At 67.7% G+C, this 53,964-nt stretch carries 61 protein-coding genes and 1 tRNA gene (2 of these 62 running past the window's edge); 26 read left to right on the plus strand and 36 right to left on the minus strand.

Annotation, left to right across the window (positions count from 1 at the left end; translation table 11 throughout):
- From OMW55_RS09910 to OMW55_RS09930, 5 genes are all read right to left on the minus strand, one after another.
- Positions 1 to 179: the 5' portion of an NAD(P)H-hydrate dehydratase gene (locus OMW55_RS09910; protein WP_264882806.1), read on the minus strand. It extends 706 nt beyond the left edge of the window; 179 of the gene's 885 nt are visible here — the first part of the coding sequence; the start codon lies at positions 177 to 179; the stop codon falls past the left edge of the window.
- Positions 176 to 940 (minus strand): histidine phosphatase family protein, encoded by a 765-nt coding sequence (locus OMW55_RS09915; RefSeq protein WP_264882807.1) that lies wholly within the window; start codon positions 938 to 940, stop codon positions 176 to 178. The genes OMW55_RS09910 and OMW55_RS09915 overlap by 4 nt, the downstream gene beginning before the upstream one ends.
- A gap of 86 nt (positions 941 to 1,026) precedes the next feature.
- A complete protein-coding gene (locus OMW55_RS09920) occupies positions 1,027 to 3,183 on the minus strand; it encodes a family 1 glycosylhydrolase (protein ID WP_264882809.1) in 2,157 nt (718 codons plus the stop codon).
- A 17-nt stretch (positions 3,184 to 3,200) separates the two neighbouring features.
- Positions 3,201 to 5,471, minus strand: coding sequence for a UDP-galactopyranose mutase (gene glf / locus OMW55_RS09925; protein WP_264882810.1), 2,271 nt, complete (start codon positions 5,469 to 5,471; stop codon positions 3,201 to 3,203).
- Between the two features lie 283 nt (positions 5,472 to 5,754).
- Complete coding sequence (locus tag OMW55_RS09930) at positions 5,755 to 5,937, minus strand: con-10 family general stress protein (protein WP_264882811.1); 183 nt, start codon at positions 5,935 to 5,937, stop codon at positions 5,755 to 5,757.
- A 143-nt stretch (positions 5,938 to 6,080) separates the two neighbouring features.
- Here OMW55_RS09930 and OMW55_RS09935 point away from each other — a divergent pair, with 143 nt between their 5' ends.
- Genes OMW55_RS09935 through OMW55_RS09960 form a run of 6 tightly spaced genes read left to right on the plus strand, consistent with a single transcriptional unit; the run spans position 6,081 to position 12,612 of the window.
- Positions 6,081 to 7,613, plus strand: coding sequence for an acyl-CoA carboxylase subunit beta (locus OMW55_RS09935; protein WP_264882812.1), 1,533 nt, complete (start codon positions 6,081 to 6,083; stop codon positions 7,611 to 7,613).
- An 8-nt stretch (positions 7,614 to 7,621) separates the two neighbouring features.
- Positions 7,622 to 8,041 carry a methylmalonyl-CoA epimerase gene (mce, locus tag OMW55_RS09940; protein ID WP_264882813.1) on the plus strand — a complete coding sequence of 140 codons (420 nt, stop codon included), beginning with the start codon at positions 7,622 to 7,624 and terminating at the stop codon, positions 8,039 to 8,041.
- Positions 8,041 to 8,289 (plus strand): hypothetical protein, encoded by a 249-nt coding sequence (locus OMW55_RS09945; RefSeq protein ID WP_264882815.1) that lies wholly within the window; start codon positions 8,041 to 8,043, stop codon positions 8,287 to 8,289. The genes mce and OMW55_RS09945 overlap by 1 nt, the downstream gene beginning before the upstream one ends.
- Before the next feature lie 42 nt (positions 8,290 to 8,331).
- A complete protein-coding gene (gene scpA, locus OMW55_RS09950) occupies positions 8,332 to 10,464 on the plus strand; it encodes a methylmalonyl-CoA mutase (protein WP_264882816.1) in 2,133 nt (710 codons plus the stop codon).
- Positions 10,461 to 10,682 (plus strand): hypothetical protein, encoded by a 222-nt coding sequence (locus OMW55_RS09955; RefSeq protein ID WP_264882818.1) that lies wholly within the window; start codon positions 10,461 to 10,463, stop codon positions 10,680 to 10,682. Before scpA ends, OMW55_RS09955 begins: the two co-directional genes overlap by 4 nt.
- A 1-nt stretch (position 10,683) precedes the next feature.
- Positions 10,684 to 12,612, plus strand: a complete 1,929-nt coding sequence (locus OMW55_RS09960; RefSeq protein ID WP_264882819.1) for an acetyl-CoA carboxylase biotin carboxylase subunit — start codon at positions 10,684 to 10,686, stop codon at positions 12,610 to 12,612.
- Between the two features lie 20 nt (positions 12,613 to 12,632).
- Here the strand turns inward: OMW55_RS09960 and OMW55_RS09965 are convergent, their stop codons facing one another.
- Complete coding sequence (locus tag OMW55_RS09965) at positions 12,633 to 13,391, minus strand: SDR family NAD(P)-dependent oxidoreductase (protein ID WP_264882820.1); 759 nt, start codon at positions 13,389 to 13,391, stop codon at positions 12,633 to 12,635.
- Positions 13,392 to 13,462: 71 nt separating this feature from the next.
- On the opposite strand from OMW55_RS09965, the gene OMW55_RS09970 reads away from it, so the two are divergent.
- Genes OMW55_RS09970 through OMW55_RS09985 form a run of 4 tightly spaced genes read left to right on the plus strand, consistent with a single transcriptional unit; the run spans position 13,463 to position 16,677 of the window.
- A complete protein-coding gene (locus OMW55_RS09970; protein ID WP_264882822.1) occupies positions 13,463 to 14,575 on the plus strand; it encodes an S-(hydroxymethyl)glutathione dehydrogenase/class III alcohol dehydrogenase in 1,113 nt (370 codons plus the stop codon).
- Positions 14,576 to 14,589: 14 nt separating this feature from the next.
- Positions 14,590 to 14,973, plus strand: coding sequence for a VOC family protein (locus OMW55_RS09975; protein WP_264882823.1), 384 nt, complete (start codon positions 14,590 to 14,592; stop codon positions 14,971 to 14,973).
- A 2-nt stretch (positions 14,974 to 14,975) separates the two neighbouring features.
- The gene (gene fghA, locus OMW55_RS09980; protein WP_264883981.1) at positions 14,976 to 15,806 is read left to right on the plus strand and encodes an S-formylglutathione hydrolase; all 831 of its coding nucleotides are present in this window, start codon (positions 14,976 to 14,978) and stop codon (positions 15,804 to 15,806) included.
- Positions 15,807 to 15,849: 43 nt separating this feature from the next.
- Positions 15,850 to 16,677, plus strand: a complete 828-nt coding sequence (locus OMW55_RS09985) for an EAL domain-containing protein (protein ID WP_264882825.1) — start codon at positions 15,850 to 15,852, stop codon at positions 16,675 to 16,677.
- A gap of 16 nt (positions 16,678 to 16,693) precedes the next feature.
- Here the strand turns inward: OMW55_RS09985 and OMW55_RS09990 are convergent, their stop codons facing one another.
- The 4 genes from OMW55_RS09990 to glpX form a co-directional block, all read right to left on the minus strand.
- A complete protein-coding gene (locus tag OMW55_RS09990; protein ID WP_264882826.1) occupies positions 16,694 to 17,839 on the minus strand; it encodes an acyl-CoA dehydrogenase family protein in 1,146 nt (381 codons plus the stop codon).
- 145 nt (positions 17,840 to 17,984) lie between these two features.
- Positions 17,985 to 18,059: transfer RNA gene (locus OMW55_RS09995), tRNA-Glu, on the minus strand.
- Positions 18,060 to 18,111: 52 nt separating this feature from the next.
- The gene (recJ, locus tag OMW55_RS10000) at positions 18,112 to 19,872 is read right to left on the minus strand and encodes a single-stranded-DNA-specific exonuclease RecJ (protein ID WP_264882828.1); all 1,761 of its coding nucleotides are present in this window, start codon (positions 19,870 to 19,872) and stop codon (positions 18,112 to 18,114) included.
- 60 nt (positions 19,873 to 19,932) lie between these two features.
- Positions 19,933 to 20,904 carry a class II fructose-bisphosphatase gene (gene glpX, locus OMW55_RS10005; protein WP_264882829.1) on the minus strand — a complete coding sequence of 324 codons (972 nt, stop codon included), beginning with the start codon at positions 20,902 to 20,904 and terminating at the stop codon, positions 19,933 to 19,935.
- An 83-nt stretch (positions 20,905 to 20,987) separates the two neighbouring features.
- Here glpX and OMW55_RS10010 point away from each other — a divergent pair, with 83 nt between their 5' ends.
- Entirely contained in the window at positions 20,988 to 21,431 is a 444-nt protein-coding gene (locus OMW55_RS10010) for a hypothetical protein (protein WP_264882831.1), read from the plus strand.
- Here OMW55_RS10010 and OMW55_RS10015 read toward each other — a convergent pair.
- A complete protein-coding gene (locus tag OMW55_RS10015) occupies positions 21,417 to 21,896 on the minus strand; it encodes a DUF2721 domain-containing protein (protein WP_264882832.1) in 480 nt (159 codons plus the stop codon). The two genes, OMW55_RS10010 and OMW55_RS10015, sit on opposite strands and share 15 nt — an antisense overlap.
- A 75-nt stretch (positions 21,897 to 21,971) precedes the next feature.
- Here OMW55_RS10015 and OMW55_RS10020 point away from each other — a divergent pair, with 75 nt between their 5' ends.
- Positions 21,972 to 22,604, plus strand: coding sequence for a PilZ domain-containing protein (locus tag OMW55_RS10020; RefSeq protein ID WP_264882834.1), 633 nt, complete (start codon positions 21,972 to 21,974; stop codon positions 22,602 to 22,604).
- Here the strand turns inward: OMW55_RS10020 and OMW55_RS10025 are convergent.
- From OMW55_RS10025 to OMW55_RS10035, 3 genes are all read right to left on the minus strand, one after another.
- Complete coding sequence (locus OMW55_RS10025) at positions 22,601 to 23,170, minus strand: hypothetical protein (RefSeq protein ID WP_264882836.1); 570 nt, start codon at positions 23,168 to 23,170, stop codon at positions 22,601 to 22,603. The genes OMW55_RS10020 and OMW55_RS10025 overlap by 4 nt on opposite strands.
- Positions 23,171 to 23,261: 91 nt before the next feature.
- Complete coding sequence (locus OMW55_RS10030) at positions 23,262 to 23,417, minus strand: DUF2256 domain-containing protein (RefSeq protein ID WP_264882838.1); 156 nt, start codon at positions 23,415 to 23,417, stop codon at positions 23,262 to 23,264.
- A 4-nt stretch (positions 23,418 to 23,421) separates the two neighbouring features.
- Positions 23,422 to 24,597, minus strand: coding sequence for an LL-diaminopimelate aminotransferase (locus tag OMW55_RS10035; protein ID WP_264882839.1), 1,176 nt, complete (start codon positions 24,595 to 24,597; stop codon positions 23,422 to 23,424).
- 122 nt (positions 24,598 to 24,719) lie between these two features.
- Here OMW55_RS10035 and OMW55_RS10040 point away from each other — a divergent pair, with 122 nt between their 5' ends.
- Positions 24,720 to 25,037 (plus strand): hypothetical protein, encoded by a 318-nt coding sequence (locus OMW55_RS10040; protein WP_264882841.1) that lies wholly within the window; start codon positions 24,720 to 24,722, stop codon positions 25,035 to 25,037.
- Between the two features lie 22 nt (positions 25,038 to 25,059).
- On the opposite strand, the gene OMW55_RS10045 is transcribed toward OMW55_RS10040, so the two are convergent.
- Positions 25,060 to 25,689, minus strand: coding sequence for a trimeric intracellular cation channel family protein (locus OMW55_RS10045; protein ID WP_264882842.1), 630 nt, complete (start codon positions 25,687 to 25,689; stop codon positions 25,060 to 25,062).
- 236 nt (positions 25,690 to 25,925) lie between these two features.
- Between OMW55_RS10045 and OMW55_RS10050 the strand changes: the two genes are divergently transcribed.
- Entirely contained in the window at positions 25,926 to 27,659 is a 1,734-nt protein-coding gene (locus OMW55_RS10050) for a PHA/PHB synthase family protein (RefSeq protein ID WP_264882843.1), read from the plus strand.
- On the opposite strand, the gene OMW55_RS10055 is transcribed toward OMW55_RS10050, so the two are convergent.
- Both OMW55_RS10055 and rarD read right to left on the minus strand, forming a co-directional pair.
- Positions 27,656 to 27,877 carry a hypothetical protein gene (locus OMW55_RS10055; RefSeq protein ID WP_264882844.1) on the minus strand — a complete coding sequence of 74 codons (222 nt, stop codon included), beginning with the start codon at positions 27,875 to 27,877 and terminating at the stop codon, positions 27,656 to 27,658. The two genes, OMW55_RS10050 and OMW55_RS10055, sit on opposite strands and share 4 nt — an antisense overlap.
- Positions 27,878 to 27,888: 11 nt before the next feature.
- A complete protein-coding gene (rarD, locus tag OMW55_RS10060; protein WP_264882846.1) occupies positions 27,889 to 28,815 on the minus strand; it encodes an EamA family transporter RarD in 927 nt (308 codons plus the stop codon).
- Positions 28,816 to 28,929: 114 nt separating this feature from the next.
- Here rarD and OMW55_RS10065 point away from each other — a divergent pair, with 114 nt between their 5' ends.
- Genes OMW55_RS10065 through OMW55_RS10075 form a run of 3 tightly spaced genes read left to right on the plus strand, consistent with a single transcriptional unit; the run spans position 28,930 to position 31,306 of the window.
- A complete protein-coding gene (locus tag OMW55_RS10065; protein WP_264882848.1) occupies positions 28,930 to 29,604 on the plus strand; it encodes a DUF4893 domain-containing protein in 675 nt (224 codons plus the stop codon).
- Positions 29,601 to 29,960, plus strand: coding sequence for a ribose-phosphate pyrophosphokinase (locus OMW55_RS10070; protein WP_264882849.1), 360 nt, complete (start codon positions 29,601 to 29,603; stop codon positions 29,958 to 29,960). The genes OMW55_RS10065 and OMW55_RS10070 overlap by 4 nt, the downstream gene beginning before the upstream one ends.
- An 11-nt stretch (positions 29,961 to 29,971) precedes the next feature.
- Positions 29,972 to 31,306, plus strand: a complete 1,335-nt coding sequence (locus OMW55_RS10075; RefSeq protein WP_264882851.1) for a metal-dependent hydrolase family protein — start codon at positions 29,972 to 29,974, stop codon at positions 31,304 to 31,306.
- A gap of 2 nt (positions 31,307 to 31,308) precedes the next feature.
- Here OMW55_RS10075 and murA read toward each other — a convergent pair whose 3' ends face one another.
- From murA to OMW55_RS10090, 3 genes are all read right to left on the minus strand, one after another.
- Positions 31,309 to 32,592, minus strand: a complete 1,284-nt coding sequence (gene murA, locus OMW55_RS10080) for a UDP-N-acetylglucosamine 1-carboxyvinyltransferase (RefSeq protein ID WP_264882852.1) — start codon at positions 32,590 to 32,592, stop codon at positions 31,309 to 31,311.
- A 56-nt stretch (positions 32,593 to 32,648) separates the two neighbouring features.
- Positions 32,649 to 32,990, minus strand: coding sequence for an ATP-dependent Clp protease adapter ClpS (clpS, locus tag OMW55_RS10085; RefSeq protein ID WP_264883982.1), 342 nt, complete (start codon positions 32,988 to 32,990; stop codon positions 32,649 to 32,651).
- Between the two features lie 153 nt (positions 32,991 to 33,143).
- Complete coding sequence (locus tag OMW55_RS10090) at positions 33,144 to 33,824, minus strand: phasin family protein (protein WP_264882853.1); 681 nt, start codon at positions 33,822 to 33,824, stop codon at positions 33,144 to 33,146.
- A gap of 107 nt (positions 33,825 to 33,931) precedes the next feature.
- Here OMW55_RS10090 and gmk point away from each other — a divergent pair, with 107 nt between their 5' ends.
- Entirely contained in the window at positions 33,932 to 34,570 is a 639-nt protein-coding gene (gmk, locus tag OMW55_RS10095) for a guanylate kinase (RefSeq protein WP_264882855.1), read from the plus strand.
- Here the strand turns inward: gmk and OMW55_RS10100 are convergent.
- From OMW55_RS10100 to OMW55_RS10135, 8 genes are all read right to left on the minus strand, one after another.
- Positions 34,567 to 35,259: an ATP12 family chaperone protein gene (locus OMW55_RS10100; protein ID WP_264882857.1), complete on the minus strand. Its 693-nt coding sequence runs from the start codon at positions 35,257 to 35,259 to the stop codon at positions 34,567 to 34,569. The two genes, gmk and OMW55_RS10100, sit on opposite strands and share 4 nt — an antisense overlap.
- Before the next feature lie 10 nt (positions 35,260 to 35,269).
- Positions 35,270 to 35,482, minus strand: a complete 213-nt coding sequence (locus OMW55_RS10105; RefSeq protein ID WP_264882859.1) for a hypothetical protein — start codon at positions 35,480 to 35,482, stop codon at positions 35,270 to 35,272.
- Positions 35,475 to 36,152: an HAD hydrolase-like protein gene (locus OMW55_RS10110; RefSeq protein ID WP_264882861.1), complete on the minus strand. Its 678-nt coding sequence runs from the start codon at positions 36,150 to 36,152 to the stop codon at positions 35,475 to 35,477. Before OMW55_RS10110 ends, OMW55_RS10105 begins: the two co-directional genes overlap by 8 nt.
- Entirely contained in the window at positions 36,149 to 37,240 is a 1,092-nt protein-coding gene (locus OMW55_RS10115) for an RluA family pseudouridine synthase (RefSeq protein ID WP_264882862.1), read from the minus strand. Before OMW55_RS10115 ends, OMW55_RS10110 begins: the two co-directional genes overlap by 4 nt.
- Before the next feature lie 9 nt (positions 37,241 to 37,249).
- On the minus strand, positions 37,250 to 38,020 hold the full coding sequence (locus tag OMW55_RS10120; RefSeq protein ID WP_264882864.1) for a GNAT family N-acetyltransferase: 771 nt from the start codon (positions 38,018 to 38,020) through the stop codon (positions 37,250 to 37,252).
- Positions 38,017 to 39,228: a DUF445 domain-containing protein gene (locus OMW55_RS10125; protein ID WP_264882866.1), complete on the minus strand. Its 1,212-nt coding sequence runs from the start codon at positions 39,226 to 39,228 to the stop codon at positions 38,017 to 38,019. Before OMW55_RS10125 ends, OMW55_RS10120 begins: the two co-directional genes overlap by 4 nt.
- 103 nt (positions 39,229 to 39,331) lie before the next feature.
- On the minus strand, positions 39,332 to 42,520 hold the full coding sequence (locus OMW55_RS10130) for an efflux RND transporter permease subunit (RefSeq protein ID WP_264882867.1): 3,189 nt from the start codon (positions 42,518 to 42,520) through the stop codon (positions 39,332 to 39,334).
- Positions 42,521 to 42,549: 29 nt separating this feature from the next.
- Positions 42,550 to 43,728: an efflux RND transporter periplasmic adaptor subunit gene (locus OMW55_RS10135; RefSeq protein WP_264882869.1), complete on the minus strand. Its 1,179-nt coding sequence runs from the start codon at positions 43,726 to 43,728 to the stop codon at positions 42,550 to 42,552.
- A gap of 198 nt (positions 43,729 to 43,926) precedes the next feature.
- Here OMW55_RS10135 and OMW55_RS10140 point away from each other — a divergent pair, with 198 nt between their 5' ends.
- A complete protein-coding gene (locus OMW55_RS10140; RefSeq protein WP_264882870.1) occupies positions 43,927 to 44,193 on the plus strand; it encodes a GlsB/YeaQ/YmgE family stress response membrane protein in 267 nt (88 codons plus the stop codon).
- 69 nt (positions 44,194 to 44,262) lie between these two features.
- Entirely contained in the window at positions 44,263 to 44,973 is a 711-nt protein-coding gene (locus tag OMW55_RS10145) for an SIMPL domain-containing protein (protein WP_264882871.1), read from the plus strand.
- Positions 44,974 to 45,035: 62 nt separating this feature from the next.
- Here the strand turns inward: OMW55_RS10145 and OMW55_RS10150 are convergent, their stop codons facing one another.
- The 3 genes from OMW55_RS10150 to OMW55_RS10160 all read right to left on the minus strand — a co-directional run bounded on the left by OMW55_RS10150 (position 45,036) and on the right by OMW55_RS10160 (position 46,022).
- Complete coding sequence (locus OMW55_RS10150; protein WP_264882873.1) at positions 45,036 to 45,311, minus strand: GlsB/YeaQ/YmgE family stress response membrane protein; 276 nt, start codon at positions 45,309 to 45,311, stop codon at positions 45,036 to 45,038.
- Positions 45,312 to 45,441: 130 nt separating this feature from the next.
- Entirely contained in the window at positions 45,442 to 45,741 is a 300-nt protein-coding gene (gene sciP / locus OMW55_RS10155; RefSeq protein ID WP_264882875.1) for a CtrA inhibitor SciP, read from the minus strand.
- A gap of 89 nt (positions 45,742 to 45,830) precedes the next feature.
- Positions 45,831 to 46,022, minus strand: coding sequence for a hypothetical protein (locus tag OMW55_RS10160; protein ID WP_264882876.1), 192 nt, complete (start codon positions 46,020 to 46,022; stop codon positions 45,831 to 45,833).
- Positions 46,023 to 46,093: 71 nt separating this feature from the next.
- On the opposite strand from OMW55_RS10160, the gene mnmA reads away from it, so the two are divergent.
- On the plus strand, positions 46,094 to 47,197 hold the full coding sequence (gene mnmA / locus OMW55_RS10165; protein ID WP_264882878.1) for a tRNA 2-thiouridine(34) synthase MnmA: 1,104 nt from the start codon (positions 46,094 to 46,096) through the stop codon (positions 47,195 to 47,197).
- Positions 47,198 to 47,201: 4 nt separating this feature from the next.
- Here the strand turns inward: mnmA and OMW55_RS10170 are convergent, their stop codons facing one another.
- Complete coding sequence (locus OMW55_RS10170; protein WP_264882880.1) at positions 47,202 to 47,645, minus strand: hypothetical protein; 444 nt, start codon at positions 47,643 to 47,645, stop codon at positions 47,202 to 47,204.
- 64 nt (positions 47,646 to 47,709) lie between these two features.
- Here OMW55_RS10170 and OMW55_RS10175 point away from each other — a divergent pair, with 64 nt between their 5' ends.
- Positions 47,710 to 48,198: an NUDIX domain-containing protein gene (locus OMW55_RS10175; RefSeq protein WP_264882882.1), complete on the plus strand. Its 489-nt coding sequence runs from the start codon at positions 47,710 to 47,712 to the stop codon at positions 48,196 to 48,198.
- Here OMW55_RS10175 and OMW55_RS10180 read toward each other — a convergent pair.
- The 3 genes from OMW55_RS10180 to pdxH are packed head-to-tail and all read right to left on the minus strand — an operon-like array spanning position 48,195 to position 50,472.
- A complete protein-coding gene (locus OMW55_RS10180; protein ID WP_264882884.1) occupies positions 48,195 to 48,971 on the minus strand; it encodes a PhzF family phenazine biosynthesis protein in 777 nt (258 codons plus the stop codon). The genes OMW55_RS10175 and OMW55_RS10180 overlap by 4 nt on opposite strands.
- The gene (locus OMW55_RS10185) at positions 48,968 to 49,894 is read right to left on the minus strand and encodes a cation diffusion facilitator family transporter (protein WP_264882885.1); all 927 of its coding nucleotides are present in this window, start codon (positions 49,892 to 49,894) and stop codon (positions 48,968 to 48,970) included. The genes OMW55_RS10180 and OMW55_RS10185 overlap by 4 nt, the downstream gene beginning before the upstream one ends.
- Positions 49,891 to 50,472, minus strand: a complete 582-nt coding sequence (pdxH, locus tag OMW55_RS10190; RefSeq protein WP_264882886.1) for a pyridoxamine 5'-phosphate oxidase — start codon at positions 50,470 to 50,472, stop codon at positions 49,891 to 49,893. The genes OMW55_RS10185 and pdxH overlap by 4 nt, the downstream gene beginning before the upstream one ends.
- Positions 50,473 to 50,562: 90 nt before the next feature.
- On the opposite strand from pdxH, the gene OMW55_RS10195 reads away from it, so the two are divergent.
- The 4 genes from OMW55_RS10195 to OMW55_RS10210 all read left to right on the plus strand — a co-directional run bounded on the left by OMW55_RS10195 (position 50,563) and on the right by OMW55_RS10210 (position 53,903).
- Entirely contained in the window at positions 50,563 to 51,513 is a 951-nt protein-coding gene (locus tag OMW55_RS10195; protein WP_264882887.1) for a DnaJ C-terminal domain-containing protein, read from the plus strand.
- A gap of 9 nt (positions 51,514 to 51,522) precedes the next feature.
- Positions 51,523 to 52,563, plus strand: coding sequence for a YihY/virulence factor BrkB family protein (locus OMW55_RS10200; protein ID WP_264882888.1), 1,041 nt, complete (start codon positions 51,523 to 51,525; stop codon positions 52,561 to 52,563).
- Positions 52,560 to 53,363, plus strand: a complete 804-nt coding sequence (gene fabI / locus OMW55_RS10205; RefSeq protein WP_264882890.1) for an enoyl-ACP reductase FabI — start codon at positions 52,560 to 52,562, stop codon at positions 53,361 to 53,363. Before OMW55_RS10200 ends, fabI begins: the two co-directional genes overlap by 4 nt.
- A gap of 132 nt (positions 53,364 to 53,495) precedes the next feature.
- Positions 53,496 to 53,903, plus strand: a complete 408-nt coding sequence (locus OMW55_RS10210; protein ID WP_264882891.1) for a UrcA family protein — start codon at positions 53,496 to 53,498, stop codon at positions 53,901 to 53,903.
- Between the two features lie 6 nt (positions 53,904 to 53,909).
- On the opposite strand, the gene OMW55_RS10215 is transcribed toward OMW55_RS10210, so the two are convergent.
- On the minus strand, positions 53,910 to 53,964 hold the end of the coding sequence (locus OMW55_RS10215; RefSeq protein ID WP_264882893.1) for an adenylosuccinate synthase. It continues 1,235 nt past the right edge of the window; only the last 55 of its 1,290 coding nucleotides appear in the window; its start codon lies off the right edge, out of view — the gene reads right to left on this strand; the stop codon is at positions 53,910 to 53,912.

Here is a 53,964-nt window from a genome sequence, read left to right on the forward strand (position 1 = left end):
ATCTGCAGCCGACCGGCCCCGGCCCGCATCGCGGCGACCGCCGTCAACAGCGCCGCGCCCGCCACGTCGCGGCTTCCGGCGATAACCAGGATCGACCCGCGCTGGTCCTTGTCGCCCGAGCCGACCTGGGGCAGGGGAAAGCGTTGCAGCAGGCCCGCGTCCAGCTCCTCCACGCTCATCGGGTGCCCGCGATCTTGTCGGGCGCGGAGGTGATCGGCGCGGCGTCCTCGACCAGGGGCGCCGCATGGTTCCACAGCCCCAGCTTGGGCGCGCAGTCGAGCTCGTGCGGCTGGAAGTCGAACGCGCAGATGCCACAGTTCAGAATCTCGGACTGCTTGTCGATTGCCAGGATCTGCGCCTCGTCCAGCTCTTCCAAAATGTAGCGCATGCACAGTACGACGACCTGATGACAGACGATCAGCACCCGCCGCTCGGCGTAATGCAGGTTGATCGAATTCATTGCCGAGCGGAGCCGCAGGATCACGTCGGCCCAGCTCTCGCCGCCCGGCGGCCGGTGGTAGAACTTGCCAAGGCGGGCGCGGTGCTGTGCCTCCTCCGGATAGCGCTCCCGGATGCCCAGCGTCGTCAATCCGTCGAACACTCCGAATTCACGCTCGCGCAGTCGCTCGTCGATGACGGTGCGCGACTTGCCGCCGGCCAGCCCACCGGCCTCGCAGATATGCCGGGCGGTCTGCCGGGTGCGCAAATAGGGGGAGGCGAGGATCACCTCGGGCCTCTGCTCGTCCGGCAGGGCCGCGAACCAGCGTCCGGTCGCCTGCGCCTGCTCATGGCCCAGGTCTGACAGCGGCACGTCGACGTCCCGGATATCGATGCCGATGGTCGCCAGCCCCTGCGCATCCGCCCGGTCGCGGGCCACATTGCCTTGGCTCTGCCCATGCCGGACCAGGTACAACCGCTCGGGCCAATGCGACGACACCATGCTCTCAGCGCTCCTCCTGCTCGGTTGTAGGACAAAGCTTGGCCGGAGAGGTTCCGGATCGCCAGCGTGGCGGGCCCGCCGCCGAATTAGCGCCCGGGCAACCCTTCCGCATAGCGCATGAAGTCGCCCAGTGCGTGCTCGAGCGGGCGAAGGATCTGACCGCGGCTGGTGCCCAGCGTGTTGTCGGTCTTCTCGCCGCCGCTATCGCGGATCATGCGCGGGCTGAGGCCCGCGCGGTCCGCGATGTCGCGCGCAAGACCGTGCCAACTGATGCTGCCTTCGTTTGCGAGGTGCCAGATGCCGTGTTCGCCATCCAGCAGCAAGTCCAGCGTAGCGTGGACCAGGTCGGGCACATAGGTCGGTGAGACGACCGCATTGTCGCTGGCATGGACGTCCTCGTCCTTGGCCAATCGGTCCAGCGTACCCCACAGGAAGTTAAACCGATCCCACGGGCCGAAGAAGGCACTGGTGCGCACGATCAGCGCCTGCGGGTCGATCGCCATCACCCGGTCCTCGGCGTCCGCCTTGCTCTGGCCATACACGCAGGCCGGGCTGGTCGGATCGGGCTCAAGATAGGCGCGTCCGAGCTGGCCGTCGAATACCAGGTCGGAGGAGAAGGTAACAAACGGAATGCCGCGCCGGTGACAGGCGGCGGCGAGCAGCTCGGGCCCGGTGGTGTTGATGGCGAAGCAGTCGTCTGGCTGATGTTCGGCCTCGGGTACCCGCACGAAGCCGGCGGTGTTGACGACCGCCCACGGATGCAGACGCTCAAGCGCCGCATCGATGCTCGCCGCGTCGGTGATGTCCATCGCCGCACGGTCAGTAACGACATGCGCCAGGCCGCGATGCGTGCAGATGCGGCCGAACGCCTGACCCAGCGTGCCCGTAGCACCGGTGATCAGCAGCGGATGGTGGCCGAACTCGCGCGGCTCGCACGCGGACCTGCCGATGTAGAAGCGTTCCGGCCGCTGCCACCAGCCCTTGCCCTGGATGATCGGGTGCTCGACGGCCCTGCCGCCCGCCAGGGTTGCCGCCGCGCGCGCGACCATGGTCGGCCGCGGTTTGCCGCCGCGGGTATCAAAAGCGCCGACGTCGTAGATGCCCTCGCGGCGCGTGATCAGCGAGCGCCAGTCGACGTTGCCGAACAATGACCAAATGGTGACGGCGCGCACGTCTACGCCTTCGGCCCGGACCTGCTCGGCGGCCTGCCAGACCTGCTGCAGCCAGCGAACCTGCTCCTCGCGGGTGCAGCCGTGGTGGACCTCTGTGATCGCCAGCGGGATGCCGTAGCGTTCCCAGGCTTCGCGCAGCCGGGCCGCGGGCCCGACCTGATCGACCAGGTGCGGCATGCGCACGGCTTCAAGGTCGACATATTGCTCCCGCCCGTTGGAGCCGGGCTCCACATGCGGGTACAGCTCGAGCCGCTCGTCGAGGTAGCGCTCGCTGGTCAGGTAATGGTTGATGCCGATGATGTCGGGCGTCGCCTCGCCGGTGGCGAGCAAGTCAAGCAGCTCGTGCCCGGCGTGCTGCTGCAGCGTGTCGTGGAACATGTGCCCGGGCCTGACCCGGCCGGCGAGCAGGTCCATGCTGAGCCAGCGCCGCTCATTCTCGTGCCGCGCTTGGTGCTGGAGCTGCTCGGTTGCGAAGGTCTTGCCCAGATCCTCGGTGGTGACGTGCAATGCGCCCGGGTTCACCGCCCGAATAGCCCTCATCGCCAGCAGGGCTCCGGCGCATTCATTGGCGAGCGCCCGCATGAACGCGCCCCAGTCCTTCGTATGCGGGTACCAGTGGCCGTACAGGCAGGAGAAGCGGGCGGTGGTCAGCGGCTCGTTGACCGGAGTCCATTTGCCGATCCACGGGTAACGCTTGGCCACGATCGCCGCGTAGTCGGCCAGCTTGGCCGGGAAGTCGGGATCGAGCAGGTCGGTAAACCTGGGACCGGAGCCATGATGGACCAGCCCGCCAATCACCTCGACGCCGAGGTCGCGCAGCCGCCGCAGCCGCTCGTCATGCCAGGAGAAGTCTAATTCCGCGGCGGGATCGTCTCCCGCCACCCGCTCCCACACGATTGGGTAACGGACGGTGCGGATGCCGAGCTCGGCGATGGCGTCGAGATCGGCCATGCGATAGGCATGTCCCGTTTCCACCAACTGGTCGCGGTACTCGTCGCCGATCCGCACGACCGTGCATTCCACCCCGCCCCAGAGTTCGAGCGGGGTGGTGGGATGCTTGCCTTCGATCATGTCTTCTCCAGCTTGCCTCAGATCGCCAGGCGCAACTCCCGACTGGACGCACCTACCTTGGTGCGCGCCTCGTCGAGGCGCCGGAAGGTGGCGAGCGCCTGCCCGACGATCTGGTCCATGTTGTAGTAGCGGTAGGTGGCAAGACGCCCGACGAAGGTCACACCCGAAGTGCTGTCGGCCAGCGCCTCGTACTTCTTGAACAGCGCCTGGTTCTCCGGCCGCGGGATCGGATAATAAGGGTCACCCTCCGCGCTCGGATATTCCAGCGTGATCGTGGTGCGCGCATGCTCCTGACCGGTCATGTGCTTGTACTCGCTGATGCGCGTGTACGGCACCTCCGCGTCAGGATAGTTGACGACGGCGACGTCCTGGAACTGCTGCTTCTCGATGGTCGAGTGGACGAACCGCAGGCTGCGATAGGGCAGCTTGCCGAAGCGCCAATCGAAATATTCATCGATCGGTCCGGTGTAGATGATGTGCGCCGCACTGACCTCGTTTCGCACTTCGCGGAAGTCGGTGCCCAGCGCCTTGTCGATCAGCGGATGGTCAAGCATGCGCTCGAACATCTTGGTGTAGCCGTGCAGCGGCATGATCTGGTGCGTATCGGTGAAATAGCGGTCGTCCGTGTTGGTCCGCGTCGGAATGCGGCTGGTCACCTGCTTGTCCAGCTCCGACGGGTCCAGCCCCCACTGCTTGCGGGTATAGCCACGGAAGAATAGCTCGTAGAGCTCACGCCCCACGGCGTTGATCACCACGTCCTCCGACGTGCGGATATCCTTCACTGGCTCCGCTCGCGATGCCAGAAAGGCGGCCGCCTCCTCGTCGTTCTTGAGGCCGGCGTTGTAGAGGGTGTTCAGCGTCGTCCGATTGATCGGTACCGGCACCAGCTTGTCGCGGACATGCGCCAGAACGCGGTGCTCGTACGGCCGCCACTGGGTGAACTGCGACAGGTAGCTGACGATCTCGTCGCTGTTGGCGTGGAAGATGTGCGGCCCGTACTTGTGGTACAAAATGCCGTGCTCGTTGAGCTCGTCGTAGGCGTTGCCGCCGACGTGATCGCGCTTGTCGATCATCAGCACCCGGGCGCCGTGCTGCGTGGCCAGCCGCTCGGCCAGCACCGAGCCGGCGAACCCGCAACCGACGATCAGGTAATCATACTTCTTGGCGCGTGGCATGTGCGTCGCGTGGGCAGCGCCGAACGCCGGGCGCTCGATCTTGCTGGCCGGCTCGACCACCTGGTCGATCAGCGCCGCCATGCGCGCCTGCGTCGTGTCCCAGCTCATGTCGGCCAGCGCCAGGTCGACCTCGCCCAGCCAGTCCGGATTGCTCTGGCCGATGCCGAGCATCCGCTCGCTCGCCTCAACGAACTGCTCGGCCGTGGACGCGATGCGCACACCGGCCAGCTTCTCGTAGTGGCGCTTCACGTCCTTGATCGGCGTCGACACGACCGGCTTGCCGGCGGCCAGGTACTCGGGCGTCTTGGTCGGCGAGATGAAGCGAGTCGCCTCGTTGATGGCGAACGGCATCATCGCCACGTCCCAGTTGCCGAGATAGGACGGCAGCTCGTCGTAGCTCTTTCCGCCGAGGTAATGGATGTTAGGCCGGCGCGGCAGGTCGTCCTCGCTGATCTTCACCACCGGGCCGACCATGACCAGCTGCCAGTCGGGCCGCAGCTCCGCCACCTGGTCCAGCAGCTCGAGGTCGATGCGCTCGTCGATAACGCCGTAGAAGCCGAGCCGTGGCCGGGCGATGTCCGTCTGGTCGGCCGGATCGGCGATGCCGCTGCGGGCCGCGCCGAAATGCTTGCGGTCGACCGACGAGGGGAAGGGATGGGCGCTGCCGTGGCGCTTCTTCTTGGCTTCGTACAGCGAATAACCGCCGGTGAAAACCAGGTCGGCCGCTTCCAGCAGTTCGGACTCGAGGTTGAGCAACTCCTGCGGCGCGAAGCGGAACGCGCTCAGTTCATCCATGCAATCATAGACGGTGGCGAGCGCGTCCAGGTGCCGCGAGAACGGCAGCATCATGGGCGTATAATACCAGCGCACGAACTTGCCCTGCAGCGTCGACACATACTGGTCGAGCAGGCCCTTGAGCACCGTCTGCTGCTTGTCGCCCTCCAGCCCCTCGGGCAGGCGCGGCGTGACGATCGTCACCCCCGGCGCGTTCTTGGCCACCCGCACGTCCAGCGACGGGCCGTGGCCCGCCTCGGCCGGCAGCGGCTCCTCCCAGAACACCACCGGCTGCGCCTTGGCGAACCGGCTCATCAGGTGCTGCGGACGCTGGAACACGAAGTCCCACCGCAGGTGCGAAAAGCAAACAAGAGTGGTTCGCTTGTTCGAGAACGCGGGAACCGCAGACTTTGCTGACCCGGGAACGCCGACCTTCTCGAACATGCGCGTAAAACCTTTCAAAAAAGGGCAGATGATTACGACAGAACAACGGTTTGCCGAGTCGGGTTCCCGAAGCGCGGGTTCCCTGTCCGGCATGGAGTGCTGCGCTGCGGCAAACGGCTGCCGCGCTGCGCCAAGTTGTTGAACAACTTAGCTAGCGGCTCGGTTCCATCGGGCGCGCTTAGGCGAGCTCAGGAGTGCGCGTCCTGCTGGTCTTGCCTCCGACCCGCCCCGCCTCTGCCGCGCGGCTCCGATCATGGGCGAAGTTGCCGCCCGACGCCTTGCCGCCCTTGCTGGCGATCTCGCGCTGGCGCTGCGGGTCCATGGCCGCGAACCCACGCTTGGCCTTGCTGATCATGGTCATGGTTGGTCGTGCTTTCCTGCTGGTTTTCCGAGCACTTAATCCCATGACGGCACCGCTGGTTGCGAACCGTAACCTGCGTTAATGCCCGCTTCACCTGCGGGCTCGGTTGACCTCGACGCGCGCCGGGGCGAAGAGCCTGCCCCATGACGACCACCATAGCGGAACTCGAACGCCGGCGCGAAGCGGCCCGGCTTGGCGGCGGACAGAAGCGCATCGACGCGCAGCACGCCAAGGGCCGACTGACCGCGCGCGAGCGCCTTGGCGTATTGCTTGACGAAGGCAGCTTCGAGGAGGTCGACACCTTCGTGGAGCATAACGCGACCGAGTTCGGGATGGCCGAGCAGAAGATCCCCGGCGACGGCGTGGTCACCGGCTCGGGCACCATCAACGGCCGCCTGGTCTATGTCTTCGCCCAGGACTTTACCGTGTTCGGCGGCTCCCTGTCCGAGCGCCACGCGCAGAAGATTTGCAAGATCATGGACGCCGCGCTGAAGAACGGCGCGCCGGTGATCGGCCTCAATGATTCGGGCGGCGCGCGCATCCAAGAGGGAGTCGCGTCACTCGCCGGCTACGCCGAGGTGTTCCAGCGCAACGTGCTTGCCTCGGGCGTTGTCCCGCAGCTCAGCTTGATCATGGGCCCGTGCGCCGGCGGCGCCGTCTACTCGCCGGCGATGACCGACTTCATCTTCATGGTGAAGGACTCCAGCTACATGTTCGTCACCGGCCCGGAGGTGGTGAAAACCGTCACCAACGAGGTCGTGACTCAAGAGGAGCTGGGCGGTGCGGTGACGCATACGTCCAAGTCGGGCGTGGCTGACGTCGCCTTTGAGAACGACATCGACGCCCTGCTCGCCGCGCGCGAGTTCTTCGACTTCCTGCCGCTGTCCAACCGCATGGACGTGCCGGAGCGCCCGACGCAGGATCCGTGGGACCGCGTCGAGGAAAGCCTCGACACGCTGATCCCCCCGTCTGCGAACCAGCCCTACGACATGCACGAGTTGATCCGGAAGGTTGCCGACGAAGGCGACTTCTTCGAGCTTCAGCCGAACCATGCCGGCAACATCATCATCGGCTTCTGCCGGGTTGAGGGCCGCACCGTGGGCGTGGTGGCCAACCAGCCGATGGTGCTGGCCGGCGTGCTGGACATCAACTCGTCGAAGAAGGCGGCGCGCTTTGTCCGCTTCTGCGACGCGTTCGACATTCCGATCCTGACCTTCGTCGACGTGCCCGGCTTCCTGCCCGGCGTCGGCCAGGAGCACAACGGCATCATCAAGCACGGTGCCAAGCTGCTGTTCGCCTATGCCGAGGCGACCGTGCCCAAGATCACCGTGATCACCCGCAAGGCCTATGGCGGTGCCTACGACGTCATGGCCTCCAAGCACCTGCGAGGCGACTTGAACTATGCCTGGCCGACCGCCGAGATCGCCGTGATGGGGGCCAAGGGCGCGGTGGAAATCATCTTCCGCCGCGACATCGGCGACGCCGACGCGATCGCCCAGCGCACCGCCGAGTACGAAGAACGGTTCGCCAACCCGTTCGTCGCGGCCAGCATGGGCTTCATCGACGAGGTCATCATGCCGCACTCCACCCGCCGCCGCGTGGCGCTGGGCCTGCGCAAGCTGCGCAACAAGAGCCTCGAGAACCCGTGGAAGAAGCACGACAACATCCCTCTCTAGGTGCCACCATGAAACTTGGCCGCCTGAACCACGTCGGCGTGGCGACACCCTCGATCGAGCGCAGCCTGGAGCGCTACCGAACCCTGTTCGGCGCGGACCCTCATGGCGAGCCGTTCGACCTCCCCGCGCAAGGCGTCCGGGTGTGCTTCGTCGATGCGCCGAATACGCAGATCGAGTTGATCCAGCCGCTCGGCCCCGATAGCCCGGTCGCCAAGTTCATCGACAAGAACCCGGACGGCGGCCAGCACCACGTCTGTTTCGAGGTGCCGGACATCGCCGCCGCCCGCGCCGACTTCGAGGCTCAGGGCGTCCGCATCCTCGGGCCCACCCGAGTCGGCGCGCATGGCACCCCCATCTTCTTCGTGCACCCCAAGGACATGGGCGGGGTCCTGACCGAGTTCATGGAAAGCCCGCAGCAGGCTCATTGATGGACGGGCGGGGCGAGGAACTGCTGTTCGGTGCCGGCTGCGCCGTGCTCGCGCTGCTGCTCCTGCTCCGCATCGGTCGCGCGCTGCGCACCGGCACCATCCCGCTTTACCGGACCCAGTTAAGCCGGGCACAGGCTGGCGAAGCGCGCTTCTGGACGCTGGTCGTCCTGAACGGCGCTGTTTTCGTCCTCTTGTTCTTCATCGCCGCCGACCTTCTGCTCGGCCTCGGCTACCGCAGCGGCCGGTGAGCGGGGTTTCCGCCCGGCTCACTTGGGACTAGGGCCATCTCCATGCCCACCGACAATCACGACGCCTGGAAAGCCCTCGCCGCCAAGGAGGCGCGCGGCGCGGACCTGACGCGCACCACGCCCGAGGGGATCAAGCTCAAGACCGTCTACGGACCCGAAGACTCGGCCGGGATCGACAGCGGTTATCCGGGCGTAGCACCTTACACGCGCGGGCCGTATGCGACGATGTACGCCGGCCGTCCGTGGACCATCCGCCAGTACGCCGGCTTCTCGACCGCCGAGGAGTCGAACGCCTTTTACCGTCGGAACCTGGCCGCGGGTCAGAAGGGCCTGTCGGTCGCCTTCGATCTCGCGACCCACCGCGGCTACGACAGCGATCATCCGCGCGTATCCGGCGATGTCGGCAAGGCGGGCGTCGCGATCGACAGCGTTGAGGACATGAAGCTGCTGTTCGACGGCATCCCGCTGGGCGAGATGAGCGTCAGCATGACCATGAACGGCGCCGTGTTGCCGGTCATGGCCTTCTACATCGTCGCGGGTGAAGAGCAGGGGGTCCACCGCAAGGCGCTGTCGGGCACGATCCAGAACGACATCCTGAAGGAGTTCGCGGTCCGCAACACCTACATCTACCCGCCCGAACCCTCCATGCGGATCGTCAGCGACATCATCGCCTACACGTCCGCCGAGATGCCCAAGTTCAACAGCATCTCGATCTCTGGCTACCACATGCACGAGGCCGGAGCGACGGCGGTGCAGGAGCTTGCCTACACGCTCGCCGACGGCATGGAATATGTCCGCGCGGCAGTGAAGAGCGGGCTCGACATCGACGCCTTCGCGCCGCGCCTCAGCTTCTTCTGGGGCATCGGCATGAACCTCTTCATGGAGGTCGCCAAAATGCGGGCCGCGCGCGCCTTGTGGGGCCGGATCATGACGGACTTGGGCGCCCAGTCCGAGAAGTCGAAGCTCCTCCGCACCCACTGCCAGACGTCGGGCGTCAGCCTGACCGAGCAGGACCCCTACAACAACATCGTCCGCACCACGATCGAGGCGCTGGCGGCCGTGCTGGGCGGCACGCAGTCGCTGCACACCAACAGCTTCGACGAGGCGATCGCATTGCCGACCGACTTCTCGGCGCGGATCGCCCGCAACACCCAGCTGATCCTGGCCGAGGAGAGCGGGGTCACCGCGGTCGCCGACCCGCTCGGCGGCAGCTGGTATGTCGAGGCGCTGACGCGTGAGCTTGAGGAGCGCGCCCAGGCGCTGATCGACGAGGTCGAGGCGCACGGCGGCATGACCAAGGCCGTCGCCGAAGGCCTGCCCAAGCGCCGGATCGAAGAAGCCGCCGCCGAACGCCAGGCGAAGGTCGACACCGGCGATACGGTGATCGTCGGCGTCAACCGCTACCGATTGGAAAATGAGCCGGAGCTCGACATTCTCGAAGTCGACAACGCCAAGGTCCGCGCCGGCCAGATCGAGCGTCTGGCGCAGATCCGTAGCAGCCGAGACGAGGGCAGGGTGCGGGAAACCTTGCAGGCGCTTGAGGACGGTGCCCGCGCCGACGCCAACCTGCTCGCGCTCTCCGTCGAAGCTGCGCGTGCCCGCGCGACCCTGGGCGAGATCTCGGACGCGCTCGAACGCGCCTTCGGCCGCTACGCGACCAAGCCCGAGCCCGTGAGCGGCATCTACGGCCAGCGCGCAGACGTGCGCTGGAAAGCGGCCGAGCAGGGCACCCGCGCCGTGACCGAACGCCTCGGCCGCGCTCCCCGCATGCTGGTCGCCAAGATGGGCCAGGACGGTCACGATCGCGGCGCGAACCTGGTCAGCTCCGCTTTCGGCGACCTCGGCTTCGAGATCGTCGCGGGGCCCCTGTTCCAGACCCCGCGCGAAGCCGCCGAGTTGGCGATCACCAGCGACGTGGACGTGGTCGGCGCCAGCAGCCTCGCGGCCGGTCACAAGACACTGATCCCCGAGCTGATCGACCACCTCAAGGACCTAGGCCGTGCCGACATCAAGGTCGTCGCGGGCGGCGTCATCCCCGCGCAGGACTATGCGGCGCTGAGGGCCGCCGGCGTGCAGGCGATCTTCGGTCCGGGCACCAACCTGGCCGACGCGGCCGACGAAGTTCTGCGCCTGCTTGGCCACAACAAGCCGCCGCTCGACGAGGCGGCGGAGTGAGGTTGTTTGCGTTCGTATCGACCACTGCAGCTTACGCGCTGGCAGCAACGATCATCTATGCGAGCATTCTGCTGCACTGCGGCTTGGGGCCGGACAGTCCAGCGGCCTGTAACAACATGGCGGATCGGCAGGGCGCAGCCATCCGCGTAGGTGCAATCATCTTTTATGCGGTGCTCGCATTTGCTTACTGGCGCCGCTGGCCGAAGCTGAAGGGCTGATATGTTCTCGAAGATCCTCATCGCCAATCGCGGCGAAATCGCCTGCCGCGTGATCCGCACGGCCAAGCGCATGGGCATCAAGACGGTCGCGGTCTACTCCGACGCCGACGCCCGCGCGCCGCATGTCCGCATGGCCGACGAAAGCGTCCGCCTCGGACCCGCGCCCGCCGCCCAGTCTTATCTCAATGCCGAGCTGATCCTCGACGCGGTCCGCGCCACCGGCGCCGAAGCGGTGCATCCCGGCTACGGCTTCCTCTCCGAACGCGAGAGCTTCGCCCGCGCGCTGGCCGACGCCGGCGTCGCGTTCATCGGCCCGCCGCCAAACGCCATCGCGGCGATGGGCGACAAGATCGAGTCCAAGAAACTTGCCAAGCAGGCCGGCGTCAACGTCGTCCCCGGCTACCTCGGCGACATCGCCACCACCGACGAGGCGGTGAAGATCGCGTCCGACATCGGCTTTCCGGTCATGATGAAGGCCTCGGCCGGCGGTGGCGGCAAGGGCATGCGCCTCGCCTGGTCCGAGCAGGACGTCCGTGAAGGGTTCGAGGCGACCAAGCGCGAAGGCCTCGCCAGCTTCGGCGACGACCGCGTGTTCATCGAAAAGTTCATCGAGAGCCCACGCCACATCGAAATACAGCTGCTCGGCGACCAGCACGGCAACATCGTTTATCTGAACGAGCGCGAATGCTCGATCCAGCGCCGCCACCAGAAGGTGGTGGAGGAAGCCCCGTCGCCGTTCGTCACGCCGCAGATGCGCAAGGCGATGGGCGAGCAGGCCGTCGCGCTGGCGCGTGCCGTGGGTTACTATTCAGCGGGCACGGTCGAGCTGATCGTCTCCGGCGCCGACCCGAGCGGCGAAAGCTTCTACTTCCTGGAGATGAATACCCGTCTGCAGGTCGAGCACCCGGTGACGGAGGAAGTCACCGGCCTCGACCTCGTCGAGCAGATGATCCGCGTCGCCGCGCGCGAGAAGCTCACCTTCACCCAGGACGACGTTAAGCTCAACGGCTGGTCGATCGAGAACCGCGTCTACGCCGAGGACCCCTACCGCGGCTTCCTGCCGTCCACCGGCCGCCTGACCCGCTATCGACCGAGCACCCCCACCCGCTCCGAGACGGAAGTCGTCCGCGTCGACGACGGCGTATTCGAAGGCGGTGAGGTATCGATGTTCTACGACCCCATGATCGCCAAGCTGGTCACCTGGGGCCCGACCCGCGAGGCGGCGATCGACGCGCAGGTGGAGGCGCTGGACGCGTTTGACATCCAGGGCATCGGCCATAACGTCGATTTCCTCAGCGCGCTGATGCAGCACCCGCGCTTCCGCTCGGGCGAGATCACCACCGGCTTCATCGCCGCCTTCATCGGCAGCGTGCACGAGGCGCGTGCGGTGCAGATCGATGGGCAGCTCGGCGGACCGGTGCACGTCACCCGCGACCACGTCGTGCGTCTCGACGGCGGAGCGGAGCATCGCGTTCATTTCGCCCTCGACCGAGTCGTTGTCGATGGGAGCGAGAGCCAGGCGTTCGACGCCGACTACCTTCCGGGACAGCGCCTCGTCCGAGCCCGGATCGGTTCGCGCGAGCGCACGGTGCTGGTGGCCAAGGACGGCCGCTCGTGGAAGATGACCACCCGCGGCGCGACGCACCGCGTCACGGTCATGACTCCGACGGTAGCCGAACTCGCGCGGCACATGATTGAGAAGGTCGCGCCCGACCTTTCGCGCTTCCTGATGGCGCCGATGCCCGGGCTGCTCACCCGCCTGGACGTTGCGGTCGGCGACAAGGTCGAGGCGGGCCAGCCGGTCGCGGTGGTCGAGGCGATGAAGATGGAGAACATCCTCCGCGCCGAGAAGACCGGCACCGTGAAGGCCACGCCCGCCGCCGCCGGGGACAGCCTCGCCGTCGACCAGGTCATCGTCGAGTTCGAGTAAGCTGCGGGTTCGAGTAAGCGTCAGGCGGACGTCCCGCCGTCCACCGTCACGCACGCGCCGTTCACGCCGCCGCTGTCGGGGTGGCACAGATTGACGATGCTGCGCGCCACTTCCTCCGGCGTGATCAGCCGGCCGTTGCCGTTGGTCTTCGCCAGCAGTGCGCGCGCTTCGTCCACGCTCTTGCCGGTCGCCCGCGCGATCCGCTCGGCGCTCTCGTCCACCATTGGCGTATCCACGAAGCTTGGACAGATCGCGTTGACGGTCAGGCCCGTGCGCGCGAACTCCAGTGCCAGGCTGCGGGCCAGGCCGACCGCGCCGTGCTTGGACGCGACATAGGGCGCTGCCATTGCGCCGCCTTTCAGGCCCGCGACCGATGCCACGATGATCAGCCGCTTGCCCGTGACCTGCAGGTCCGGCAGCGCCAGCTGAGCCCCATCGAACAGAGCGGTCAGGTTGGTGGCGATGATCGCGTCCCAGCTGTCGCGGCTGGTGCGTCCGAACGGCCGGCTGTCGCCGATCCCGGCATTGAGGATCACGAAGTCGAAGGGCCCGAACGCGTCCCGTGCCTCGGCAAACGCCCGCTCCTGCGCGCTCCGGTCGGTCACATCACACGGGATCGCCCGCCCGCCGGTCTCCGCCGCGATCGCGTCAAGCGGTTCGTGGCGCCGGCCGAGCAGCGACACCTTCGCGCCCTCCGCCGCCAGCGCCCGCGCCGCCGCCGCCCCGATGCCCGTACCACCGCCCGTGATCAGCGCATGTCTGCCGTCTGCGAAGCCCATCGTCGATCTCCTCCGCACCCGCTTGGCCGAGCCGCCTCGACGTGGCAACAGCACCGCCAAAGGAGCCCCCGATGAAGACTCGTGCCGCCGTCGCATTCCAGGCCAAGCAGCCGCTGGAGGTGGTCGAATTGGACCTCGAAGGCCCCAAGGCGGGCGAGGTGCTGGTCGAGATCATGGCCACCGGCATCTGCCATACTGACAGCTACACGCTGGACGGCTTCGACAGCGAAGGCATCTTCCCTAGCGTCCTCGGCCATGAAGGTGCCGGTATCGTCCGCGAGGTCGGGCCCGGCGTCGCCTCCGTCGTGCCGGGCGATCACGTCATCCCGCTGTACACGCCGGAATGCCGCCAGTGTAAGTCGTGCCTGTCCGGCAAGACTAACCTGTGCACCGCCATTCGCGCGACGCAGGGCAAGGGCCTGATGCCCGACGGCACGACCCGCTTCAGCTACCGGGGCCAGCCGATCTACCATTACATGGGCTGCTCCACCTTCTCGAACTTCACCGTGCTGCCGGAGATTGCAGTCGCGAAGATCCGCGAGGACGCGCCGTTCAAGACCAGCTGCTACATCGGTTGTGGGGTGACCACCGGCGTGGGCGCCGTGGCCAACACGGCGAAGGTCCAGGTCGGCGACACTGTCGTGGTGTTCGGCCTCGGCGGCATCGGCCTTAACGTGATCCAGGGCGCCCGGCTCGCCGGCGCGGCGACCATCGTCGGCATCGACATCAATCCTGACCGCGAGCACTGGGGCCGCCAGTTCGGCATGACCCACTTCCTCAACACGATGGGCATGAGCCGCGAGGAGATCGTCGCCAAGATCGTCGAGCTGACGGACGGCGGTGCCGACTACAGCTTCGACGCGACCGGCAACACGGAGGTGATGCGCACCGCGCTCGAATGCTGCCACCGGGGCTGGGGCACGTCCGTAATCATCGGCGTCGCCGAAAGCGGCAAGGAGATCGCCACCCGCCCGTTCCAATTGGTTACAGGCCGCAATTGGCGCGGCACGGCGTTCGGTGGCGCCAAGGGCCGCACGGACGTGCCCAAGATCGTCGACTGGTACATGGACGGGAAGATTGCGATCGACCCGATGATCACCCACGTCCTGACGCTGGACGAGATCAACAAGGGCTTCGACCTGATGCACGCTGGGGAAAGCATCCGCAGCGTCGTGGTTTACTAAGGGAGGCAGCACATATGTTCAGTCACATCATGGTCGGCTCGAACGACATCGAGCGGTCGAAGCGCTTCTACGACGCGCTGTTCACCGCCACCGGCGGCAAGCCTGGGCGGACCGACGACAAGGGCCGGCTGATCTACCTCAACAATGGTGGCGTGTTCATGGTCTCGCCCCCGATTGACGGCCAGCCCGCCACCCACGGCAACGGCTCCACTATCGGTTTCACGGTTGAAAACGAGCAACAGGCTCACGCCTGGCACGAGGCCGGTGTCGCGGCCGGCGGCACCGCCATCGAAGACCCGCCCGGCCTGCGCAGCAATGCGTTCGGCAGCCTCTACCTCGCCTACTTGCGCGATCCGGATGGCAACAAGCTCTGCGCGCTTCACCGGCCGCAATCGTGAGCGTGGAGGTCGTCTCCGAAGCCCGTAGCCACGGCGGGCGGCAGCTGGTCTGCCGCCACGCCTCGGCCGCGACCGCGTGCGAGATGACCTTCTCCCTGTACCTGCCGCCGCAGGCTGACGCGGGTGCGGTGCCGCTCGTCACCTATCTGTCCGGCCTCACCTGCACCCACGCCAACGTCACGGACAAGGGCGAATATCGGGCCGCGTGCGCGGAGCTCGGCCTTGCCTTCCTCGCCCCTGACACCAGCCCGCGCGGGGAGGGGATTGCGGACGAGGATGGCTGGGACATCGGTCTTGGCGCCGGCTTCTATGTCGACGCGACCCAGCAGCCCTGGTCGGCCAACTACCGCATGTGGCGCTACGTCACCGACGAGCTGCCGAGCTTGGTCGCCGCCGAGTTCCCGCTCGACATGGCGCGGCAGGCGATCACCGGCCACTCGATGGGTGGCCATGGCGCGCTCACCGTCGCGCTCCACCAGCCCGACCGCTTCCGCAGCGTGTCGGCCTTCGCCCCGATCGTCGCGCCGGCGCAGGTACCATGGGGCGAGAAGGCCTTTTCGCGCTACCTTGGGCCCGACCGCGCCAGCTGGCGCGCGCATGACGCGGTGGCGCTTATCAAGGATGGTGCCCGCGTTCCCGAATTGCTGGTCGACGTGGGCGACGCCGACCCGTTTCTGGAACGCGAGCTCAAGCCCGAGCTGCTGGAGCCAGCCTGCGCCGACGCCGGCATCGCCCTGACGCTCCGTCGCCAGCCCGGTTACGACCACAGCTACTACTTCATCTCGACCTTCATGGCCGATCACCTGCGGTGGCACGCTGAGCGCCTGCGCTGATGGCTTGGCGACTTCTTAACCGCTCGGGCTTACGTCCGTTCTGATGAGCAGCGTATCGGACCCCGACAAGGCGCGGCGCGCCTGTGAAGCCTGCAAGGACGGCAAGGCGTTCCCGCTGCCTACCCGCGCCGCGTTTCAGCCCATCCTGGACCTGCAGGAAGAGCGGGTATTCGCTTACGAAGCACTGATCCGCGGCATTGACGGGCAAAGCGCCGCCTTCGTGCTGCAGCAGGTGGGCGACGAGCAAGTCTACAGCTTCGACCAGGCCTGCCGGGTCACCGCCATCCGCGACGCGGTCGCCGCTGGGATCATCGGCACCGGCGCCAAGCTGTCGATCAACTTCATGCCCAACGCAGTCTACTCACCCAAGGCCTGCATCCAGCTGACGCTGAAGACCGCGCGGGAGAACGGCTTTCCGCAGGACCGGCTGATCTTCGAGTTCACCGAGAACGAGAAGCTCGACGTTGCCCATATTCGCAACATCGTCGCGGCCTATCGTGAGCTCGGCTTCACGACCGCCATCGACGACTTCGGCGCCGGGCATGCCGGCCTCAACCTCCTCGCCGACCTGCAAACCGACATGGTCAAGGTCGACATGGACCTCATTCGCGGCATCGACCGGGACAGCCGCCGCCGCGCGATCCTCGAAAGCCTGGTCCAGCTGCTCCGCCGCCTCGGCACGGAGATCGTCGCCGAGGGCGTCGAGACCGAGGAGGAACTCGCGGTTCTGCGCCTGTTCGGGATCCGCTTCGTCCAGGGATACCTGTTCGGCAAGCCGGCGCTCGGGACGCTCCAGCCCTATCCCGACCGCCTCCGCCGCGGCGCCGTCCGCCGCCGCCACCAGCCGATCGACTACCGCACGGCGATCTGAGCGCAGCGACGTCCTCTCACCCGCCGCGCTTCAGCGTCTCGCGGGCGATGATCAGCTGTTGGATCTGGCTAGTGCCTTCATACAAGCGGAACAGGCGCACATCGCGGTAGAGGCGCTCGATGCCATAGTCGGCGATATAGCCCGCTCCGCCGAAAATCTGCACCGCGCGGTCCGCCACCCGGCCGACCATCTCCGTGGCGAACAACTTGGCGGCCGCCGACTCCAGCACGACGTCCTCGCCGCGGTCCTTGGCGGTAGCAGTGTCGAGGACCAGCGCCCGGGCCGCCAGGCTCTCGGTCTTGCTGTCGGCCAGCATGGCCTGGATCAGCTGGTGGTCGGCGATCGGCTTGCCAAACTGCCGCCGCTCCGACGCATAGCCGACGCAGTCGGCGATCAGCCGCTCGGCCACGCCCACGCACACCGCGCTGATGTGCAGCCGCCCGCGGTCGAGCACCCGCATGGCGATCTTGAAGCCCTCTCCCTCGGCCCCCAGCCGGTTGGCCGCGGGCACGACCACATCGTCGAAGATCACGTCGGCGACCTTGGCGCCTTTTTGCCCCATCTTCCGTTCCGGCTCACCCACCGACAGGCCGGGCAGGTCGCGCGGCACCAGGAAGGCCGACACGCCCTTGGACCCGACATCCTCGCCGGTGCGCGCCATGACGGTAAACAGCTGCGCACGATCGGCATTGGTGATAAACCGCTTCGTACCCGACAGGCGGTAGGCGTCGCCGTCACGGACGGCACGGGTCTGGACCGATCCGCTGTCGCTGCCGACATCGGGCTCGGTAAGCGCGAAGCTGGTGATGACCTCCCCGCTGGCGATCCTTGGCAGCCACGTGGCCTTCTGCTCGGCGCTGCCGGCGATCACCAGCCCCTGGCTGCCGATCCCGACATTCGTCCCGAACGCAGAACGAAACGCGGGCGTGGTGCGCCCCATCTCGATGGCGACGCGGCATTCTTCCCACATCGTCAGCCCGAGACCGCCAAATTCCTCGGCGATCGACAAGCCGAACAGGCCCATCGATTTCATATCCTCGATGACCTCGTCCGGAACGGCGTCGGCCGCCTCGACCTGGTCCTCCAACGGCCGCAGGCGCTCGGCGACGAACCGGCGCACCCCGTTGATCAGCGCGTCGAAAGTCTCAGCGTCGAGCGCCATCGTGCATCCCTTCTTCTCGCAATATTCCAGTCGCGGACATCTTTGCACGCGCCGCCCGACTTGCCAGCACAAAGCGCGGCGCGCATCCAAGTCGACGAATATCCGGATGACGCTGCAGCCAACAGCGGTACGATCGCCTGGACCGTGGTGACCCCTACGGGAATCGAACCCGTGTTTCAGCCGTGAAAGGGCCGCGTCCTAACCGCTAGACGAAGGGGCCATGAGGGCGGGGAGGCGCTTAGGGGAGGGCTGGCGCCCGGTCAAGCAACCCGTCAGGCCATAGCGGCGTCGTCGAGGTGCATCTCGGCCTTGTCGCCACCATTGTACTCGTCGCGCTTAATTGAGCCGGCGAGCCAGAACCTGCGGTCGCTTCCGGCGGCGAGCAGCGCCTGCCCGAGCGGCGTTTCGGCCGCGCGGAAGGCGATCCACTTAAAGCTTGCGCCATCGTCGCCGCACGCCAGGCCGCGGACATGGCCATTGCCGACCACGCCGACCTTGATCAGCCGCGCCGGCCCGGAGACCACGCGCGGGCTCGGCCAGCCGGCGCCATAAGGTCCCCCTTCGTCCAGCGCGTCGCACAAACCTGCGGCGACACCGCGCGGCGCGCACATGGAATCGATTAGCAGCGCCCGGCCTGCTCGCGCCCGCTCGACGTCCCTGGCCAGCCGCTCGTTCAGGAATGCCGTCAACGCGGGCACCCCGCCCGGTGGCGCGGTCAGCCCGGCCGCCATGGCATGCCCACCCCCCGCGACCAGCAGCCCATGGTCCTTGGCCGCCAGCACCGCCGCGCCCAGGTCCACGCCGCTGAGCGACCGGCCGGAGCCCTTGCCGATGCCGTTCTCGTCCAGCGCCACCACGATCGCCGGCCGGCCGAACCGCTCCTTCAGCCGCCCGGCGACGATCCCGATCACGCCTGGATGCCAGCCGCACGCCGCCACCACAATCACGCTCGCGTCCGCCTGTTCCTCGGCCTGCCGCTCCGCCTGCTCCAGCACGATCATCTCGATCGCGCGGCGTTCCTCGTTCAATCGGTCGAGCTCGGCTGCAAGTCCGCGCGCCTCCTCCGGGCATTCGGTGGTCAGCAGCCGCACTCCAAGGTCCGACTTGCCGACCCGCCCGCCGGCGTTGATCCGCGGTCCCAGCGCAAAGCCCAGGTCGCGGCAGGTCGGCGCCCTGGTCAGCCGCGCCGCCTCGGCGAGCGCCGTTAGGCCAACGTTGCCGCGCGCGCCCATTACCTTCAGCCCCTGCGCGACATAGGCGCGGTTCAGCCCGTGCAGCTTGGCGACGTCCGCCACCGTACCCAGCGCCACCAGGTCGAGCAGGTCGAGGATCTTCGGCTCGGGTTGAACGGCGAAGCGCCCCCGCCGGCGCAGCTCGCGCAACAGGGCCACCCCAAGCAGGAATGACATGCCGACGGCCGCGACATGGCCGTGCGCCGCACCGACCTCCGCCTCGTCCAGCCGGTTGGGATTGACCAGCGCATGGCACAGCGGCAGCGCCGAGGCGCACTGGTGATGGTCGATGACCACGACCTCCAGCCCGGCCGTATGCGCCGCCGCCAGCGCGTCGAACGCCTGCGCGCCGCAATCCACCGTCACCACCAGGCTCGCGCCCCGCTCCTTGAGCGCCAGCAGGGCGGCACCGTTCGGGCCATAGCCCTCGGCCATCCGGTCGGGAATGTAGGTCAGCGGCTCGATCCCCAGCCGCCGCAGCAGGAGCACCAGCAGTGCAGAGCTGGTCGCCCCGTCCACGTCATAGTCGCCGAAGATGGCGATCGTCTCGCCGCGCTCGACCGCGTCGGCGACCCGCGCCGCGGCCTTGTCCATGTCGCGGAAGGCGGAAGGGTCCGGCAGGAAGTCGCGGATGGTCGGCTTGCGATGCCGCGCCAGGTCCGCCCGGTCGACCCCGCGCGCCAGCAGCAATTCGTCGACCAACGCGTCGGGTGTCAGCGGGTCACCGCCGCTCCGCCGCCAGCGCCACGGCTGGCCTGAGAGCGACTGGGCGACGTTGCAGGCAAGATCCTCGCGGGCCATGCCGCCGTTCTTAGACGGCGATCAGGCCCGCGTGAATCCTCTTCGTTATGCTGGCCTTGGTTACAGTGCCTTGTGGTGCTCGCCGGTCACCCGCCGCACGGTGCCGGAGCTGGCGCGCATGACGATGCTCTCGGTCGTGACGCAGTTCTTGCGCCGCTTGACGCCCTGCAGCAGCGAGCCGTCAGTCACTCCGGTCGCGGCGAAGATGCAGTCGCCCTTGGCCATGTCTTCCAGCTTGTAGATGCGGTCGAGGTCCTCGATCCCCCAGCGCGCCGCGCGGCCGCGCTCGTCGTCGTTGCGGAACACCAGCCGGCCCTGGATCTGCCCGCCGACGCAGCGCAGCGCCGCGGCCGCCAGAACGCCCTCCGGCGCGCCGCCCGAACCCATGTAGATGTCGACGTTGGTGTCGGGGTCGGTGACCGCGATCACGCCCGCCACGTCGCCGTCCGGGATCAGGTACACGCCGCAGCCAAGCGCGCGCAGTTCGGCGATGATGCCCTCGTGCCGCGGGCGGTCGAGCACGCAGGCGATAATCTCGCTTGGGTCGACGCCCTTGGCTGCGGCCAGGCTGCGGACATTCTCCGTCGGGCTCTTGGCGAGGTCGATCGTGCCTTCCGCATAGCCCGGTCCGATGGCCAGCTTGTCCATGTACACGTCCGGCGCGTTCAGGAGGCCGCCCTGTTCGGCGATCGCCAGCACGGCCAGCGAGTTCGGCCCGGCCTTGGCGGTGATGGTGGTGCCTTCCAGCGGGTCCAAGGCGATGTCGATTGCGGGGCCGCTGCCCTGCGCAGAGCCGACCTTTTCGCCGATAAACAGCATCGGCGCCTCGTCGCGCTCGCCTTCGCCGATCACCACCGTGCCGTCCATCGGCAGCTCGTTCAGCGCGGCGCGCATCGCTTCTACCGCGGCATGGTCGGCCGCCTTTTCATCGCCCCGGCCGACCAGCTTGCTGGCGGCAATGGCGGCGGCTTCGGTCACGCGGACCATTTCTAGAACCAGGACGCGGTCGAGAACGCTGCTTGCTGAGATCATCTTGTAAAAACCCCTGTGGATGGTTGCCAATCGCTTATGGTTCGCGGCGGCTCCTGTCGAGGCGGCGGGGCGTTAGGCATTGCATGAAGCAACCCACCCTCGTTCTCGCCCTTCTTCTCACCGCCGCCTGCAACCGTAACGACCGCATCGCCCAAAACGCTGCAACCCCCCCGCTCAACGTCACCAGCGAGACCCCGGGCGACTGGTCCGAACTCCGCCTGCTGACCGGCCGCACGCCGGCGGACAGCGGCCTGTTCCAGGACAGCCCGATCACGGTCGACCTCAATGCCCTGCTCGGCGCCGAGGCCACCACTTACCGGCGCGCGATCGAGGGCGGATCGATGCTTGCTCCGGTCGGGCCGGTGCTGATCACGGTCGCCGCCGACCGCTCCGCCTACCTCGTCATCTTTCCTGACGACCATGCACTCGAGGCGGGGTTGAAGACGCCGCGCGGCTGGCGCCGCTGGAACACGCCCGGCTCTAACGTTCCCCGGCCCGCTGCGATCGCGCAGCTACTCGCTTCCTGACCCGTCCGGCTCATGCTCCAGGATGTCCTGGCTGATCCGCAGCGCCCGCGCCGCGACCCGCGTCTCCACCAGGAAGATGAAGAAGCCGCTCGCCAGGCTGATCATCGATCCGATGAACAGCAGGGCGATGGCGGTAGCCGCGTGCAGGCCGACGAGGCTGGCGGAGAACAGCAGGACCACCACGGCGCACACCAGCACCGCCGACAGCACGGTCAGGCTGATCGCCCGGCTGACCAGCGCCATGCGCCGGTCCAGCACCCGCAGGTCGCTGACATATTGGTCATGCTCGCTGCCTCGGCTCGCGAGCAGCCGCGGTGTGACCTCGCGCGCCCGGTCGACGATCCGCGCCAGCCGGGACGCACAGACGTTCAGGAAGGCGCCGATCCCGGCCAGCAGGAACACCGGCGCCACCGCCAGCTGGATGATCTGGGCGACATCGCGGGCGGTCTCGGCGGCAGGCAGCATAGGTCCTCCCGTCCGTTAGTCTTTTCTTAGGGTCAAGGGGACAGGCTTCCCGGGCTTATGGGAGAGGCCGCTCCAGTGACGGACGCCACCGCCACCACTTTCGTCCTGCCGGCCAAGCTGCCGTGGCAGGGCGACGCGCCTGGCCTGCCGGAGCGGGCCGAGCCGCTTGATCCGACCACCGTCCACATCGGTCCCATCGCCGTGCCCTCCGAGATCCGCGAGATCTCGCAGCTGGGCGCCACCCTGCGCGGCGCGGTCGACGTGCCGTTAGGCGCCGCGCTCAGCATGGAGCTAGGCACCGGCCAGCGGGTCGACGCGGTGGTCGCCTGGCGCGGCGAACAGGACGTTGGCGTGCGCTTCACCCGCCCGATCGACGTCATGGCGCTGATCACTCGTCAGCTGGTCGCCCAGCCGGCCGACCGCCGTCAGATGCCCCGGGTCGAGGTTCGCGCCGCCGCCTGGCTGCGCGAGGACGAACGCTTCCTCCCCGCCACCATCCGCAACATCTCGGCCGGCGGCCTCCAGCTTGAAGGCGATGCGCTGCCGACGGTGGGAGAACCGGTGCAGGTCTTCCTCGAAGGCCTCGGCATCCCGCCGGGGGAGGTCAGCTGGCGCCACGGCCGCCTCGCCGGCATCCGCTTCGCCCGGGAACTGAGCTGGCAGGCGATCCTGCCATGGGTGAAGGAACTCCACGCCGGTCGCCGCTAGGCGTGCGCCGCCTTGCGGAACAGGATCGCGGCCAGCCCCCATGCTAGGGTGAAAAAGACCGTCAGGTTGGCCACATCCCACGGCCATGCCGACGAACCCTCACCCAGCTTGCCAACCAGCGCCACGGCGCCGGCGAACGCCTGTGCCCCCGCACACAGCGCCATGGTCCGGCTCATCCCGTCAGCGCCGAAGCGGGCCACCAGCGATCCGGTCAGCCCGATCCCCAGCACGCCGCCGAACATCAGGTTCGCTGGATTGTCCTCGTTGCCGATGATCCCGACCGCCAGGTTGAGCCATACCAGGAAGAAGCTCGCCAGCACCGCGATTATCGCCGCCGCGCGATACGCCCAGCTGCCCGCCCGCCGGAACGCCAGCTCGAACCCGGTCCCGACCAGCCCGAACATCACGCCCGCGAACACGAAGTCGCTCGCCGTCCAGTCGAAGCCCCAGCTCGGCGCCGCCCGCATGGCGATCGCCGGCAGGCACAGCAGGGCGAGCAGGCAGCCCCAGCCTGCAACTCGCCAGGAGTTGAGCAAGGGACGTTGCGGGCGAACGGTCTGGTCCATGATCTTGAGCTCCTGTTGATGGAGCGCCAGCCGTGCCGACCTTCGCTCCTGAGCGTCATGAGCAAAAGGTGAGCAAGCACTGAAATCGGGCTCAGCCCGCCGGCTTTGCTCCCGCCGAGCGGCAGCGGTCCGAGGGATATCTTACCTGCTCCCAATCCCGCGTCCATTTCTTGCGCCAGGCGAACGGCAAGCCGCAGCTCGCGCAGACCTTGGTCGGCAGGTCACCCTTCTTGACCATCTTGGGCATGTGCTCAGCGCCCCAGCAGCTTCTTCACGCCGCGCGCCGCCTGCCGCAGCCTTTGCTCGTTCTCGACCAGCGCAATCCGCACGAAGCCTTCGCCTTCCTCGCCGAAGCCGACGCCCGGCGCCACGGCCACCCCGGCCTCCGTCAGCAGCTGCTTGGCGAACGCCATGCTGCCTGCTTCCCGGAAGCGCTCGGGGATCGGCGCCCAGGCGAACATGCTGGCCTGCGGCACGGGGATGTCCCACCCGGCGCGGCCGAAACTCTCGACCAGCACGTCGCGCCGCTTGCGATACAATGCCCGGTTTGCGGCCACGCAGTCCTGCGGGCCGTTCAGCGCCGCCACCGCCGCCGCCTGCACTGGCGTGAACGCGCCATAGTCGAGGTAGCTCTTCACCCGCGCCAGCGCCTCGATCAGCTGGGGGTTGCCGACCGCGAAGCCGATCCGCCAGCCGGCCATCGAGTAGGTCTTGGACATGGAGGTGAATTCGACCGCCACCTGCTTGGCGCCGTCGACCGCCAGGATCGACGGTGTCGGCTCCTCGCCAAAATAGATTTCGGCATAGGCGAGATCGCTGATGATCCAGATGCCATGCTCGCGCGCGAACGCGACCAGCCGCTCGTAGAAGGGCACGTCCGCGACATAGGCGGTCGGATTGGACGGATAGCCGATCACCAGCACCTTGGGCCGCGGCACCGTGAAGCGCATTGCCAGCCGCAGCCGCTCGAAGAAGTCCTCGCCCGGCGCGGCCGGGATCGATCGGATCGCCGCGCCGGCGATGATGAAGCCGAAGCTGTGGATAGGGTAGGACGGGTTGGGCGCCAGCACCACGTCGCCCGGCGCGGTGATCGCCTGCGCCAGGTTCGCCAGCCCCTCCTTGGAACCTAAGGTGACGATGACCTCCCGGTCCGGGTCAAGGCTGACCCCAAACCGCCGCTGGTAATAGGCCGCCTGCGCCTTCCGCAGCCCGGGGATGCCCCGGCTGGCGCTATATCCATGCGCGTCGGGCTTCCCCGCCACTTCCGCCAGCTTGGCCACCACGTGCGCCGGCGGCGCTCCGTCCGGGTTGCCCATGCCGAGGTCGACCACGTCTTCCCCCCGCGCTCGCGCGGCGGCCTTCATCGCGTTCACTTCGGCGAACACGTAGGGCGGCAGGCGGCGGATGCGGTAGAAGTCGGTGTCCATGGCCGGGTTGTGCCTCCCGTCAGGCGGCGCGACAACCCGGGCGTTCCCTGAACGACACAATCAGAAGCGGTTCATCCGGAGAGCTCTAGCCAACCTTCGAACGCAATCGGAGGAGCGAACCCATGCGACCCATCAATCGGATCATCGCCGCCACGGCCCTGGCCACGACCGCCGTGTCCTCGATGGCAGTGCCGGCCGAAGCCCGCACTCGGCACAGCCGCAGTTACTATTCCGGCCGCACGGCTTATGCCTACAAATACTGCCGCCGCTCACCCGGCACGACCGGGCTGCTCGTCGGCGGTGTCGGTGGTGCCCTGCTCGGTCGCAAGCTGATCGGCCACGGCCTGCTCGGAACGGCTGGGGGCGTGGTCGGCGGCGCACTGGCTGGCCGGGCCATTGATCGCACGATCAGCGCCCAGCATCGCTGCCGCTACCGCTAACTCGATATCGGCGCCTGCCCGCTCACCCGCGGTAAGCCGGCAGGCTCCACCCCCGTCCGATCGCGGCGCCGCGAAGTGCAAATCCGCTGAGCGCCGCGACCAGGGCCGCCGCCCATGGCGCCATCCCGACCAGCGCCAGCCCGACGAACAGCCCCGCGCTCAACGCCGCCGCCGTCACGTACAGCTCGGGCCTCATGAGGATGCTCGGCTGCCCCGCCAGCACGTCGCGGATGATGCCGCCGGCGCAGGCGGTCAGCACGCCCATCGCGAAAGCCGGCACAGGGGCCACCCCGAACGCCACCGCCTTGGCCGCGCCATAGGTGGCGTAGGCGCCCAGCCCCAATGCGTCGAACCACAGCAGTGCCCGACCGTCCAGCCGCCCGCGTCGGACGACCCACACGCTCAGTGCCGCGACGATGCAGATCAGCAGCGTCCCGTTGGTATGGACCCAGAATACCGGCGCCCCGATCAGCAGGTCGCGCAGCGTGCCCCCGCCGACCCCCGTCGCTACCGCGAAGAAGATGAACGTCACCAGCGTCTGCCGCTTCTCGGCCGCCAGCAGCGCGCCCGAAACCGCGAACACCGCAATGCCGAAGTAATCCAGCAGCACCAGCGCCTGGGGCAGGGTGGGGGTGGGCAGGTCGGGGGTCATTGCTTCCCCTTATCGTCGCCCCCGCGCGGGCGTTAGTCCATCGTACCCGCAGCAACCCTTCGCTGTCCTACGGCCGCCTGCCTGCGGCATGGCGGAGCTATGGCCCACCGCCGCCGCCCGCGCCGTGACCACTTCGACCCTGGTCGGAGCTCACAAGTGAAGTGGACAAAATGGACACTCCTCCTTTTTCATGTGCGCGGCTCCCTTGGCCGCTCCGCCATGCTAAGCTCCCGGGCATGAGCAGCGACACGGCAACCCCGACCTTTCCGACCCTTGAAGATTGGCAGCACTGGACCCTGGTCATGGGCCGCGCCCAGCAGATGCTGATGGAGACCTGGGCCGAGAGCCTCAAGGCCGGTGAGCCCGTGCCCGGCGTCAAGCCCGCCGCGATCCAAGCCGACCCGATGGCCTTCCTCACCGCCGGCGCGGAGGCGTGGAGCAAGGGCCTGCAGGCCTGGGGCCAACTCCTTGAGCAGACCCAAGCCGCGGCGGAAAAGAAGGACAAGCGGTTTGCCGCCCCCGAATGGCACGACAACCCGGTGTTCGACACCATCCGCCAGAGCTACCTCGCCATCTCCGACCAGCTCTTGAAGGGGGTGGAGACGGTCGAGGGGTTGGACGAAGCCGCTCACCAGCGCCTCCGCTTCGCGACGAAAGCGTTCGTCGACGCCATGAGCCCGTCCAACTTCGCCCTGACCAACCCGCAGGTGCTCAAGAAGACGCTCGACACGCGCGGCGACAACCTCCTCGCCGGCCTCCGCCACATGCTCGACGACATCAGGGCTGGGCAGCTGACGCAAACCGCCAAGGGTGCGTTCGAGGTTGGCCGCAACCTCGCCACCACGCCCGGCAAGGTGATCAAGGAAACGCCGCTCTACCAGCTGATCCAATATACGCCGGTGACCGACAAGGTGCTGACCACGCCGCTGATCATCTTCCCGCCATGGATCAACCGCTTCTACATCCTCGACCTGACGCCGGAGAAGAGTTTCGTCCGCTGGTGCGTCGAACAGGGCATCTCCCTGTTCATGGTCAGCTGGAAATCGGCCGACGAGAGCCTCAAGGATACTGGGCTCGACGACTATGTGCTACGCGGCCAGATCGACGCGATCGACACCGTGCGCGACCTGCTCGGGGTCGAGAGCGCCCACGTCATCGGTTATTGTGTCGCCGGCACTACGCTGGCCGCGACGCTCGCCTACCTAGCCGCCAAGGGCGAAGCCGCCAAGGTGAAGTCGGCGACCTTCTTCACCGCCCAGGTCGACTTCGCCCACGCCGGCGACCTCAAGTTGTTCTTGGGCGACGAGACCATGGCTCTGCTCGACCAGCTCACGGCGGACAGCGGCACACTGGACGGCCGCTACATGGCGGCCACCTTCAACCTGCTGCGCGGCCGCGACCTCATCTGGAACTATGTGGTCAACAATTACATGCTGGGGGAGGAGCCTGCGCCCTTCGACCTGCTCCACTGGAACAGCGACGTCACCAACCTGCCCGCCGGCTGGCACCGCAACTATCTCGAGACCCTCTACGAAGGAAACAAGCTGGCGGAGTGCGGCGGAATCAGCGTCGCCGGCACGCCTATCGACCTGACGCAGGTCGAAACGCCCTGCTTCATTCAGGCGGGTCGCGAGGACCATATCGCCCCACCCGAAAGCGTGTGGAAGATCATGGACCACTTCCGCGGGCCCAAGCGCTTCGTGCTCGCCGGCTCCGGCCACATCGCAGGCGTGGTGAACCCGCCGAGCGCGGGCAAGTACCAGTATTGGGTCAACGAAGGGGAGGTCGCCAGCCTCGACGAATTCGTCGAGGGCGCGACTGAGCACAAGGGCAGCTGGTGGCCCGATTGGCTAAGCTGGTTGCGCAGCCAAGACCCGAGCGAAGTCCCGGCCACCGGCGCCCGCCAACCCGGCGGCGGCAAGCTGAAAGCGATCGAGGATGCCCCCGGGCGCTATGTAAGGACCCGCTAGAGGATCCCGCCGCCCAGCATCAGCCGCAGCACGCCGATCACGATCACCACGATGCACAGGTTGCGGCCCGACTTGCCATTGCCGAGCTGCCCGATCCCGGCGCCGATGATCGCAACCGGAAGGATCAGCCAGTTCGCCCAGCCGAGCAGCGGCAGGAACGCCACCGCTACCAGTACCAGGCCGACGAGGCCGATCAGGAGTGAGACGAGGTTGAACAAGCGGCTTCTCCTTACTCCGGCACCGTCTCGCAATGCGGGGCTCGCGCCGAGCGCAGGGAGGAGATGAGGTACAGCACCGCCGCTGTCCAGATCGCCCCGAACGCGACTGCGTGGGGCAGGGTGAACGGCTCGCCATAGACCAGCACCGCCAGCAGGAACTGCAGCGTCGGCGCGATGAACTGCAGGATGCCCAGCGTTGAATAGCGGAGCCGCCGCGCCGCGGCGGTAAAGAACAGCAGGGGCAGGGTGGACGCGATCCCGGTGCCGACCAGCAGGGCGGTCACTCGTCCGCTGCCGTCACCCCATACCGCCGCGCCGCTACTGGCCGACCACCACAACCAGGTCAGCGCAAACGGGAACAGCAGCGCCGTCTCGATCGCCAGTCCGGCCGTCGCCTCGACCTCGGCGATCTTCCTCAGCAGGCCATAGCTGGCGAAGCTGACGCACAGCACCAGGCTGATCCACAGGTGCGACAGCGCCCCGACCGCCAGCACCGCCACCCCGACCGCAGCGATGCCGACCGCAACCCACTGCACGCGGCTGAGCGGTTCCTTCAGCACGAAATAGCCGAGCAGAATGTTCGCCAGCGGATTAAGGTAGTAGCCGAGGCTCCCGGCCAGGATGTGCCCGCTGTTGATCGCATAGACGTACAGCAGCCAGTTGATTGCGATCAGCACCGACGTCAGCAGCAGCAACCGCACCGTCCGTCGCTGCTTCAACGCCGCCCGCACCTGGCCCGCGCCGCCGAGCACCAGCAACAGCACGCCCATGAACAGGATCGACCAGCAGACCCGGTGCGCGACGATTGCGACCGACGGAACGCTCGCCAGCAATTTGAAATAGATCGGCAGCAGCCCCCAGCTGGCATAGGCCGCGATGCCCAGCGCCAATCCTGTCCGCGCTTCAGCGCCCGCCCGTTCCACGACCTTTTGCTCCATCCGGCGCGGCTAGCCCAAGGTCCGCCGCGAATGAAAGGATTTGTTAACCATTACGCCGACACCACATTCGGCCCAGCTTGCGCCCGCCGCGCACTGGCTGTTCAAGGAAGTGTCGTGCCGCGTCTTCGTATCATTGGCCTCGTGACCATCGCCCTTCTCGGCGGTTGCGCCTCGCCTAGAGGACGCCAGGTCCCTGCCGCGCCCACCGTCGTGCAGGAAACGCCGACCCGCGGCGACGCCTGGCGGCGCTTGGCCAACCAGGCCGACGCGGACCGCATCAAGCGCCTCGGAGCTGCCTGGGATCAGGCGCTGGCTGAAGCCCGGTCCGCCGGTGCTCGCCGCGACATCGGTGCTGAGGGCGACCTGCTCCGCCCGGATGCCGGGCTCGCCCGCCCGTCGCCCACTCCCGGCAGCTACCAGTGCCGCATGGTTCGTCTCGGCCGCACCACGGCCAGGGGGCGCGCCTTCGAGAAGTTCAAGCCTTTCTTCTGCTACGTGGAGGTTGAGGACGACCTTCTTACCATCGTCAAGCAGACCGGCAGCCAGCGTCCGGCGGGCCGCCTGTGGGAGGACGACAACGCCTCGCGCCTGGTGTTCCTCGGCAGCCTGGCGCTCGGCAACGAGGACCAGCCGAAGGCCTATGGCGAGGACCCGGCCCGCGACATGGCCGGCGTGCTGGAACGGATCGGTCCGTTCCGCTGGCGGTTGGTAATTCCCTGGCCGCGGGCCGACGCCAAGCTCGACGTAATCGAACTAACGCCGGTCGCCAACCAGCCCGCCACCTCGTGAGGGTGGCCGACCCGCAGGAGGTCCGCGCCCACCTGCTCGCTGCCGCGACGGCCGGCACGGCGCTGACCTACAGCGAGGTGCTGGAACGTCTCGGTCACCGGTTCACCCGTCCCAAGATGCGCGCGCTCTGCAAGACCCTCGCCGCGGTGGACGAAGCGGCCGAAGCGGCCGGCGAACCGGAATTGGCGGTGCTGGTCGTCCGCCAGTCGGACGGCCTCCCCGGCCAAGGGTGGTGGACCGGCAGCTGGGAAAAGCACCGCTTTACCGGCGAATGGACCGGCCCGGCAGCGCACCAGCTGATCGATCGGCTTCAGCGTCAAGCCTTTGACTATTGGCAGGCGCGAAACGGCAACTAAGCTGCCGTCCCATGAAGCTTCGCCACGCCAGCCTCGCCGCCGCAGCCTTTGCCGCCGCTCCCGCCATCGCCCAGACGCAGCCCGCGCCTGAGCCGGTCACCGTCATTCACGCCGGAACACTCATCGCCGTGCCGGGCCAGGCGCCTCGCCGGAATGCCTCGGTGATCGTGCGCGGCCGGAAGATTGCGGAGGTTCGCGATGGCTTCGTCGGTCTGCCTGGCGCCCGCGTCGTGGAACTGCGGGGGAGCACGGTGATGCCCGGCTTCATCGACATGCACGTGCACCTGATCGGCCTCGACGACCGGTTGCAGGCACGGCTCACCGCCGCCACCCGCAACGACGAGGACGAGGAAGTCGCGGCGCTCGTCAACGCTCGCAAGACCCTGCTGGCCGGCTTCACCACCGTGCGGGACCTTGGCGGCGATCCGGCGGCCGTGCGTGCCTTGAAGGCCGCCATCGACAGCGGCCGCTTCGCCGGTCCGACGGTGGTCATGGCCGCCCGCATGATCTCGGTCAGCGGTGGTCACGGCGACGGCCGCAACCTCGTCAACCGCGACCAGGGCGAGATCGCCGAGCACCAGATCGGCAACCTGTGCAACGGCCCTGACGACTGCCGCCGTGCAGTCCGCGAACAGATCGGCCAAGGCGCCGAGGTCATCAAGTTCGCCGCAACCGGCGGGGTCCTCAGCAACGTCGCGGGCGGGCTCGCTCAACAGATGATGGATGACGAGATGCGCGCCATCGTGCAGACGGCACATATGTTCGGGCGCAAGGTCGCGGTCCACGCGCATGGCAGCGACGGCATCAACGCCGCGCTCAAGGCCGGCGCCGACTCGATCGAGCACGGCACGTTCACCAACGACGAGACCTTCCGCCTCTACAAGCAGACGGGCGCTTACTACGTCCCAACGCTGATGGCGCCCGCCGCCGCGTTTAAGGACGGTCAGCGAGGGGCGCTCACGCCGGCCCAGTTCGAAAAGGCTCGCCAGGCCGCTGGCAACGCCGAGCGCAGCTTCGCCCGCGCGATCCGAGAGGGGGTGAAGATCGCCTTCGGCACGGACAGCGCGGTGAGCCCGCACGGCCAGAACGCGCAGGAGTTCGCGCTGATGGTCAAGAACGGCATGCAGCCGATGGCCGCGATCAGGGCCGCGACGGTCAACGCCGCCGACCTGCTCGGCCGCTCCGACCAGGTCGGCACGATAGAAGCTGGTAAGGACGCCGACATCGTTGCGGTGGACGGCGACCCGCTAGCTGACATCCGCAGCCTGGAGAATGTCGGCTTCGTGATGAAGTGGGGCAAGGTGGCGAAGCTCGGCGGAGCCAAGCAGGTCACCGAGATCGAGTAAGCCTAGCCGGCCGAGCGCCGCTCGATCACCGCACCGACCGCGCTCAGTTTCTCTTCCAGCCGCTCGTAGCCGCGGTCGAGATGGTAGACGCGCAGCACCTCGGTCTCGCCCTCGGCGGCGAGGCCGGCCAGCACCAGGCTCATGGAGGCGCGAAGGTCGGTCGCCATCACGCTGGCGCCGGTCAGCTTGGGCACGCCGTGGACAATGGCCGACCGCCCGCGCACGTCGATTTCCGCGCCCATGCGGCGAAGCTCGGGGACGTGCATATAGCGGTTCTCGAAGATCGTCTCCTCGAGGAAGCTCTCCCCATTGGCGCGGCATAGCATGGCCATGAACTGCGCCTGCATGTCAGTGGCGAAGCCCGGGAAGGGCGCAGTCGACAACGCCAGCGGCCGCATGCCGCCGTCCGCGGTCACCTTGATCCCCTTGTCGTGCAGCTCGACGATCAGCCCGGCGTGCGCCAGCGCGTTGGTGGTCGCCAGCATGTCCTCAGGCCGGGCGCCGACCAGGTCGATCGATCCGCCCGTGATGCCGGCGGCGCATGCGTAGCTGCCCGCCTCGATCCGGTCGGGCATGACGGCATAGGTGCAGCCGTTCAGACCCTCGACGCCGTCGATGATCAAGTGCGACGAGCCGATCCCCTCGATTCTCGCGCCCATGGCGACCAGCAGGTTGCACAGGTCGACGATTTCGGGCTCGCGCGCGGCATTGAACAGCTGGGTCCGGCCAGTCGCCAGCACGGCGGTCATCAGCGCATTCTCGGTCGCTCCGACCGAGACGACCGGAAAGCTGAACTCGCCGCCGCTGATCCGGCCCTTGGGCGCACTCGCCTTCACATAGCCCGCCGCGATCTCGATCTCGGCGCCCATCGCTTCGAGCGCCTTGAGGTGCAGGTCGATCGGCCGGTCACCGATGGCACAGCCGCCGGGCAGGGACACGGTGGCCTCGCCGGCGCGGGCCAGCATCGGCCCCAGCACCAGGATCGACGCCCGCATTCGGCGCACCATGTCGTACGGTGCGACGGTGGAGGTGATCTCCCTCGCCTGCAGGGTCATCCGCCGCCCGAACTCGCCCGGGCGCATCGCGTCGACTTTGGTCGACACGCCCAGCATGTTCATCAGGTGGCCGAAGCTGTCGACGTCCGCCAGGCGCGGCAGATTGGTCAGCGTCAGCTCGTCCGAAGTGAGCAGCGCGCAAGGCAGCAGGGTCAGGGCGGCGTTCTTGGCGCCAGAGATCGGGATGGCGCCGTCCAGACGGCGGCCACCCTGGATGAGAATCGAGTCCATGGCGGGCGTTTAGGCTTTCGTTGCGACGGCGCAAGCAAGCGCCGTGATGTTGAGAGCTAAGCCTTTTCCAGCGTGCACTGAAGCGGGTGCTGGTTCTCGCGAGCGAAGTCGATCACCTGGCTGACCTTGGTTTCTGCTACTTCATAGGTGAAGACGCCACACACGGCGACGCCCTGCTGGTGGACCTGCAGCATGACCCGGGTCGCATCCTCGATGCTCATCGAGAAGTAACGCTGCAGCACCAGCACGACGAACTCCATCGGAGTGTAATCATCGTTCAGCATCAACACTTTGTAGTTGCTGGGCTTGCGGGTGCGCGGCCGGGTGCGCACGGCCACGCCGCGCTCGATTTCCTCAATGCCGTCGCCCCGACCGGGAGCATCGTCCTCGGGGCCCATGGATACGCGCTGGATCATGCCTGTCCTTGATATGGCACCGGCCGGACGCTTGCCAACCCGCACCGTCGCCGTTGCGCCCGCTCTGGCGCAAAAAGAAAGCGGCCGCTCCCGACAGGGGAGCGGCCGCCACTGGCCTGACAGGAGGAGGAGTTATCAGGCAGTGAGCTCGTTCAGCTTCTCGACGTTCAGCGCGGTGCGGGTCGAGATCGGCTGGAAGGCCTCGCCGGCCAGCTTCACCATCGACTCGGCAAAACGGCTGCCGTCGGCAACCATGCGGTCGAACTGGGTGCGGGCGATCTCGCCCTGCAGCTGGAAGAACTCGGTCGGCGAACCGGCCTGGGCCAGGCTGCGCACCTGCTGCGCGGTCTGCTCCAGGGTCTCGCGGGTCCGGGTCATCGCTTCCTGGCCCAGCGTCTGCGCGCCGGCGGCGGCGATCTTGCCGGTCTCGACGAGAGCCTCGACGTTGGCGCGGGTCAGCTCGACCATCTCGCCGGCAACCTTCTGCGACTTCTCCGTCAGCTGCTGGCCGCGCTCGGAAGCATCGGCGAACAGGGTCTGGAACTTGTCGGCGCCGGGCACCGAAGCGAAAGCATTCATCCAGTTGGCAGGATCGTAGTTCATGAACGGTTCCTTGGTTTGAACCGCCTCGGCGGTCGTGTTGATGTCGATCGGAGCGGCGGTATTCACCGCCTTGCGCGCCCGCGGCTTGCGCTCGGTCTTGACCCGGCGCGCATTGACCTTGCGAACTTCGGCCAGGACCTCAGGCTGGGCAACCACCTCATGGTGCGCTTCGGCCTCGCCGGCGCTGATTGCGATGTCGTTCTGCTCGTCCATGGCATTTCCTTTGTTGCGCTGCACAATATAGTGCGCTGCACAACAAATCAAGTCCTCTTCGCAGGTGCAGCATTGACGGCAGTCGTGGGCTCGCGTCATAGGTCCGCATGGACCAGCCCCTCCGGACGCGCCGCGGCCTGCTGATCGTGCTCTCCTCACCATCGGGAGCCGGCAAGTCGACCATCTCCCGATTGCTGCTGCAGGCCGACCCCGAAGTGACCATGTCGATTTCGGCCACCACGCGTCCGAAGCGTCCTGGCGAGGTCGACGACGTGGATTACCACTTCGTGTCGGAAGCCAAATTCGACGCAATGATCGATGACGGTGACTTCGTGGAATGGGCGCCCGTCTTCGACCATCGCTATGGCACGCCCAAGGCTCCGGTGAAGGCCGCGCTTAAATCCGGCCGCGACATCCTGTTCGACATTGACTGGCAGGGCACGCAGCAGCTGCACGCCGCTATGGGCGAGGATTTGGTCCGAATCTTCATCCTGCCCCCATCGATGGACGAACTGGAACGCCGTCTGCGTGCCCGCGCGACGGACAGCGAGGAGGTGGTCGCCTATCGAATGGCCCGCGCCGCCAACGAGATCAGCCACTGGGCGGAATATGATTACGTCCTTATCAATCGGGACATGGACGCGTGCCTGGTGCAGGTGCGGGCGATCGTCGCTGCCGAGCGCATGAAGCGCCAGCGCCAGATCGGGCTGGTTCCCTTCGTCCGCGACCTCGTCACCGGCCGCTAGTCGAGCAGGGACAGGAACCGCGCCGCCGCCAGGAAGTCTTGCCGCCGGTTTTCGAGCGCCTGCTCAGCCTCCGCGTCGCTGCCCCATTTCTCCAGCTGCCAAGCCTCGTCGACCGACGCCGCCGACCAGGCCTCCTCCGGAGGGACCTCACCTTCGAGCACCGCCAGCGCTGCGACCAGAGAGCCGCTGATCGTCACCAGCGGCGACAAGGCAGCGAGGCGGAATGGGTCAAGCGCCGCCACCGCATGGGCGAGGCGCGCCACGGTGTTGGGCGCTTGCGGCACGAAGCTTACCCCGCTCGTTACCACGAAGTCGACGTCGAACCGCCGCCGCGCCCATTGCAGCAGCGGGTCCCACGCGGCGGCCTGCCGCTCCACCAGTGCCGCCGGCGAGTCCGCGCGGTAGGTGAGCAGGTCGCTTTCGCCGTACCGCGCCAGGCTCGCCGCGAACGCGTCCTTGTCGGCGGCGACCCGATCCAGCGCGGCGTTACCCAGTCCGGTCAATGGCATGGCCCGAGGATCGACCTGCTCGGGGCTGGTCCGCCACTCCTCGGCGATCTGCTCTGCCAGCCGTTCGGTTGGGACCAGCAACAGCGCGCGGGCAGGGGTCCGTAGCGGCCGGCCGTCCAGCTCCACCCGCCAGCCACCGCCGTCCCCGACCGGCGCGGCGTCTTTCCAGAAACGTTTCATCGGCGACGACTTAGGAACGGGTCAGCCGGCGTACCAGCCGCGGCGCGAACAAGGCTTCGCTCAGACCCAGGGTCGCCAGCGGGATGCCGGCGAACGGCGCTCCGCGCGGCTGCACCAGGTCCGAAAAGGTGATCGCCACACCCGCGATGAACAGCAGCGCGCCGCTGATTCGCAAAACCGCGAAGATCAGGAAGCTGCGCTTCTCCGCTGCTTCGTCAGCCATGCTCCACCTCGCCGAACAACCGCCGGACCTCGCCATGAACGTCGGCCGGCCGGGCGACCAGCACGTCGGCTCCGGCTACCTTGAGCTCCGCCGCATCATGGTAGCCCCACAAGGCACCCATCGCCTTTGCACCCGCTGCCTTGGCCATGCCCATGTCCCAGCCGGTGTCGCCGATCACCACCGTGTCCGCCGGCTCCGCTCCCGCCGCCAGCATCGCTTCCATGGCCATGGAGGGGTGCGGCTTGGACGGATGGCGGTCTGCGGTCTGCAGAGACACGAACCGTCCGCCAAGGCCGTTGACCTGAAGGCAATGGTGCAGTCCGCGGTCCGACTTGCCCGTGGCGACCGCCAGCAGCCAGCCGTCCGCCTCCAGTGCATCGAGCAGGGGCACGATGCCTTCGAACAACGGCTCCTCGACCGAGCCGCGAGCCCGGAGGGCCGCGAACACCCGGCGGTACGTCGCGCTGAGTACGCGGTGCTCGGCGCCATCCCCGTCCGGCGCCAGAGAAGCGAACGCCTCGTCCAGGCTGAGGCCGATCACCCGCCGCGCGACGTCTCGGGGCGGTATGGGACGCCCGTGCTCGGCAAACGTCTCGCCCAGCGCCAGGTGAATGCTGTGCCCGCTGTCGACCAGCGTCCCGTCGCAATCGAAGATGACCAGCCGGCTCACTTGCGCGGCGCGCTTCCGCGGGACCGCCGTTCGCCGCGCCGCTCCTTGCGCCGGTCTTTTGCCGCGGCGTTGGCGGCCTTCTTGCGGGCCTCGCGTGTCGGCTCCGGCTTGTGGTCCAGCGGCATCATGTCGCCGGCCATCGGATCAAAGCCGAGTGTCGCCAGGCTTTCGGCGAAGTGCCCCGGCAGCTCGGCGCTGACATCGATCACGCCACCCGGCGCATCGATCCGCAGCCGCCGTGCGTGCAGGTGCAGCTTGCGGCTGATCCCGCCGGTCAGGAAGGCGTCCGCCCCGCCGTACTTCGCGTCGCCGACGATCGGGTGCCCGATGTGCGCCATGTGCGCACGCAACTGGTGCGTGCGGCCCGTCAGCGGCTGCAGCTCCATCCACGCCGCGCGGTTGCCGGCCCGGTCGACGACACGCCAACGGGTGCGGGCCGCTTGGCCGTCCTCGGCGACATGCATCTTCTCGCCGCCGGTGCCCGGCTGCTTCGCTAGGGGCGCATCGATCAGCCCTTCGTCAGCAGAGGGCACGCCGATCACCAGCGCCCAATAGACCTTGCGCGCGGTCCGTCCCGAGAAGCTTTTGGAAAAGAACGCCGCTGCCCGCGCCGAGCGCGCCACCAGCAGGACGCCGCTCGTGTCCTTGTCCAGCCGGTGGACCAGCTTGGGCCGGCTCTCGGGATCATCGGTCAGCCCATCGAGCAGACGGTCGAGATGCTGGTTGGTCTTGGTCCCGCCCTGGGTGGCCAACCCTGGCGGCTTGTTGAGCACGAAGGCATCGGCGGTCCGCTCGATCACCATCTCGCGGACGAATTCCCGCTCGTCCTCCGTCAACGGGTCGCGGCGGGGCTGCGGCCGCGCCGAGCGGGCCGGCGCAGCCTCGGCGGGCGGCACGCGGATCACCTGGCCGGTTTCGATGCGGTCGCCCGGGGTCGCCTTCTCGCCGTTCAGCCGCAACTGCCCCGTCCGCGCCCAGCGCGACACGATGTTGAAGCTGACGTCCGGCATGTGCCGCTTGAACCAGCGGTCCAGGCGGATGCCGTCGTCATCCTCGGCGACGGTGAACTGGCGTGTTTCGCTGGTCATCGACGCGCCCTAGCGCTCCGGCAGCGCCTTCGCAAAGCGCATGGACGTGCGCTCGTAGCCGAGGTGGCGGTAAAAGGCGTGCGCCTCGCGCAGCCGGTCGTTGCTGGTCACCTCCACGATCCCGCAGCCGAGCTGCGCCAGCCGCCGCTCCGCCTCGGCCACCAGCTGCCGGCCCAGTCCGCGCCCGCGCGCCCCTTCTGTCAGCACCAGCACGGTGATGCGTCCGATTGTCGGATCGCGGTGTGGCATCGGGGTCGCATGGTAACCGCAGGCTCCGATCACCTGCTCGCCGTCCGCCATGACCAGCACCGGCTCGCCGGCCTTGGCGAGCAGCTCCAGGTTGGCCCTCACCCGCTCAGTCGCAATCTCGTGACCCAGCAAGGCGAACAGTTCGGCGAGTTGCTGCGAATCGCGTCCCTTGGCTTCGCGCAGCACCGGCTTGGGCGGGCGCGGGGGCGGTGATGGGGGAGGGGGCGGAGGATCTGCGACCAACTCCGGCGCTGCCCTGGCCTTCCGGCGCTTGGCCGCAACGGTCCCTCCCGCCTCCCGCAGGCTGGTCGCCCAATCATGCTTTTCCAATCCGCGCAGTTGACTCTCGACCTCCTCGGCGCTCGCCTGGAGGGCACCAGAAGCATCAAGGCCGAACACCGGCTCGCCCGTCCCGTCGACCAGTGCGAACAAGCCGTAACCCGGTTTGCCCGGCGTGCGCACCCGCGACCGTTTGAGCTTCAGCCCACGGTTAGCCGCCAGCTCCGCCAGCTGGTCCGCGTCCAGAGTCACAGCGTGTCGATCACGTGCAGTACCAATCCGACCAGCCCACCAACCAGCGTGCCGTTGATCCGGATATATTGCAGATCGCGCCCGACCGCCGATTCCAGCCGGGCGGTGATGGTCCGCGCGTCCCAGCCGCGCACCGTATCGCTGACCAGCCGGACGATCGAACTACCATAGCTCGCCGCCATCCCGGCCGCCGCTCGCCGGGCGAACTGGTTCACGGCGCCGCGAATGCGCTCGTCCCGCTCCAGCGTCCCGCCCATCGAGCGCAGTACCTCGCCCAAGCGCCCGGCCAGCACCGCGTCCGGGTTGCGCGCGGCGGCGATGATCGCGGCCCGGCCCTTCTGCCACAAGGTGTCCAGCCAGGTCGCCACCGACGTGTTGGCGAGCAGGTCGCTCTTCCACCCCTCCACCCGCGCTCGCGTATCCGGGTCCTCCTGCAGGTCGCGGGCAAGATCAATCAGCGCCCCCTGGATCTTCTGCCGCACCGGATGGTCCGGGTCCGTGCTCATCTCCACCGTCAGCTTGCGCAGGCCTTCCATGATCGAGTCGGCCAGTTTTTCGTCCAGCCCGGCCAGCCGCAGCATCCAGCTCGCCCGCTTGCGCACCAGCTCACGCACTAGGCTCTCGTTCGCGTCCAGCGTCCGGGCCAGCGCCCGGATCGCCGCCTCTAGCAGCGGTAGGTGCCGATCCTCGGCAATCGCTGATGCCAGCGCCCTGCCCATTACCGGCGCGACCTCGGCGGCGCGCAGCCGCGAGGAGATGGCGGTTTTGACGATGCCGCCGAGCCGCTCATCGTCCAGGCTCTCGAACACGTCGGCGATCAGCCGCGACGCCCCCTGCCGGATGCGCAGTGCGCGCCCTTCACTCTCAACCGGCGCCTGCAGGAACCGCCCCGCAGCACCGGCCAGGTCCAGACCGCGCATCCGCCGGGCGATCACCCGTGCGGTCAGGAAATTGTCCTTCAGGAACTGGGCTAGCGTATCGCCGATCCGGTCCTTGTTGCGCGGGATGATGGCCGTGTGCGGGATGGGCAGGCCGAGCGGGTGGCGGAACAGCGCCGTCACGGCGAACCAGTCGGCCAACCCGCCGACCATTGCCGCTTCGGCGAACGCCTTGACGAAGCCCAGCCACGGCCGCCCCGGCTCGAGCGCCCGGCTGACGAAGAACAGCCCGGCCATGACCACCAGCAGGCCGGTGGCAACCACCTTCATGCCCGTGGCGCCCGGTTGGACGGGGTTGAAGCGCGCCAAGGGTCGTCGGGCAGGCGGGTCGGCTCGGCTCATTCCTGCTCAATAGCCGAGCCGAGCGCCTGGTTCACTCCGCCGGTTGCGGCTGGCTCCCGCCGAAGCCCGGCGCGCGCTGTTCCGGCACTTCCTCGTGCACGGCATGAGCGGTAGCCCGCAGGCCCTTGCCGAACTTGGCGCCGATCCATTGCTCGATGTCGATTGCCAGGCTGAAGTAGGCCGGGACGAGCAGCAGGGTCAGGCCGGTGGACATGATCAGGCCGCCGATCACGGTGACGCCCATCGGCGCCCGCCAGCTGCCGTCGCCGGACAGGCTCAGCGCGATCGGGATCATGCCCGCGACCATCGCCACCGTGGTCATCACGATCGGCTGCGCGCGCTTGTGGCCCGCCTCCACGATCGCTTCGTCCTTGTGCATGCCGTGGTTCATCATCTCCACCGCGAAATCGACCAGCAGGATCGAGTTCTTGGCGACGATGCCCAGCAGCATCAGCAGCCCGATGAACACCGGCAGGCTGAGCGGTTGCCCGGCGATGTGGAGCGCGATGACCGCACCCAGCGGCGCGAGCAGCAGCGAACCTAGGTTCACGAATGGCACCAGGAACCGGCGGTAGAGCAGCACCAGGACCGCGAACACCAGCGCGATCCCGGCCAGCACCGCGAGAATGAAGTTCATGATCAGCTCGGCTTGCCATTTCTGCGAACCAAGGCTGAGCCGCTGAACGCCTTCCGGCAGGTTCTTGAGCGTCGGCAGCTGGTCGATCTTCTTCCACGCGTCGCCCGACACCAGCCCCGGCGCGAGGTCGGCGCCAACCACGATCCGCTGGACCTGATTGGTCCGGTTGATGATGACCGGCCCCGAGCTGAAGCTGATCTCCGCCACCGACTTCAGCGGCACCGATCCGCCGCTTGCGGTTGGTACGGGCAGGTTCTCCAGCGTCGAGATGTCCTTGCGCTCGGACTGCGCCAGGCTGACGATAATCGGAACCTGACGGTCCGACAGCGAGAAGCGCGCGCTGTTCTGGTCGATGTCGCCGATGGTGGCGATGCGGATGGTCTGCGCCAGGGCCGAGGTGCTGACGCCCAGGTCCGCCGCCAGGTCGAAGCGCGGCTTGATGATCAGCTCGGGCCGGACGTTGTCGCCCTGGACACGCGGCGCGACGACCTCCGGCAAGGTGGCCATCTCGGCCGCGATCTGGTTGGCAACCCGAGTGAGTTGCTGCGGATCGTCACCCCCAAGGTAGAGGCTGAGCGCGCGGCCGCCGCTACCAGGACCGCCGTCGTTGCTGTTGAAGTTGACGCGTGCGTCCGGGATCTGAGCCAGTTGCGGGTTGATCTCGCGCTCAATCTCGAAGCTCTTCTTGGTCCGGTCCTTCTTGTAGAGCACGTTGACGAACGCCGAGCCGGTGAAGCTGCGCATGAACACGTCCTGCACGTTCGGATTGCGCTTGATCACGGTCGCGGCCTGCTCAGCCACCCGCATCGTCTGGTCCAGCGTGGTGCCGGGCGGCATCTGGATGCGAACGCTGCTGGATTCAGAATCCTGGTCAGGCTGAAAAGCCATCGACAGCGTGGCGATACCGACGCCGGTGCTGGCCAGGATCAAGAAGCCAACGCCCACCATCCAGATGCGATGGTCGCGGAACCTTGCCAGGCGGCGGCCGATCCAGCTGCGGCTGCGCGCCTGCGCCGGCGCCACCTTGCTGCTATCGATGGTCCAGCGCAGGGCGCCGAGGTAGCGCATCATGGACTTGCCGCCGGCATGCTCCTGCACGCCGTGGCTCTTGAGGAAATAAGCAGCGATCAGCGGGGTGATCATGCGCGCGACGAGCAGGCTCATCAGCACCGCCAGCACGACCGTGTAGCCGAAGTTGCGGAAGAACTGGCCGGAAATGCCCGGCATCAGGGCAACGGGCAGGAACACCGCCACGATCGACATGGTCGTCGCCAGCACTGCCAGCCCGATCTCATCGGCGGCGTCGATGGACGCCTGGTAGGCCGACTTGCCCATCCGCATGTGGCGAACGATGTTCTCGATCTCCACGATGGCGTCGTCGACAAGCACGCCAGCCACCAGGCTGAGCGCCAGCAGCGACAGGCCATTCAGGTTGATGGACATGAGGTCCATGAACCAGAAGGCCGGAATGGCCGACAGCGGGATCGCCAGCGCGCTGATCAGGGTCGCCCGAATGTCCCGCAGGAACAGGAACACGACGAGCACGGCCAGCACGGCGCCCTCGACCAGGCCATCAACCGCGCTGCTGTACTGCAGCTTGGTGCGGTCGACGCTGTTGTCGATTTCCACGAAGCGGACCCGCGGGTCCTCCTTCTCGATCTTGTGCAGTTCCTTCCAGGTGTTGTCGTAGGCCGTCACGTCGGACGCGCCCTTCGCCCGGGCGACGTTGAAGCTGACCACCGGACGGCCGCCGAACTGCGCCGACGAGCGCGCTTCCGCCGCCGCGTCCTGCACCTGGGCGATGTCGGCCAGGCGGATGAAACGTCCGCCGGGAAGGGCGATCTGCTTCTGCGCGAGTTCCTGCGCGGTCAGCGAGTTGCCCAGCACTCGCACGGTCTGCTCAGATCCGGCGATCTGGGCGCGACCACCAGCCGCGTTCAAGTTCAGCGTGCGCAGCTGAGCATTCACCTGCGCCGCCGTGATGCCCTGCGCCTGCAGGGACGCCGGGTCGAGCACGATGCGAATTTGCCGGTCGACGCCGCCCTCGCGGGTGACCTGCGCCACGCCGTCCTGGCTCAACAGCCGGCGGGAGACCTTGCCATCGATGTACCAGCTGAGGTCGGCCAGGCTCATGTCGGTGGTCTGGGCGGCGATGTAGACGAAGCTGTCGCCGTTCACCTGCACCCGGTTGATCTGCGGCTCCAGGATGCCCTCGGGCAGGTCGCCGCGGATCTGGGCGATGGCGTCGCGTACGTCGTTCACCGCCCGGTCGGTCGGGGTCCCGATCTTGAACTGCACAAAGGTGTTGCTGCTGCCTTCGCGCACGTCCGAATTGATCTCGTCGATGCCTTCCACGCCGCGCACCGCGGCCTCGACCTTCTGCGTGACCTGATTGACCAATTCGGACGGGGCTGCGCCCGGCTGCGAGATGGTGACGGTGGCAGCCGGGAAATCGATGTCCGGATTGTCCGTCACCTCCATGGTGGCAAACGCGTAGATGCCGGTCAGCAGCAACGCGATGAACAGCACGATCGGCGGCACCGGATTGCGGATGCACCAGGCGGAAATGTTGCGGAAACTCATGGCGCGACGCCGTCCTTGCGAAACTAGGGTTAGCGCGCTGCCTGGCGCTTGGGATTGACCTTCTGGCCGGGGTTCAGGAACGGCCCGGCGGACAGCACCACCGTCTCCGTACCGTCCAGGCCCTCCGCGATGCTCACGCCGGCTTCGCTAACGTTGCCGATCTTCACGGCGCGTCGCTCGGCCTGGTTCTTGGCGTTCACGACATAAACGTAGTTGCCGTCCTGGTCGGCCAGCACCGCACTCTGCGGCAGCAACGGCGCGGTTGCCGCGCCGGCCGTGATCCGCGCATCGGCGAAGCCGCCGGGCCGCACCTGCGGTCCGTAGGGCACCGCGATCCGCACCTCGCCCAGCCGGGTCGTGGGATCGATCACCGGCGACACCTGCCACACCTGGCCGGCGATCGGCCGGTCGGAGCCGAGCGGCGTCACGCTGGCCGCCATGCCGACCCTGACAGCCGCGAGGTCCTGCTGGCTGAGCTGCGCCCGCATCTCCATTTCGCCACCGCGAGCAATCCGGAACAGCCCCTGGCTGCCAGCACCGATGACCTGGCCGACCTCGACATTGCGCTGCAGTACTAGGCCGCTGGTCGGCGCCTTGACGTCGAGCAGGCCGATGCCTGCGCGGGTCGCACCAAGCTGCGCCTGGGCGACGCGGATCTGGGACTGCGCCTGGTCGCGCGCCGACCGCTTGCGGTCGAGTTCCGCCTTGGAGATGAACCCGCGACCGACCAGCGCGGCTGCACGGTCATACTCCGCTTGGGCGAGACCCGCCGACGCCCGTGCCGACTCAACGGCCGCCGCCAGCTGAGCCGCCGTCTGGGTCTGCACGGACCGATCCACGGTCGCCAGTGTCTGGCCGGCATTGACCCAGCTGCCCGCGTCCACCAGCACCGCGGTGACCCGGCCACCGGTGCCGGCCGCCCCGACCGGCTGGTCGCGCCGCGCTGCCAGCGCGCCGCTGGCCGAGATCACCCGGGCGACCTGCGTCCGGCCGGGCACGACCACGCTGACCGACGGAACCTGCCCGTCGCGTCCGGCACTGGCCTGCGCCGGAGCCGCCGCGTCCTCCTTGCTAGGCCCAAACAGGAACCAGCCGAGCACCAGCAGCGCCACGGCTCCGACGGCCGCCAGGATCAGGTTGCGGTTGCGCCGCGAACGATCCACCACCACCAGCGTATCCGAGCGGTCGAGCCGGGTCTCCCGATTCATGTCCAATTCTCTTTCTTTCTGTGCCGAGACCGAGACGGCAGCTGTATTACTGAAATACATCACCCGGCGCAACTGGGCCGCATCGCTCTTGCGTCGGCAAGGATTCTTCGACCAACGACGGCACTGCTGCCGCCAACGCAGGTTTGCGTTATAACGAAAGATGTGAACCGCGTCTGTGCGGCCAACAGGGAGCTAGGAATGATCGAAACCTATGGCGTCATCGGCTGGATCGTGATCGGACTGCTGGCGGGCGGCATCGCCAAGCTGCTGATGCCCGGACGTGATCCCGGCGGGTGCATCGTCACGATCCTGCTCGGCATCGCCGGCGCGCTGCTGGCCGGCTTCATCGGCAAGGCCGTCGGCTGGTATGACGAGGGCGAAGCCGCGGGCTTCCTGGCCGCGATCGTCGGCGCGTTCATCATCCTGTTCCTGTACCGCACCATCGCCGGCCGACGCCGCCTGTAAGCGAGCCGTTCAGCTTCCTGCCACCCGCGCCGGGAGAAATCCGGACGGATCATTGGTAGGAGAAGGCTTATGCGTCCACTGCTTCTTGCCCTTGCGCTGACGGGCGCGGCTATCCCGGCGGCCGCGTCCGCGCAGCCTGTGGCCGTTCAGCCGCTCGCTGGCACGCGGCTGGACATCGCCGCGACAGGCGACGTCAGCCGCGTGCCCGACGTGGCGGTAATCTCGACCGGAGTTGTCACTCGCGCCGCCTCGGCCAGCGAAGCGCTGGCCCAGAATGCGGCCCGGCTCGACCGGGTGCGGGCGGCGCTGAAGCGGGCAGGGGTAGCGGACCGCGATGTCCAGACCAGCTCGGTCAGCCTGAATCCCGACTATGTGTATGCCGACCGACAGCCGCCGCAGCTGACCGGCTATCAGGCCAGCAACCAGCTGACCCTGCGCTTCCGCGATATTCGGAACACGGGGCGGATCCTGGATGCATTGGTCAAGGAAGGCGCCAATCAGATCAGCGGGCCCAACCTGACTGTCGATCGGCCTGAGACTGCACTCGACGAGGCTCGGCAAAAGGCGCTCACCGTCGGCCGTGCTCGGGCCGAGCTCTACGCCCGCTCGCTTGGTCTGCGGGTGGTCCGGCTGCTTGCAGTCAGCGAAGGCGCCCGGTTCGACAACCCGGTGCCGGTCGTCGCCATGGCGCGGCGGGCCGAATCGGATGCGAGCACCGCCATTGTGCCGGGCGAACAGCAGCTCTCGGTCACGCTGCAGATGAGCTTCGAACTACAATAAACACGAAAAAGGGCCGCCCGTTGCGGGGCGGCCCTTCGTATCAGCCCGTAGTGGCGCGGCGCTTAGCGCACGCGACCGCGACGGAGCAGGTTGACGATCGCCAGCAGGATGATCGCACCCAGCAGCGAGACCAGCAGGCTCGGCAGCGAGAAGTCGCCCTGCGTGATGCTGCCACCGATGCCAAACAGCGGCGGGAAAATCAGGCCACCGAGGATGGCGCCGACGATGCCCACCACCACGTTCAGCAGGATGCCCTGCTGCGCGTCGGTGCGCATCACGATGCTGGCCAGCCAGCCCAGAATACCGCCGACGATGATGATCAGAATCCAGGTAAGCATGCGTTCCCTCCTGTTTCGTGGCCGCGTTCGATGACGCGAGCCTTCCGGGCGACAAGACGCATGCTGCACACGTCTTGTTCCGCTTCAGCAACAGCCGGGGCGGGGAACGGTTCCGTAACGATGCAGATGATCAGTAGCGCTGCTGGCGCTCGTAGACCTGCCGGTAATGCTGGATTCGGGTGACCCGCAGGCCCGGCATGCCGCTGCGATCAACGGCCCGCTGCCAGCTGGCGAACTCCTCCAGGCTGAGGCCGTAGCGTTGGCAAACCTCGTCCACCGTCAGTAGGCCCCCGGCGACTGCGGCGACCACCTCGGCCTTGCGCCGGACCACCCAGCGGGTGGTCGTGGCGGGCGGAAGCTTGTCCACCGTCAGGGGCTCGCCCAGCGGGCCGATGACCTGATGCGGACGGAACTTCTGGTTTTCTAGCATCGCTTCCTCAAGCCCGGTGGTTGTGTTCTGCGGCCGGTTTAACGGCCAGCCATTGAAGGAAAGCTGAAATCGGCTGGTAAACGACCTGCTTACTCCTTCGATTTTTGCGCGGCCGGCGCCAGGCTGGCGAATGCCCCTTGCGCCGGGCGCTCGTCCCGACCCGCCAGGAAGCGGACCAGCGCCTCGCGGTCCGGCCCACCGGGCGCCGCTCGCAGCAGCAGGGCCGCTTCCGACCCGGTCAGCTCGGCAGATGTCTTCCGGTCCACCAGCAAATCGCTCAACCCTTGCCCCTCCTGCTCGCCCCACCCGGCCTAGCCGAAAGGGGTGAACTTCGCGTAAAGAAGTATCGCTCATGTCCATCCAGTTCGATCTTTCCCGCCCCGCCTCGGAGGCGCGCATCGTCGTTGCCATGTCCGGCGGCGTGGACAGCTCGGTGGTGGCGGCGCTGGCTGCCCGCACGGGGGCGGAGGTGATCGGGGTCACCTTGCAGCTCTATGACCATGGCGAGGCGGTGAAGCGCTCGGGCAGCTGCTGCGCCGGCCAGGACATCTACGACGCCGCGCAGGTGTGCGAGCGGCTCGGCATCCCCCATTACGTGCTCGACTATGAAAGTCGCTTTCGCACCGGCGTGATCGACCGCTTCGCCGACGATTATGCGCGCGGCCGCACGCCCGTACCCTGCTCGCTCTGCAACCAGAGGGTGAAATTCACCGACCTCATCGATTTCGCCCACGAGCTTGGCGCCGATTGTCTCGCAACGGGACATTACGTCCGCCGGGTAGTGAATGGGGGCCGCGCCGAGCTGCACAAGGGCGCCGATCCGCGCCGTGACCAGAGCTACTTCCTTTATGGCACCACCGCCACGCAGCTAGACTTCCTCCGCTTTCCGCTCGGCCACCTGCCCAAGGACGAGGTCCGCCGCCTTGCCGCCGAAGCCGGTCTCACCGTCGCCGCCAAGCCGGACAGCCAGGACATCTGCTTCGTGCCGGACGGCGACTATGCCGGGCTCGTCAAGCGGCTGCGGCCCGAGACCGCCACTCCGGGCGACATCGTCGACCTCGACGGTCAGGTCCTCGGGCGGCACCCCGGCGTCATCCACTTCACTGTCGGGCAGCGCCGGGGGATCGAACTCGGCGGCCGGGCCGAGCCGCTCTACGTCGTCAGGATCGAGCCCGAGGCCCACCGGCTGGTGGTCGGTCCGCGCCACGCGTTGGCCGTCAGGGAAGCCACCATTGAGGACCGGAACTGGCTCGGCGAGGGCCAGCGGCAGGTCACCGTCAAGGTCCGCTCGCTGGCGCCCGCGGTGCCCGCCACTATCGAGGGCGACCGCATCCGGTTCGCCTCACCTGAATATGGCGTTGCACCCGGCCAGGCGGCGGTGGTCTACGACGGCGACCGGCTGCTTGGGGGCGGCTGGATCGCCGCGACAATGCCGGCCGAACTGGCCGCCGCGTAGGCTGTCAGCCCCCGGCGCGGCGCTGCGGTGGGCCGAGGAACTTAGCACGAAAGGTGCTGCCCTTGTCGATGTCGATCCACCAGCTCCCGATTGCTCCGCGGCGGGCAGTGGCCGTGCCGCCGATCTTCGGCTCCCGTTCGCGGCCCTCGATGAACAACTGCCAGCGATCACCATTCTCGAGGGCGATGACGTAGCTGTCGACACCCAGCCCGCGCACCGCGCTGATGGTCCCGACCCGGGCCTGCGGCCCCAGGGACCGGGCATCCAGCGCACCGGTCTGCGCCGCCTGCTGCAAGGGCACCATCGCTCGGTCGAAGCAGGCCAGCCGCTCGGCCGCGTCCGTCACCTTGGTGCAGGCGAGCGCCGCCTGCAGCCGGGTGTCCAGCTCCCTGGCGCCAGCCGGCGCGGCCAGCATCGCCGCCACCGCCACTCCTACCTTCCATTGCATCGTCGACCTCCCCCGTTCGTTCCTGTTCAAGCATTGCACTGCCGATGAAAGGGGAAAAGGGCTTATGAGCGCGGCCGTGTCGACCGGCTCCCACGCGCGCGCTCCCCAGAGCGCGGGCGTCCTGTTGTTCAGGAGCGGCCCGCCCATCGCCGTCTTGCTGGTCAAGCCCGGCGGCCCCTTCTGGCGCGGCAAGGACGCGGGCGCCTGGATGATCCCCAAGGGCATGATCGAGCCTGGCGAGAGCCCGGTGGAGGCTGCCCTGCGCGAATTCGCGGAGGAGACCGGGCTTCAGCTGACCGCGGTGCCGTTCCCGCTGTGCGTGGTGCGGCAATCCGGAGGCAAGATCGTTGCTGCCTTCGCGGTGGAAGGCGAGTTCGACCCTGCGACGCTCACCAGCATCGATTTCGAACTCGAATGGCCGCCCCGCAGTGGCCAGCTCCAGCGGTTTCCGGAAGTCGCCGAAGCCCGCTGGTTCACGCTTCCCGAGGCCCGCGCCGCCATGCTCGCCAGCCAGCGGCCGCTGCTCGACGCCCTGGAAGCGCGGCTGGCCTAGAGCTGGAAGCTGCCCTCGATCACCGTCCAGCACCGGCCCGACAACAGCACCCGGTCGCCGGCCAGCTCGCACTCCAGCTCGCCGCTGCGCGGCCCCACCTGCGCGGCCGAGAAGCGGGTTCGCCCCAGCCGCTCGGCCCACAGCGGCACCAGCGCCGCATGGGCGGAGCCGGTGACCGGGTCCTCGTCGATCCCGTGATAGGCGGCGAACACTCGGCTGGCGACGTCCGCCGCCTCGCCGCAAGCCGTTACCATGACTAGCGAGTCGATCCGGCGCAGTGCCGTGAAATCCGGCCGGACGGCCCTCACCGCCGCTTCGTCCGCCAGGGGGACGATCACCGCCCCGTTGCCGCCGCTGCCCCGATGCACCTGACCCTCGACGCCGAGCGCCGCCAGCGCGTCCGGCGCCTCGGCCACCTCGATCCGCGAGGCCGGCAGGCTCAGCCGCAGCAGCTCGCCGTTCCGCTCGACGCTCAGGATGCCTGAGCGGGTACGGAAACGGACCGCCGCTCCGGTCAGCAGGATGTGCCCGGCCGCCAGCGTCGCATGGCCGCACATGTCGACCTCGGTCGTCGGCGTGAACCAGCGCAGGTGATAGTCGGCCTCGCCGCCCTCCAGAGGAACGGTGAACGCCGTCTCGCTGAGGTTGTTCTCCGCTGCGATGGCCTGCAGCTGCGCGTCGGGCAGCCAGCGCTCCAGTGGCATCACGGCCGCCGGATTGCCGGTCAGCGGGGCAGGCGCGAAGGCGTCCACCTGGAAGAAGGGCAGGTTCATCGGCGCTCCGTCAATTCGTGGGGCAGCATGCCCTCCCGGTCGATATGACCCTCGGGATCAAGGTGGATCAGCAGCTCGGTGCCTGGAAAGCGGGCCTGCAGCTTTTCTTCGATCGGGTCCAGCCGATCATGCGCCTCGCGTACCGTCCAATCCTCGGGCACCCAGACGTGGAACTGCACGAAGTCGTGGGCGCCGGATGTGCGGGTGCGGACATCATGGATTCCGTTCAGCTCGGGATAGTCCGCACAGGCAGCCAGGAAGGCGGTACGCTTCTCTTCGGGCCACTCGGCGTCCATCAGCTGGTCGACGCTGTCTCCGGCCGCGCGCCACGCACCCCACAACAGCCAGGCCGCGATCGCCAGCCCGAATACCGCGTCCGCGCCGCGGATGCTGAGCCATTGGTCGAGCACGAGCGCGACGATCACCGCACCGTTCAGGAACAGGTCCGACCTGTAATGGAGATTGTCGGTCCGGATCGCGACCGACCCGGTGCGCGCGATCACCCGCCGCTGGTAGGTCAGCAACAACAGCGTGGCGGCGATGGCGGCAACCGACACGCCGACGCCCAGCTCGGCATTGGCGGTCTCCGCGCCGTTCAGCAACCGGTCGGCCGCGCGCCAGCCGATCCCGACCGCACTGATCGAGATCAGCACCACCTGCGCCAGCGCGACCAGCGCTTCCGCCTTGCCGTGACCGAAGCGGTGATCCTGGTCGGCCGGAATGGCAGCAATGCGCACGCCCGCCAAGGTCACCAGGCTGGCGATCAGGTCCAGGGCGGTGTCGGCCAGGCTGCCGAGCATGGCGGTGGAGTCGGTGGTGATCGCCGCCCATACCTTGGCGCCGAGCAGCAGCGTCGCCATCCCGACGCTGGCCAGCGCGGCCAACGTCGACAGGCGCGCGCGCTCTGGGCCTGTGACCCTCACGGGTAGAGAAGCCCTTCGCTCCAGCCACCGTGCGGCTGGCGGGTGAACAGCCGTCGGTGGTGCAGCCGGAACTCTCGGTCCTCCCAGAACTCGATCCGCTCGGGCACCAGCCGGAACCCGGACCAGTGCGGCGGCCGCGGCACATCGTCGTCGCCGAACCGCGCAGTGGCTTCCTCGATCCGCCCAAGGAACGTCTCGCGCGCATCCAGCGGGCGCGACTGGTCGCTGGCCCAGGCGCCGATCCGGCTGTCGCGCGAGCGGCTAGCGAAATACGCGTCGGCATCCGCCGTGCTGACCGACTGCAGCACGCCCTCGGCCCGGACCTGCTTGCGCAAGCTCTTCCAGTGGATGCACAGCGCCGCGGCCTGATTGGCCGCGATTTCCTGGCCCTTGCGGCTTTGGAGGTTGGTGAAGAAGCCGAAGCCTTCAGGCCCATGCAGCCGCATCAGCACGATGCGCACCGATGGCCGCCCATCCGGGGTCGACGTCGCCAGCGCCATCGCATCCGGGTCGTTCGGCTCGCTCCGCTGCGCCTCGGCGAACCATTCCTCGAACAGGGCAAAGGGATCGTCGGTCATCCGCGGGCCTCTAGGCCGCGGTGCCCTTGGCAGGCAAGCAAGGCGAACTACCTAGCGCTCAAGTTCATTTTACGCCTAAGACGCGCAGCCATGGATCTTTATGCACGGCTTGGGGTCAAGCGGGGGGCGAGCGAGGCCGAGATCAAGAAGGCGTATCGCAGCCTCGCCAAGCAGCTTCACCCCGACGCCAACAAGGACAACCCGAAGGCCGCCGAGCGCTTCAGCCAGGTGACGGCGGCCTATGACCTCCTGTCTGACAAGGACAAGCGCGCCCGCTACGATCGCGGCGAGATCGACGAGGAGGGCAATCCCAAGATGCCGTTCGGCGGCGGCTTCGGCGGTGGCCGGGCGACCGGTGGGCGCGGCGCGGCGGACGGCTTCCCCGGCGGGTTCCCGGGAGCTGAAGCCGAGAACGTCGACCTGTCCGACCTGTTCGAAGGCATCTTCGGCCGCTCCGGCGGGCCCGGCACTCGCCAGGGCAATGGCGGCTTTGGCGGTTTTGGCCGCCGCGCCCCACCGCAGAAGGGTGCCGACGTCGCCTACCGCCTGACCGTCCCGTTCACGGACGCCGCCACCCTGACGCCGCAACGTATCACCCTGCGCGACGGCAAGGCGATCGACCTCAAGCTCCCCGCTGGCCTGGAGGACGGAACCAAGATCCGCCTCGCCGGGCGCGGCGAAGAGGGGCCGGGCGGCCGCGGCGACGCGATCATCACCCTGACGCTCGAGCCGCATCGGTCTTTCACCCGCGACGGCGACGCCATCCGCCTGACCCTGCCCGTCACTCTCAAGGAGGCGGTGCTGGGCGCCAAGGTGAAGGTGCCGACGCCCGACGGCCCCGTTATGCTGACCGTCCCCAAGGGCTCCACCTCCGGCAAGGTGCTGCGCATCAAGGGCCGCGGCTTCCCGGGCAAGAAGGGCGAGCGCGGCGACCAGCTCGTGACCTTGAGCGTCGACCTGCCGTCCGGCGATGCCGCGCTGGAGCGTTTCGTCGCCGACTGGACGGGCGGCGGCAATCCGCGCGCCCACCTCGGCGTCTGACGCCGGCGGGTGCGCGACCTTTCCCCTGAATCGCCGGAAGCCCGGCGCAAGCGCCTGGCCGAACTCAAGGCTCGTTTCGGCGAGCGCGTGGTCAACCGGCTTCGCCCCGGCACCCGGCCGTTCGAGATCATCAAGCGAGTCGCCGTCGGCGTCTACAACGATGGGTTTATTCACGCCGGCAACCTCGCCTACCTCTCGCTCCTCGCAATGTTCCCGTTCTTCATCGTCGCCGCGGCCGTGTTCCAGCTGTTCGGCCAGGGTGCCAGCGGGGAGCAGGCGGCGAACGCCGTTCTCGCCCAAATCCCCTCCGACGTCGCTTCCGTACTGCGCGACCCGGTCCACGAAGTGCTGACCGCCCGCACCGGCCCGCTGCTGTGGTTCGGTGCGATCGTCGGCCTATGGACCGCCACAAGTTTCATCGAGACCATTCGCGACATCCTGCGCCGGGCCTATGGCGTTAAGTTCAACGCCCCTTTCTGGGAATATCGGCTGATCTCGATCGGCTTCATCCTCGGCGCCGTGATCCTCCTGATGACCGCGCTTGCCGCATCGGTGGCGATGAGTTCGATCGAGTCCCTCATCTTTCACCTGTTTCCCCACTTCGAGTCCGTCGCCTCGACCATCCGGCTCGCCCGGCTCGTACCGGCGCTTGCCCTTTACGGCACCATCTACGCCATCTTCGTCGTCCTTACCCCGTCGCGCTACCGCCGGGTGGAATGCCGCAAATGGCCGGGCGCCTTGCTGGTGACCTTGTGGTGGCTGGGCACGGCCGCGCTTCTGCCCGAGGCGATCGGCCTCGCCGGTGGCTACGACCTCACTTACGGCAGCCTTGCGGGAGTGATGATCGCGCTGCTGTTCTTCTTCGTGATCGGCCTTGGCGTTGTGATGGGCGCGGAGCTCAATGCGGCACTGGCCGAAAGCGAACCCGTCGCGCTAAAGGGCGAGCATTATTCCGGTCCTCACGCCCATGAACTGGAGGTGGAGGAGCCGGACGCGGGACCCGAGCCACTCGAAGCGCTCAAGAACAAGGGGGAACAGCTGACACCATGACGGGGCTGATGCAGGGCAAGCGCGGGCTGATCATGGGCCTGGCCAACGATCGTTCGCTGGCGTGGGGCATTGCCCAACGCCTGCACGAGCAGGGCGCCGAGATGGCCTTCTCCTACCAGGGTGAGGCGCTGGAACGCCGCGTGCGCCCGCTGGCCGAACAGGTCGGGTCAGACTTCCTGGTCGACTGCGACGTTGGCGACATGGCCGCGCTCGACCGCACCTTCGCCCAGATCGAAGAACGCTGGGGCACCATCGACTTCCTGGTCCATGCCATCGGCTTTTCCGACAAAAACGAGCTGCGCGGCCGGTTCGTCGATACCAGCCTCGACAACTTCCTGCTGACCATGAACATCTCGGTTTACAGCTTCGTCGCCGTCGCCCAGCGCGCCGCCAGGCTGATGCCGAACGGCGGCAGCTTGCTGACCTTGACCTATTATGGCGCGGAGAAGGTCATCCCGCACTACAATGTCATGGGCGTCGCGAAGGCCGGGCTGGAGACCGCGACCAAATATCTCGCCGCCGACCTCGGCCGCGACAACATCCGCGTCAACGCCATCTCCGCCGGCCCAATCAAGACCCTCGCCGCCAGCGGCATCGGCGACTTCCGCTACATTCTGAAGTGGAACGAGTATAATTCGCCGCTCAAGCGCAACGTCACCATCGAGGATGTCGGCGGGGCCGGACTGTACCTGCTCTCCGACCTGGCAAGCGGCGTCACGGGCGAGATCCACCACGTCGACGCCGGCTACAATGTGGTCGGCATGAAGGCTGAGGACGCGCCCGATATCGCCACGGTGTAGCCGTCCAGCACGGCCGAGCCAAAATCATTAACGGCCGTTAAGATTTGCTTGTGGCCCCCAGGGCCCAGGAGTAGCCTCGCCGAGTCAAAGCAGCGTTCTTCCCGCCTGTGGGCCAAGCTTGGGGCATCAGCGATGACCAGTTCTCCTGTTCTTACCGCGGCTGTCGCGCTTGCCACCTTGCTCCTGCCAGCGGTCGCAACGGCCGCCCCGCCGCGGCAGCGCGTCGACACGATCGTTCAAGGACGGCGCTCGTCCACGCTGCTCAGAAGTCAGGTCGGCTATGCCGACCTAGACCTCACCCGCAAGAAAGGTGAAAAACAGCTGATCCACCGGGTCAGCAACGCCATCAGCCGGGCCTGCCCGTCCGACAGCGTCATTGAAAAGCACCAGTGCCGCAACGAGGCGTGGATCAAGGTCCGGCCGCAGATCAAGCAGGCCCTCTACAATGCGCGCAACATGGACGGCTTCGTCGAGACGGTCAGCATGGTGATCGTCGTGCCGGCTGGCGAGACAGCGGCGCTCGCGGCTCAGCGCCGCTGAGCCGCGTCAGGACGCGAACGGGTCGCGCACCAGGATCGTGTCGTCGCGCTCCGGCGAGGTC

Origin of the sequence: Sphingomonas arvum (genome assembly GCF_026013565.1) — a bacterium.
Classification (GTDB): Bacteria; Pseudomonadota; Alphaproteobacteria; order Sphingomonadales; family Sphingomonadaceae; genus Sphingomicrobium; species Sphingomicrobium arvum.

Coding starts and splice junctions, on each gene's coding strand:
- OMW55_RS09915 (WP_264882807.1), bottom strand. CDS start 940: ATGGTGTCGTCGCATTGGCCCGAGCGGTTGTACCTGGTCCGGCATGGG.
- OMW55_RS09920 (WP_264882809.1), bottom strand. CDS start 3,183: ATGATCGAAGGCAAGCATCCCACCACCCCGCTCGAACTCTGGGGCGGG.
- OMW55_RS09930 (WP_264882811.1), bottom strand. CDS start 5,937: ATGACCATGATCAGCAAGGCCAAGCGTGGGTTCGCGGCCATGGACCCG.
- OMW55_RS09935 (WP_264882812.1), top strand. CDS start 6,081: ATGACGACCACCATAGCGGAACTCGAACGCCGGCGCGAAGCGGCCCGG.
- mce (WP_264882813.1), top strand. CDS start 7,622: ATGAAACTTGGCCGCCTGAACCACGTCGGCGTGGCGACACCCTCGATC.
- OMW55_RS09945 (WP_264882815.1), top strand. CDS start 8,041: ATGGACGGGCGGGGCGAGGAACTGCTGTTCGGTGCCGGCTGCGCCGTG.
- scpA (WP_264882816.1), top strand. CDS start 8,332: ATGCCCACCGACAATCACGACGCCTGGAAAGCCCTCGCCGCCAAGGAG.
- OMW55_RS09960 (WP_264882819.1), top strand. CDS start 10,684: ATGTTCTCGAAGATCCTCATCGCCAATCGCGGCGAAATCGCCTGCCGC.
- OMW55_RS09965 (WP_264882820.1), bottom strand. CDS start 13,391: ATGGGCTTCGCAGACGGCAGACATGCGCTGATCACGGGCGGTGGTACG.
- OMW55_RS09970 (WP_264882822.1), top strand. CDS start 13,463: ATGAAGACTCGTGCCGCCGTCGCATTCCAGGCCAAGCAGCCGCTGGAG.
- OMW55_RS09975 (WP_264882823.1), top strand. CDS start 14,590: ATGTTCAGTCACATCATGGTCGGCTCGAACGACATCGAGCGGTCGAAG.
- OMW55_RS09985 (WP_264882825.1), top strand. CDS start 15,850: ATGAGCAGCGTATCGGACCCCGACAAGGCGCGGCGCGCCTGTGAAGCC.
- OMW55_RS09990 (WP_264882826.1), bottom strand. CDS start 17,839: ATGGCGCTCGACGCTGAGACTTTCGACGCGCTGATCAACGGGGTGCGC.
- recJ (WP_264882828.1), bottom strand. CDS start 19,872: ATGGCCCGCGAGGATCTTGCCTGCAACGTCGCCCAGTCGCTCTCAGGC.
- glpX (WP_264882829.1), bottom strand. CDS start 20,904: ATGATCTCAGCAAGCAGCGTTCTCGACCGCGTCCTGGTTCTAGAAATG.
- OMW55_RS10010 (WP_264882831.1), top strand. CDS start 20,988: ATGAAGCAACCCACCCTCGTTCTCGCCCTTCTTCTCACCGCCGCCTGC.
- OMW55_RS10015 (WP_264882832.1), bottom strand. CDS start 21,896: ATGCTGCCTGCCGCCGAGACCGCCCGCGATGTCGCCCAGATCATCCAG.
- OMW55_RS10025 (WP_264882836.1), bottom strand. CDS start 23,170: ATGGACCAGACCGTTCGCCCGCAACGTCCCTTGCTCAACTCCTGGCGA.
- OMW55_RS10030 (WP_264882838.1), bottom strand. CDS start 23,417: ATGCCCAAGATGGTCAAGAAGGGTGACCTGCCGACCAAGGTCTGCGCG.
- OMW55_RS10035 (WP_264882839.1), bottom strand. CDS start 24,597: ATGGACACCGACTTCTACCGCATCCGCCGCCTGCCGCCCTACGTGTTC.
- OMW55_RS10040 (WP_264882841.1), top strand. CDS start 24,720: ATGCGACCCATCAATCGGATCATCGCCGCCACGGCCCTGGCCACGACC.
- OMW55_RS10045 (WP_264882842.1), bottom strand. CDS start 25,689: ATGACCCCCGACCTGCCCACCCCCACCCTGCCCCAGGCGCTGGTGCTG.
- OMW55_RS10050 (WP_264882843.1), top strand. CDS start 25,926: ATGAGCAGCGACACGGCAACCCCGACCTTTCCGACCCTTGAAGATTGG.
- rarD (WP_264882846.1), bottom strand. CDS start 28,815: ATGGAGCAAAAGGTCGTGGAACGGGCGGGCGCTGAAGCGCGGACAGGA.
- OMW55_RS10075 (WP_264882851.1), top strand. CDS start 29,972: ATGAAGCTTCGCCACGCCAGCCTCGCCGCCGCAGCCTTTGCCGCCGCT.
- murA (WP_264882852.1), bottom strand. CDS start 32,592: ATGGACTCGATTCTCATCCAGGGTGGCCGCCGTCTGGACGGCGCCATC.
- clpS (WP_264883982.1), bottom strand. CDS start 32,990: ATGGGCCCCGAGGACGATGCTCCCGGTCGGGGCGACGGCATTGAGGAA.
- OMW55_RS10090 (WP_264882853.1), bottom strand. CDS start 33,824: ATGGACGAGCAGAACGACATCGCAATCAGCGCCGGCGAGGCCGAAGCG.
- gmk (WP_264882855.1), top strand. CDS start 33,932: ATGGACCAGCCCCTCCGGACGCGCCGCGGCCTGCTGATCGTGCTCTCC.
- OMW55_RS10100 (WP_264882857.1), bottom strand. CDS start 35,259: ATGAAACGTTTCTGGAAAGACGCCGCGCCGGTCGGGGACGGCGGTGGC.
- OMW55_RS10105 (WP_264882859.1), bottom strand. CDS start 35,482: ATGGCTGACGAAGCAGCGGAGAAGCGCAGCTTCCTGATCTTCGCGGTT.
- OMW55_RS10115 (WP_264882862.1), bottom strand. CDS start 37,240: ATGACCAGCGAAACACGCCAGTTCACCGTCGCCGAGGATGACGACGGC.
- OMW55_RS10125 (WP_264882866.1), bottom strand. CDS start 39,228: ATGAAGGTGGTTGCCACCGGCCTGCTGGTGGTCATGGCCGGGCTGTTC.
- OMW55_RS10130 (WP_264882867.1), bottom strand. CDS start 42,520: ATGAGTTTCCGCAACATTTCCGCCTGGTGCATCCGCAATCCGGTGCCG.
- OMW55_RS10135 (WP_264882869.1), bottom strand. CDS start 43,728: ATGAATCGGGAGACCCGGCTCGACCGCTCGGATACGCTGGTGGTGGTG.
- OMW55_RS10140 (WP_264882870.1), top strand. CDS start 43,927: ATGATCGAAACCTATGGCGTCATCGGCTGGATCGTGATCGGACTGCTG.
- OMW55_RS10145 (WP_264882871.1), top strand. CDS start 44,263: ATGCGTCCACTGCTTCTTGCCCTTGCGCTGACGGGCGCGGCTATCCCG.
- OMW55_RS10150 (WP_264882873.1), bottom strand. CDS start 45,311: ATGCTTACCTGGATTCTGATCATCATCGTCGGCGGTATTCTGGGCTGG.
- sciP (WP_264882875.1), bottom strand. CDS start 45,741: ATGCTAGAAAACCAGAAGTTCCGTCCGCATCAGGTCATCGGCCCGCTG.
- mnmA (WP_264882878.1), top strand. CDS start 46,094: ATGTCCATCCAGTTCGATCTTTCCCGCCCCGCCTCGGAGGCGCGCATC.
- OMW55_RS10170 (WP_264882880.1), bottom strand. CDS start 47,645: ATGCAATGGAAGGTAGGAGTGGCGGTGGCGGCGATGCTGGCCGCGCCG.
- OMW55_RS10175 (WP_264882882.1), top strand. CDS start 47,710: ATGAGCGCGGCCGTGTCGACCGGCTCCCACGCGCGCGCTCCCCAGAGC.
- OMW55_RS10180 (WP_264882884.1), bottom strand. CDS start 48,971: ATGAACCTGCCCTTCTTCCAGGTGGACGCCTTCGCGCCTGCCCCGCTG.
- pdxH (WP_264882886.1), bottom strand. CDS start 50,472: ATGACCGACGATCCCTTTGCCCTGTTCGAGGAATGGTTCGCCGAGGCG.
- OMW55_RS10195 (WP_264882887.1), top strand. CDS start 50,563: ATGGATCTTTATGCACGGCTTGGGGTCAAGCGGGGGGCGAGCGAGGCC.
- fabI (WP_264882890.1), top strand. CDS start 52,560: ATGACGGGGCTGATGCAGGGCAAGCGCGGGCTGATCATGGGCCTGGCC.
- OMW55_RS10210 (WP_264882891.1), top strand. CDS start 53,496: ATGACCAGTTCTCCTGTTCTTACCGCGGCTGTCGCGCTTGCCACCTTG.